46 protein-coding genes (2 of these 46 cut by a window edge) are annotated in these 57671 nt (G+C 69.9%); 24 read left to right on the top strand and 22 right to left on the bottom strand.

The window, feature by feature from the left end:
- Together C2U31_RS30105 and C2U31_RS30100 are read left to right on the top strand one after the other, a co-directional pair.
- Positions 1-1750 carry the 3' portion of a filamentous haemagglutinin family protein gene (locus tag C2U31_RS30105; RefSeq protein WP_103276149.1) on the top strand. It extends 10976 nt beyond the left edge of the window, so the window shows 1750 of its 12726 coding nt (coding positions 10977-12726); its start codon lies off the left edge, out of view; the stop codon is at positions 1748-1750.
- A 2-nt stretch (positions 1751-1752) separates the two neighbouring features.
- Positions 1753-2340 carry an RNA polymerase sigma factor gene (locus C2U31_RS30100; protein WP_103276148.1) on the top strand — a complete coding sequence of 196 codons (588 nt, stop codon included), beginning with the start codon at positions 1753-1755 and terminating at the stop codon, positions 2338-2340.
- A gap of 12 nt (positions 2341-2352) precedes the next feature.
- Here the strand turns inward: C2U31_RS30100 and C2U31_RS30095 are convergent, their stop codons facing one another.
- From C2U31_RS30095 to C2U31_RS30085, 3 genes are all read right to left on the bottom strand, one after another.
- Positions 2353-3303 carry a VOC family protein gene (locus C2U31_RS30095; protein WP_199770921.1) on the bottom strand — a complete coding sequence of 317 codons (951 nt, stop codon included), beginning with the start codon at positions 3301-3303 and terminating at the stop codon, positions 2353-2355.
- Positions 3304-3509: 206 nt separating this feature from the next.
- A complete protein-coding gene (locus C2U31_RS30090; RefSeq protein ID WP_103276655.1) occupies positions 3510-4529 on the bottom strand; it encodes a tripartite tricarboxylate transporter substrate binding protein in 1020 nt (339 codons plus the stop codon).
- A gap of 78 nt (positions 4530-4607) precedes the next feature.
- Positions 4608-5462, bottom strand: a complete 855-nt coding sequence (locus C2U31_RS30085; RefSeq protein ID WP_103276146.1) for a fumarylacetoacetate hydrolase family protein — start codon at positions 5460-5462, stop codon at positions 4608-4610.
- Between the two features lie 114 nt (positions 5463-5576).
- Between C2U31_RS30085 and C2U31_RS30080 the strand changes: the two genes are divergently transcribed.
- Positions 5577-6278, top strand: coding sequence for a GntR family transcriptional regulator (locus C2U31_RS30080; protein ID WP_103276145.1), 702 nt, complete (start codon positions 5577-5579; stop codon positions 6276-6278).
- 27 nt (positions 6279-6305) lie between these two features.
- On the opposite strand, the gene C2U31_RS30075 is transcribed toward C2U31_RS30080, so the two are convergent.
- Entirely contained in the window at positions 6306-7007 is a 702-nt protein-coding gene (locus C2U31_RS30075) for a hypothetical protein (RefSeq protein ID WP_103276144.1), read from the bottom strand.
- 475 nt (positions 7008-7482) lie between these two features.
- On the opposite strand from C2U31_RS30075, the gene C2U31_RS30070 reads away from it, so the two are divergent.
- The 3 genes from C2U31_RS30070 (at position 7483) to C2U31_RS30060 (ending at position 15911) form a co-directional block, all read left to right on the top strand.
- Positions 7483-8373 (top strand): RNA ligase family protein, encoded by an 891-nt coding sequence (locus C2U31_RS30070; protein ID WP_103276143.1) that lies wholly within the window; start codon positions 7483-7485, stop codon positions 8371-8373.
- A 41-nt stretch (positions 8374-8414) separates the two neighbouring features.
- A complete protein-coding gene (locus C2U31_RS30065; RefSeq protein ID WP_103276142.1) occupies positions 8415-9566 on the top strand; it encodes an AAA family ATPase in 1152 nt (383 codons plus the stop codon).
- Between the two features lie 192 nt (positions 9567-9758).
- Complete coding sequence (locus C2U31_RS30060; protein ID WP_103276141.1) at positions 9759-15911, top strand: autotransporter domain-containing protein; 6153 nt, start codon at positions 9759-9761, stop codon at positions 15909-15911.
- Positions 15912-16007: 96 nt separating this feature from the next.
- On the opposite strand, the gene C2U31_RS30055 is transcribed toward C2U31_RS30060, so the two are convergent.
- Genes C2U31_RS30055 through C2U31_RS30045 form a run of 3 tightly spaced genes read right to left on the bottom strand, consistent with a single transcriptional unit; the run spans position 16008 to position 18965 of the window.
- On the bottom strand, positions 16008-16784 hold the full coding sequence (locus tag C2U31_RS30055; RefSeq protein ID WP_103276140.1) for an SDR family oxidoreductase: 777 nt from the start codon (positions 16782-16784) through the stop codon (positions 16008-16010).
- 32 nt (positions 16785-16816) lie between these two features.
- Positions 16817-17731 (bottom strand): 3-keto-5-aminohexanoate cleavage protein, encoded by a 915-nt coding sequence (locus C2U31_RS30050; RefSeq protein WP_103276139.1) that lies wholly within the window; start codon positions 17729-17731, stop codon positions 16817-16819.
- A gap of 28 nt (positions 17732-17759) precedes the next feature.
- Positions 17760-18965: an ABC transporter substrate-binding protein gene (locus C2U31_RS30045; RefSeq protein ID WP_369869805.1), complete on the bottom strand. Its 1206-nt coding sequence runs from the start codon at positions 18963-18965 to the stop codon at positions 17760-17762.
- 147 nt (positions 18966-19112) lie between these two features.
- Between C2U31_RS30045 and C2U31_RS30040 the strand changes: the two genes are divergently transcribed.
- On the top strand, positions 19113-19886 hold the full coding sequence (locus C2U31_RS30040) for a Crp/Fnr family transcriptional regulator (RefSeq protein ID WP_233772563.1): 774 nt from the start codon (positions 19113-19115) through the stop codon (positions 19884-19886).
- A gap of 28 nt (positions 19887-19914) precedes the next feature.
- Here C2U31_RS30040 and C2U31_RS30895 read toward each other — a convergent pair whose 3' ends face one another.
- Together C2U31_RS30895 and C2U31_RS30030 are read right to left on the bottom strand one after the other, a co-directional pair.
- Positions 19915-20955, bottom strand: a complete 1041-nt coding sequence (locus tag C2U31_RS30895) for a hypothetical protein (protein ID WP_199770920.1) — start codon at positions 20953-20955, stop codon at positions 19915-19917.
- 55 nt (positions 20956-21010) lie between these two features.
- Positions 21011-22225 (bottom strand): MFS transporter, encoded by a 1215-nt coding sequence (locus C2U31_RS30030; RefSeq protein ID WP_103276136.1) that lies wholly within the window; start codon positions 22223-22225, stop codon positions 21011-21013.
- A gap of 392 nt (positions 22226-22617) precedes the next feature.
- On the opposite strand from C2U31_RS30030, the gene C2U31_RS30025 reads away from it, so the two are divergent.
- The 3 genes from C2U31_RS30025 to C2U31_RS30015 all read left to right on the top strand — a co-directional run bounded on the left by C2U31_RS30025 (position 22618) and on the right by C2U31_RS30015 (position 26372).
- Positions 22618-24447 carry a hybrid sensor histidine kinase/response regulator gene (locus C2U31_RS30025; protein WP_103276135.1) on the top strand — a complete coding sequence of 610 codons (1830 nt, stop codon included), beginning with the start codon at positions 22618-22620 and terminating at the stop codon, positions 24445-24447.
- Positions 24444-25097 carry a response regulator transcription factor gene (locus C2U31_RS30020; RefSeq protein ID WP_103276134.1) on the top strand — a complete coding sequence of 218 codons (654 nt, stop codon included), beginning with the start codon at positions 24444-24446 and terminating at the stop codon, positions 25095-25097. The genes C2U31_RS30025 and C2U31_RS30020 overlap by 4 nt, the downstream gene beginning before the upstream one ends.
- A 93-nt stretch (positions 25098-25190) precedes the next feature.
- A complete protein-coding gene (locus tag C2U31_RS30015; RefSeq protein WP_103276133.1) occupies positions 25191-26372 on the top strand; it encodes an enolase C-terminal domain-like protein in 1182 nt (393 codons plus the stop codon).
- Positions 26373-26381: 9 nt separating this feature from the next.
- On the opposite strand, the gene C2U31_RS30010 is transcribed toward C2U31_RS30015, so the two are convergent.
- Positions 26382-26798 carry a tautomerase family protein gene (locus C2U31_RS30010; protein WP_103276132.1) on the bottom strand — a complete coding sequence of 139 codons (417 nt, stop codon included), beginning with the start codon at positions 26796-26798 and terminating at the stop codon, positions 26382-26384.
- A 38-nt stretch (positions 26799-26836) separates the two neighbouring features.
- On the bottom strand, positions 26837-27631 hold the full coding sequence (locus tag C2U31_RS30005) for an SDR family oxidoreductase (protein ID WP_103276131.1): 795 nt from the start codon (positions 27629-27631) through the stop codon (positions 26837-26839).
- A gap of 156 nt (positions 27632-27787) precedes the next feature.
- On the opposite strand from C2U31_RS30005, the gene C2U31_RS31175 reads away from it, so the two are divergent.
- On the top strand, positions 27788-28279 hold the full coding sequence (locus C2U31_RS31175) for a helix-turn-helix domain-containing protein (RefSeq protein ID WP_103276130.1): 492 nt from the start codon (positions 27788-27790) through the stop codon (positions 28277-28279).
- A gap of 17 nt (positions 28280-28296) precedes the next feature.
- On the opposite strand, the gene C2U31_RS29995 is transcribed toward C2U31_RS31175, so the two are convergent.
- The 6 genes from C2U31_RS29995 to C2U31_RS29970 all read right to left on the bottom strand — a co-directional run bounded on the left by C2U31_RS29995 (position 28297) and on the right by C2U31_RS29970 (position 34205).
- Positions 28297-29502: an MFS transporter gene (locus C2U31_RS29995; RefSeq protein ID WP_158658501.1), complete on the bottom strand. Its 1206-nt coding sequence runs from the start codon at positions 29500-29502 to the stop codon at positions 28297-28299.
- A gap of 148 nt (positions 29503-29650) precedes the next feature.
- Complete coding sequence (locus tag C2U31_RS29990; RefSeq protein ID WP_103276128.1) at positions 29651-30538, bottom strand: LysR family transcriptional regulator; 888 nt, start codon at positions 30536-30538, stop codon at positions 29651-29653.
- A 30-nt stretch (positions 30539-30568) separates the two neighbouring features.
- Complete coding sequence (locus C2U31_RS29985) at positions 30569-31075, bottom strand: hypothetical protein (protein WP_103276127.1); 507 nt, start codon at positions 31073-31075, stop codon at positions 30569-30571.
- An 80-nt stretch (positions 31076-31155) separates the two neighbouring features.
- A complete protein-coding gene (locus C2U31_RS29980; protein WP_103276126.1) occupies positions 31156-32067 on the bottom strand; it encodes a DUF4261 domain-containing protein in 912 nt (303 codons plus the stop codon).
- Positions 32068-32194: 127 nt separating this feature from the next.
- Positions 32195-33103: a transporter gene (locus tag C2U31_RS29975; RefSeq protein ID WP_103276125.1), complete on the bottom strand. Its 909-nt coding sequence runs from the start codon at positions 33101-33103 to the stop codon at positions 32195-32197.
- Between the two features lie 178 nt (positions 33104-33281).
- Positions 33282-34205 carry a LysR family transcriptional regulator gene (locus C2U31_RS29970; RefSeq protein WP_103276124.1) on the bottom strand — a complete coding sequence of 308 codons (924 nt, stop codon included), beginning with the start codon at positions 34203-34205 and terminating at the stop codon, positions 33282-33284.
- A 118-nt stretch (positions 34206-34323) separates the two neighbouring features.
- Between C2U31_RS29970 and C2U31_RS29965 the strand changes: the two genes are divergently transcribed.
- The 5 genes from C2U31_RS29965 to C2U31_RS29945 are packed head-to-tail and all read left to right on the top strand — an operon-like array spanning position 34324 to position 39374.
- Positions 34324-35208, top strand: a complete 885-nt coding sequence (locus C2U31_RS29965; RefSeq protein ID WP_103276123.1) for an intradiol ring-cleavage dioxygenase — start codon at positions 34324-34326, stop codon at positions 35206-35208.
- The gene (locus tag C2U31_RS29960) at positions 35205-35507 is read left to right on the top strand and encodes a Dabb family protein (protein ID WP_103276122.1); all 303 of its coding nucleotides are present in this window, start codon (positions 35205-35207) and stop codon (positions 35505-35507) included. Before C2U31_RS29965 ends, C2U31_RS29960 begins: the two co-directional genes overlap by 4 nt.
- Before the next feature lie 11 nt (positions 35508-35518).
- A complete protein-coding gene (locus C2U31_RS29955) occupies positions 35519-36580 on the top strand; it encodes a maleylacetate reductase (protein WP_103276121.1) in 1062 nt (353 codons plus the stop codon).
- Positions 36581-36636: 56 nt separating this feature from the next.
- The gene (locus C2U31_RS29950) at positions 36637-38286 is read left to right on the top strand and encodes a bifunctional 3-(3-hydroxy-phenyl)propionate/3-hydroxycinnamic acid hydroxylase (RefSeq protein ID WP_103276120.1); all 1650 of its coding nucleotides are present in this window, start codon (positions 36637-36639) and stop codon (positions 38284-38286) included.
- Positions 38287-38300: 14 nt separating this feature from the next.
- Positions 38301-39374 carry a S9 family peptidase gene (locus C2U31_RS29945; protein ID WP_103276119.1) on the top strand — a complete coding sequence of 358 codons (1074 nt, stop codon included), beginning with the start codon at positions 38301-38303 and terminating at the stop codon, positions 39372-39374.
- Between the two features lie 81 nt (positions 39375-39455).
- Here C2U31_RS29945 and C2U31_RS29940 read toward each other — a convergent pair whose 3' ends face one another.
- The gene (locus C2U31_RS29940; protein WP_158658500.1) at positions 39456-44813 is read right to left on the bottom strand and encodes an autotransporter domain-containing protein; all 5358 of its coding nucleotides are present in this window, start codon (positions 44811-44813) and stop codon (positions 39456-39458) included.
- 330 nt (positions 44814-45143) lie between these two features.
- Entirely contained in the window at positions 45144-46073 is a 930-nt protein-coding gene (locus tag C2U31_RS29935; protein ID WP_233772561.1) for a LysR family transcriptional regulator, read from the bottom strand.
- A 209-nt stretch (positions 46074-46282) separates the two neighbouring features.
- On the opposite strand from C2U31_RS29935, the gene C2U31_RS29930 reads away from it, so the two are divergent.
- From C2U31_RS29930 to C2U31_RS29900, 7 genes are all read left to right on the top strand, one after another.
- A complete protein-coding gene (locus tag C2U31_RS29930) occupies positions 46283-47488 on the top strand; it encodes an aminotransferase class V-fold PLP-dependent enzyme (RefSeq protein ID WP_103276116.1) in 1206 nt (401 codons plus the stop codon).
- Positions 47489-47534: 46 nt separating this feature from the next.
- Complete coding sequence (locus tag C2U31_RS29925; protein WP_103276115.1) at positions 47535-49088, top strand: ABC transporter substrate-binding protein; 1554 nt, start codon at positions 47535-47537, stop codon at positions 49086-49088.
- A 10-nt stretch (positions 49089-49098) separates the two neighbouring features.
- A complete protein-coding gene (locus tag C2U31_RS29920) occupies positions 49099-50055 on the top strand; it encodes an ABC transporter permease (RefSeq protein WP_103276114.1) in 957 nt (318 codons plus the stop codon).
- Entirely contained in the window at positions 50052-50915 is an 864-nt protein-coding gene (locus C2U31_RS29915) for an ABC transporter permease (RefSeq protein ID WP_233772559.1), read from the top strand. The genes C2U31_RS29920 and C2U31_RS29915 overlap by 4 nt, the downstream gene beginning before the upstream one ends.
- The gene (locus tag C2U31_RS29910) at positions 50912-51769 is read left to right on the top strand and encodes an ABC transporter ATP-binding protein (protein WP_103276113.1); all 858 of its coding nucleotides are present in this window, start codon (positions 50912-50914) and stop codon (positions 51767-51769) included. The genes C2U31_RS29915 and C2U31_RS29910 overlap by 4 nt, the downstream gene beginning before the upstream one ends.
- Positions 51766-52584, top strand: coding sequence for an ABC transporter ATP-binding protein (locus C2U31_RS29905; RefSeq protein WP_103276112.1), 819 nt, complete (start codon positions 51766-51768; stop codon positions 52582-52584). Before C2U31_RS29910 ends, C2U31_RS29905 begins: the two co-directional genes overlap by 4 nt.
- 190 nt (positions 52585-52774) lie before the next feature.
- On the top strand, positions 52775-54316 hold the full coding sequence (locus C2U31_RS29900; protein WP_103276111.1) for a hypothetical protein: 1542 nt from the start codon (positions 52775-52777) through the stop codon (positions 54314-54316).
- Positions 54317-54362: 46 nt separating this feature from the next.
- Here the strand turns inward: C2U31_RS29900 and C2U31_RS29895 are convergent, their stop codons facing one another.
- Both C2U31_RS29895 and C2U31_RS29890 read right to left on the bottom strand, forming a co-directional pair.
- Positions 54363-54998 carry a DUF2625 domain-containing protein gene (locus C2U31_RS29895; RefSeq protein ID WP_103276110.1) on the bottom strand — a complete coding sequence of 212 codons (636 nt, stop codon included), beginning with the start codon at positions 54996-54998 and terminating at the stop codon, positions 54363-54365.
- 131 nt (positions 54999-55129) lie between these two features.
- Complete coding sequence (locus tag C2U31_RS29890; RefSeq protein WP_103276109.1) at positions 55130-56290, bottom strand: NAD(P)/FAD-dependent oxidoreductase; 1161 nt, start codon at positions 56288-56290, stop codon at positions 55130-55132.
- A gap of 89 nt (positions 56291-56379) precedes the next feature.
- On the opposite strand from C2U31_RS29890, the gene C2U31_RS29885 reads away from it, so the two are divergent.
- Positions 56380-57192, top strand: coding sequence for a helix-turn-helix domain-containing protein (locus C2U31_RS29885; protein ID WP_103276108.1), 813 nt, complete (start codon positions 56380-56382; stop codon positions 57190-57192).
- A 16-nt stretch (positions 57193-57208) separates the two neighbouring features.
- Here the strand turns inward: C2U31_RS29885 and C2U31_RS29880 are convergent, their stop codons facing one another.
- Positions 57209-57671: the 3' portion of a CerR family C-terminal domain-containing protein gene (locus tag C2U31_RS29880; RefSeq protein ID WP_103276107.1), read on the bottom strand. Its footprint extends 185 nt past the window's final position; 463 of the gene's 648 nt are visible here — the last part of the coding sequence; the start codon falls outside the window, past its right edge; the stop codon is at positions 57209-57211.

Here is a 57671-nt window from a genome sequence, read left to right as displayed (position 1 = left end):
CATCCTCGGCCTGAAGAGCGGCGCGGTGGTCGACATGAGCAATACCGGCCGCAGCACGGACACCTGGTACGAGGCCGCCGTGCCGGTATCGGTGCGGGCGGGCCGCGACATCATGCGCCTGGATGTCACCGCGCTGCACAACAATGCGCGCGACCTGTCGCTGATCGAGGCCGGCCGCGACATCATCTACGCCAATGCGCAGGTGGCGGGCCCCGGCACGCTGCTGATGCAGGCGGCGCGCCAGGTGCGCCAGGACGACGCGGCCAGCGTGCGCAGCCTGGGCGCCATCGTGCGCGGCGATAACCGGCTTGGCGCGGACATCGCTGTGCTGGCCGGCGTGGGCGCGGCGGGACCGGACTACGCGGGCCTGCTGGCGCGCTATCTGGATCCGACCCGCGCGCTGGCCGCCGGCGAAACGCTGGGCGCGAATCCGGATCGCGTGGTGCGGTCCTACGGCGGCGAAATGACGCTGGCGAACTGGCTGCGCCTGCACTTCGGCTATCAGGGCGACGAGCAGGGCGCGCAGGGCGAGCTGGCGCGGCAGCAGGCGAAGGTGGACGCCCAGGCCGCCGCCGACGCCTCGCGCAAGCGCCGTGATCTGTCGCAGGACTATCGCCAGGAAAGCGAGCTGCACCTGGTGAACTGGCTGCGCAAGCAGCATGGCTACGAGGGCGGCCAGGACGGCGCGGCCGCGGCCTTCGCGGCGCTGGCGCCGGCGGAGCGCGGCATCTACGCGCGCCAGCTGTTCTTCGCCGAGCTGAAGGAAGGCGGCCGCGAGTACAACGAGGAAGGCGGCCAGCGCTTCGGCAGCTACCTGCGCGGACGCCGCGCCATCGCGGCGCTGTTCCCCGAGAGCGATGCCGCCGGAGGTCCGATCCGCTACGAGGGCAGCTTCACGATGTACGGCGGCGCGGGACTGCGCAGCAGTTTCGGCGGCAACATCCAGCTGCTGACGCCGGGCGGCCAGCAGGTGCTGGGCGTGGAAGGCGTGGCCCCGCCGGCCAGCGCTGGCGTGGTGACGCAGGGCCAGGGCAACATCCAGCTCTATGCGCAGGGCAGCGTGCTGCTGGGCCAGAGCCGCATCATGACCACCTTCGGCGGCCACATCCAGGCCTGGTCCGCGAACGGCGACATCAACGCCGGGCGCGGCGCCAAGACCACGGTGCTGTACACGCCGCCGCGCCGCGTCTACGACGCCTTCGGCAACGTGACGCTGTCGCCCACCGTGCCGTCCACCGGCGCCGGCATCGGCACGCTGGCGCCGATTCCCGAGGTGCCGGCGGGCGACGTGGACCTGATCGCGCCGCTGGGCACCATCGACGCCGGCGAGGCCGGCATCCGGGTGTCGGGCAACGTCAACATCGCGGCGCTGCACGTGGTGAACGCGGCCAACATCCAGGTGCAGGGCGAGAGCAAGGGCATCCCGGTGACCGCCTCGGTCAACACCGGCGCCCTGTCCAGCGCCAGCGCGGCGGCCTCCACGGCCACGGCGGCGGCGCAGGACGTGATGCAGCGCGACCGCGCCGCCTCGCGCCAGAATCTGCCGTCGATCATCTCGGTGCAGATCCTGGGCTATGGCGACGAGCAGCTGCCGGCCGGCCGCGCGCCGGCCAGCCCCAGCGTCGACGCCGGCAAGCAGGCGCCGATCTATCGGGCCGACAGCGTGTTCCAAATGGTCGGCGACGGCCCGCTGACGCCGGTGCAGCAGGCCGCGCTGACGCCGGCCGAGCGGCGCAACTGGCAGCCGTGACCATGGCCGCCATCACCGAGGCCCGCCCGGCGGAAATCCGGGCGGGCGCCGCCGGCGCGGGCGAGCCGACGGCGCTGCAGCGTTTCATCGCCAGCCACTATGACGACCTGCGTTGCCGGCTGGTGGCCTACCTGGGCAGCGAGGACCTGGCCGGCGACAGCCTGCACGATGTCTGGCTGCGCCTGGCCACCAGCCAGGCGGCCGAGGTGCGCAATCCGGGCGCCTACGTGTTCCGCATGGCCTGCAACCTGGCCGTGGACGGCCTGCGCCAGGGCTGGCGCGAAGTCGGCCAGGACGGCGATGACGCCGGCCTGCTGGCCGACGACGCGCCGGGTCCGGCGCAGGTGGCCGAGGCGCGCTCGGAGCTGCTGTCCTGCATGCGCGCCCTGCAGGCCCTGCCCAGCCGCCGCCAGGCCATCCTGCTGGCCCGCAGCGTGGAAGACCTGTCGCCGCGCGAAGTGGCGCTGCGCTACGGCATCACCGTGGACAGCGTCATGGGCGAGGTGCGGCGCGCGCGCCAGACGCTGGGGGCGCCGCAGGCGCTGCGGGCGGGCGCGGGGTCCCGCCAGCCTCGTTGCCTGTCGGCGTAGGACATCCGCCGCTCAGCCGTCCTGTTCGTGGTTCGTGATGAAGTCCGGGGGCAGGGCAGGCCCCCAGACGTACAGCGCGTCCTCGGGCGGATGGTCGGTCGCGGGCCATGGCGCGCCGGGCGCGACGAAATCGATGTCGTAGGAATACTCGGCGTAGCTGCCCCAGGGGTCGCGCACGTAGCGGAAGTAGTTGGAGCCCAGCACGTGGCGGCCGACGCCCCAGCCCTCGCCATGGCCCGCCGCGCTCATCTGTTCCATGCCCAGGCCCACGTCATCCAGCGAGGCCACGCACCAGCTGGTGTGGTGCAGGCCCAGGCCGCCGGACTTGGCCAGCGCGATCAGGTGATGGTCGCTGCCATGCGGGCTGTGCAGAAAGGCGATCACGTCGCCGGACGTGTCCGACACGCGCAGGCCGAGCACGTCCACATAGAAGCGCGTGGCCCGCGCCACATCGGCGCTGAACAGCAGGATGTGCGACAGGTACAGCGGCTGAACGCGCGGCGCGCGGCTGCGGGCGGGGGCGCGGCCGGCATTGGCGCAGGGCTGTGGCGGGGTCTGCGGCGCCGGCGCCGACGGCGAGGACTTGGGCGCGGCGCGCAGCTGTAGCGGCAGGCCGTCGGGACCGGAGATCCAGATGCCGCCATCGTCCGCGCCGGCGGGCGCGGTGATGCGCGCGATGCCCTGCTGATCCAGGCGTTCGGCGAAGCGCGGCGCGTCCCCCGCGTGGATGCCCAGGCTGAGCCACAACAGCCGCTTGCGTCCCGCTGCCTGCCGGATGCGGCCCCAGCGCTGCGGATGGCCGAAGGCGTACAGCGCCAGTCCGCCGTCCTCGTCGCGCACGTCCAGGCCGAAGCTCGCATAGAACTGCCGCGCGGCTTCCAGGTCGGGAACGCTGAACACGAACTCGTCCACCGAATGCACGGCAAGCCGCGCCGTGGCTGCGGTCGATGCGTCTGGGGTCATGGCTGTCTCCATTGCGGGCCGGCATCATGGGCCGGCGCTCGCGGTTGTCACTGCTCGACGACGATCTGCTTCGCCTGGTCCTGGTACAAGGGCGGCGCGTCGGCGCGGGCGCCGGCGGACAGCGACAGGCGGGCGGCGATGCGGAGGCCGGGATTCTTCATGGCGGGTCTTCCTGGCCGGGAGGGGGCGGCAATGGGAACGGGGCCTCAGTCGAGCTGCAGGCGCGCGACCATGGGGCCGAACTGCGCGAATTGCCGGTCCAGCAACTCACCCATCGCGCCGGGACTGGACCCGCCGGGCTCTGCGCCCAGGTCCGCCAGGCGCTGGCGCACGTCGGGCTGGCGCAGCGCATGCGCGACGGCGGCGTTGATGCGCGCGACCACCTCGTCCGGCGTGCGGGAGGGTGCGAGCAGGCCGTTCCAGCCTTCCGTCTCGATGCCGGCATAGCCCAGCTCGCGGGCCGTGGGCGTGTCGGGCAGGGCGGGCGAGCGCTGCGGCGAGGTGACGGCCAGCGCGGTCAGCGAGCCGGCGCGGATGTCGCTCAAGGACGAGGACAGCTGGTCCCCGCCCATCTGGATCCGGCCCGCCAGCATTTCGCTCTTGAGCGGCGCCGCGCCCTTGAAGGGCACGTGGATCATGGTGGCCTGGGCCTGCTGCTGGAACCACTCGCCGAACACGTGGATATAGGAGCCGGGGCCGGTCGATCCATAGGCGTAGTGCGCGGACGGCTGCAGCTTGAGCAGGGCGGCGAACTCGCGCAGGTCGCGCGCCGGCACCGACGGCGTGGACGTGATCACCAGCGGCACGTTGGCCACCACGCTGACGCTGCGCAGGTCGGCCGAGGGATCGAAGTTCAGCCGCTTGGCGCGTTGTGCCACCAGCGCGGCCAGTGGGTAGGAGATATTCGCCATCAGCACGGTGTAGCCGTCCGGCGCGGATTTTGCGACCGCGTCCGCGCCCAGCAGGCCGCCCGCGCCGGGGCGGTTCTCGATCACGACGGACTGGCCGAGCTGTTGCGACATGGGCGCGGCGATCAGCCGCGCGATCAGGTCGGTGGTGCCGCCGGCGGCGAAGGGCACCACGATCTTCACGGGCCGGGCCGGCCAGTCGGCGGCCTGGGCCAGGCCCAGGCACGAGGCCAGGCCGGCGGCCAGCAGCAGTTGGGTCCAGCGGCGTCGGACGGCGTTGCGCGCAGCGGCGGCGGGATGGGTAGCGGGAGTTTGCATGGCGGACATTCCAGGATTCCAGAGGGAGATCGGAACTACGCGGTCCGGCGCCGCCGGACCGTCATGCGCGCGGGACGTTCAGCCGGCCTTCGGCTGGTCCAGGATGTGATTGCGCAGCAGGCCGATGCGCTCGATCTCGACTTCGACCGTGTCGCCGGCCTTCATGTAGAGCTTGGGCGTGCGGCCGAAGCCCACGCCGGCCGGCGTGCCGGAGAAGATGATGTCGCCGGCCTGCAGCGTGATGGCCTGGCTGACGGTGGAGATCACCGTGGCCACGTCGAACAGCATGTCTGTGGTGCTGGCCGACTGCACGGTGGCGCCGTTCAGCCGGGTCTCCAGGCGCAGCCCGCGCCCGCCCGGTGGCAGCTCGTCGGCCGTGACCACGTAGGGGCCCCAGGCGCCGGTGCCGTCGAAGTTCTTGCCGACCGTCCATTGCGGCGACTTGAACTGGTACTCGCGTACCGAGATCTCGTTGCCGGCCGCGTAGCCGAACACGTGTTCCAGCGCGCGGTCCTTGGGAATGTCGCGGCCGCCCTTGCCCAGCACCACGACCATCTCGCCCTCGAAGTCCAGCGAGTCGCTGAGGGCGGGGCGGTGGACGATGGCGTTGTGGGCGCCCAGGCTGGTCGCCACGCGCAGGAACAGCGTCGGGTAGTCGGGCTGTTCGTAGGGGCTTTCCTTGGTGTGGTCGGCGTAGTTCAGGCCCACGCACAGGATCTTGGGCGGCTCGATCGACGGCGACAGGAAGACGGCCTGGTTCGGATCGACGTGGATCGTGGCGGCGGCGGCCAGGCGCTGGAAATCGGCCAGCCCGAGACCCTGGCGCAGCAGCGCGCCCAGGTCGGTCCCGGGGGCGGCCAGCAGGGCCAGGCGGTCTTGTTGCAGGGCGGCGGCGCAGGGCGCGCCATCGATTTGGACGGTGGCCAGTTTCACGGGATCTCCAGGGTCTGCGTGGGTGCCAAAATAATATGTATTAGGTAAAAATATATATATTCTGGTTTTCCCTGCACAGATTGAATTTCATAGCTGGCACGGCTATCGTCACGCATGCTTTCCGCCCCGCCTTCCTTTCGCACCGCCGCGTCCGCGCTGGCGAACGACATCCGCGCCGACATCATCTCGGGGCATCTGCCGCCGGGCGGCCGGCTGCGCATCAAGGAATTGTGCGAGCGCTACGGCAGCGGGGCGATCCCCTTGCGCGAAGCCCTGTCGCGGCTGGCCACCAGCGGTTTCGTCGTCGCCGAGGACCAGCGCGGCTTTCGCGTGGCCGACGTATCGGCGGCCGAACTCACCGACATCACCGACACGCGTATTCACGTGGAGTGCGAGGCGCTGCGCCGCGCCATCGCGCAGGGCGGGTTGGACTGGGAAGAGCGCCTGGCCGGCGCGCATTACCGGCTGGGCCGGGTGGCGCTGCGGCTGCCGGACGACAGCGGCCTGAACCCGGAATGGGAACAGGCGCACGCGGCCTTTCATTCCGCGCTGATCAGCGGCAGCGGCTCGAATTCACTGATCGCCATCGCCGAGCTGCTGCGCGACCAGACGGCGCGCTACCGGCATCTGTCGGTGGCGGGCGCGTCCGGGTCCGCGCCGGCGCCCGGACGCGACGTGGCGCGGGAGCACCGCGAGCTGCTGGAGGCCACGCTGGCGCGCGACGCGGTCCGCGCCTCGGACCTGCTGGCCGAGCATCTGCGCCGCACCACCGAGCTGGTGCTGGCGCATGCGTCGCGGCAATGGGGCGCGCGCTAGGGTTTCAGGCGCGCCGTCGCCTGCCGGTCAGCGGTTGATGATCATCGTGTAGACCGGCGCTTTCCGCGAGCGGTCGACGAAGATGTACGCCGTGCCGTCCGAGCAGAAGTTCGCCACTTCCGCGCCGCCGCCGTCTTCCAGTTGCACCCAGTTGTCGATCTGCAGCAGCAGCCTTCCGGCGGGCACGCCCTGCGCGCCGTTGGCGGTCCAGTACGGCACGCCGCCGAACTTCGTGCGCCATTCCGAGGCCCAGTCATGCGGATGCGCGATCTCGTCCGGCAGGCCGTCGTGCAAGCCGTAGTCGTAGAACGCGGACTCCAGCTCGGCGGGCGCGCCATCGTCCGCGATGCGCCAGTCGGCCACGACGAGTTCCGGCAGGATTTCGGGCGCGCCATCCTCGGCATGCGCGGGCGGCGCGGTCGGACCGTCCGCCAGTTCCGCGCGCGGCACGGTGAAGACCGCGTTGGCGCCGCCGTCCTCTTCCCAGAAGCTGCAGATGCTGTCCCACTCGCACTTGAACGCGTACAGCACTTCGTCGGCCTGCAAGGGCAGCGCGGGCGAGGCCTCGTCCGCCGCTGGCCCGGGCGCCTGCAGCAGATGGCTCATGGGCCGGCCGCATTCCGCGCACAGCGGCCAGCGCGCGACGGGCAGGCCCCAGGGCAGGCCGCCCAGCTTGTGCGCGAGACCTTGCGCGGCAACGGCGCGATACCGGGGGTAGTGACTGAGCATGGGAACTCCTGGGAAAACAACGCGAGAAAAAGGGCGCGCGGCGCGAACGGGCCGCCGGCCGGCCATCATTATTCCAGACGCGCCATGACGCGCATGCGTTGGCAATGCGCGACGTTTCGCGCCCGACGTGTTGCCCGCGTTCATGAGCGCGCGCTAGAATTCGCGCTCTCTCCATCAAGCGTGTTTTCCCTGGAGCCACACGTGTCCCGCACTTTCGTCACTCGCTAATCGCCGACGACTGCCGCAAGCAGCTCGATCCGGCGCGGTCTGCGCCTGCATGGGCTGCGGCACTGCCTGCGTTCCCCCAGCCTGCCATGAGGCTGCGCGCGGAACCCGACACCCGCTTCCTTTTTCCCGCGACTCTGCTCCCTCCTGGTTCCAGGCGGGACAGCGACCTGACACGCGCCCGCATCGTTCGTCGGCCCTTTCCTGGTCCCAGGCCCTTCCGCGCCAATAACGCGGCGGGCGACGAATCATGCATCACGACGATATCCATCCCATCCTGAAGTACCCGCGCACGCCGCATCTCGAAGGCTCGCGGCTGCAGCCCGGCGACAGCGCCGCCGACCAGGCGCCGCTGGCCTCGCTGGCCGGCCGCCACGTCGTCATCGAGGAAAAGCTCGACGGCGCCAACGCCGGCCTGTCGTTCAGCGGCGCGGCCGACCTGCTGCTGCAATCGCGCGGCCACTACCTGACGGGTGGCGGCCGCGAACGGCAGTTCAACCTGTTCAAGCAATGGGCGGCCGCGCACGAGGCGCGGCTGCTGCACGCGCTCGAAGACCGCTACGTCATGTATGGCGAGTGGACGTACAGCAAGCATTCGGTGTTCTACGACTGCCTGCCGCACCATTTCCATGAGTTCGACGTCTATGACCGGCGCGAGGGCGTGTTCCTGTCGACGCCGCGTCGCCACGCGCTGCTGGGCGGTTCGCCCGTGCTGTCGGTGCCGGTGCTGTACGCCGGCCCGATGCCGGCGCGGCCCGCGCAACTGCGCGCCCTGCTGCGGTGGTCGCTGGGCAAGAGCGCGGCCTGGAAGGACAGCCTTCGGCAGGCCGTGGCGCGCGAGGGGCTGGACTGGGACCTGTGCTGGCGCCAGACCGACGGCGCGGACCTGTCGGAGGGGCTGTACCTCAAGATCGAGGACGATCGCCAGGTGCTGGCCCGCTACAAGTTCGTGCGCCGCGACTTCGTGCAGACCATTCTGGACAGCGGCTCGCATCATGCGAGCCGCCCCATCGTGCCGAACGGGCTGGCGCCGGGCGTGGATCTCTATGCCGAGCGTCCCTGCGTGACCTGGGAATCGCTGGGGCTGCGCACGATGTTCGGGCTGGACGCGCTGGAAGCCGCCGCCAGGCCGCGCAAGTGAGCGCGGCGGGCGGGCAAAATAAACGAATCGGGAGAACCGACATGAATTGGAATCAGATGCAGGCGCTCGTGCCTGCCCCCGGACAGGCGCCGGACTACGCGCGCTGCCTGGAAGCCTTCCCCGTGCTGGAGCAGGCCAAGGCCACGCCTCAGGAGCCACGCTATCACGGCGAGGGCGATGTGTGGACGCATACCTGCATGGTGGTCGACGCCTTGCTGCAATCGGCCGACTATCTGGCGGCGACGCCGGACGAGCGCGGCGTGCTGTTCTTCGCCGCGCTGCTGCACGACGTGGCCAAGCATCGCACCACCGTGGTGGATCCGGTGACGGGCCGCATCGGCCAGCCCGGCCATTCGCGCAAGGGCGCGGTCGACGCGCGCATCCTGTTGTGGGAGGCCGGCGCGCCCTTCGCCTTGCGCGAGGCCGTGTGCCGGCTGATCGCGGTGCATCAGGTGCCGTTCTACTGTCTGGAGGACGCGCGCCGTCCGGTGTCGCCGGCCTGGACGGTGCACGAGCTGTCGTGGCAGCTGGACATCCGCCTTCTTGCGGCGCTGGCCGAGGCCGACATGCGCGGCCGCATCTGCGCCGACCAGGCGCGCGTGCTGGACAGCATCGAGCTGTTCCGCGAGCTGGCGCGCGAGGAAGGCTGCTATGGCGCACCCAAGGCCTTCGTCGACGCGCACACGCGGCTGAGCTATTTCCGTGGCGCCGACGTGCATCCGGACTATCCGCTGTTCCAGACGCCCGGCTCGAAGGTGACGCTGATGTGCGGCCTGCCGGCATCGGGTAAGGACTCCTGGGTGCGCGAGCATCGCCAGGGCCTGCCCGTGGTGTCCTATGACGACGCGCGCGAGGCGCTGGGCCTGAAGCATGGCGAGAACGACGGCAAGGCGGCGCATCACGCGACGGACATGGCGAAGGCGCTGCTGCGCGAGGCCCGGCCCTTCGTGTGGAACGCCACGCACCTGAGCCGGCAGATGCGCTCCAAGGCGCTGGACCTGTGCTACGCCTACGGCGCCGAGGTCCGGATCGTGTACCTGGAACAGCCGCGCGAGGAGCTGCTGCGGCGCAATGGCAAGCGCGACACCACGCTGAGCAACAAGGCGCTGCTGGGCATGCTGCACCGCTGGGAGCTGCCGGTTCCCAGCGAGGCGCACGAGGTCCGCTACGAGGTCGAGGGCGCGGCCGCGTAGCGTCTTGCCGGCCGCCGGCCAGGCCGCGCGGTTCTACGACTAAAGTCCGATGCGCCCGTCCGGGCGCATCGCTAAGCTCTGGCCAACCCACCTTCTCGTGCCCAGAGCGCCCGGTCACGCGGCAAGCGTCGTTTCCATATCCGGCAAGGCGTCCTTCATCGCGCGCCAGGCACGCTTTTCAGAAGCCACGATATGAACCACATCTACAAGCTCGTCCGCCACCGTGTATCGGGGGCGTGGACGGTCGTGTCCGAAATCACGCGCGCCGGCGGTCCCGGCGGAGCCGTCTCGCGCGCCTGCGCGGCGGCCGCGCTGCTGATCGCGCCATGCGGCGCGGGTGCGCAGTCGATCACCGACACCGGCGACCCGGGTGAAATCAGCGCGCCGGCGAGCATGAGTCCGTCGACCTGGGACTACGGTTCGGCGCCATTGCAGGCCGGCATCAACCAGAACAAATCCGGGAAGCTGGAAGTCAAGGACGGCGCGATCCTCAAGAGCAATGGCGCGCGCGTCGGGATTGACGAGGGGGCCTTCGGCCAGGTGCTGCTTTCCGGCCAGAACACCGAATGGCGCATGGGCGCGGGCGCGCTGGCGCTGGGCGAGTCCGGGAGCGGGATGCTGGACGTTTCCGCAGGCGCTCGCGTGCTGAGCGAAGGCGGCTGGCTCGGGGTGCGTTCGGGCGGCTTCGGCACCTTCCTGTTGTCTGGCCAGGATACCGAGTGGCGGGCGGGCTCCGCCGCGGTGGTGCTGGGCGACCGCGGCGTCGGCGCCCTGGCGCTGGCGAAGGGGGCCAAGGCGACGACGGGCGCCGCGTTGCTTGGCAGACAACTGGGCGCGCTGGGCGTGGCGAGCATCGAGGATGCGGGTTCCGAATGGACGACGGGATCGCAGCTGATCGTCGTGGGCGCAAGCGGCACGGGCATGCTGACGATCGCCGGGGGAGGCAAACTGACTTCGGGTTCGATACGCGTGGCGGATGTGCTGCTGCTGCCAGGAGCGGCGTCGGACTCGACGGTGACGATCAGGTCGGGCGGCATGGTCGAGACAGGCCAGCTCGATGCCTGGGACAGCGCCCGCGCCTCGGTCGATATCGATGGCGGCATCCTGCGCCTGACGCGCAACCAGCCTGGCTTGTTCGCAGGATTTAGCGACGGCAAGGTCTTGCTGGGCGCCGGCGGCGCGACCCTCGACACGCAGACGCACGATGTGACCCTGGCCATCGGCCTGCAAGGGGTGGGCGGGCTGACCAAAACGGGTTCGGGCAAGCTGACGCTCGGCGGCGTGAACAGCTACGCCGGCAATACCAATGTCTTGAACGGCACGCTGGCCATCGGGCCAGGCGTCACGCTGGCGGGCGGCGCGGGCAGTCTGGCGCGGGACGCGGGCGCGCAGGCTGCGGTAACGGTCACCGGAGCGGGCGCGAAGTGGGACACGGGCTCCAACCCCATCGCCGTGGGCGTTGCCGGCAAGGGCGATTTGATGATCGCGCAGGGCGGCAGCGTCAAGACCAGCGGCGGCATCATAGGCGCGTCAGGGAACACAGGCGCGACGGGGAATATACCCAGCACGGTGACGGTGGCCGAATATGGGTCCGAATGGGATGCGAATGGCGCTTCGCTGGTGATAGGCGGCGCCAGTGCAGGGATCTTGACGATCAAGGTGGGGGGCAAGGTACGCAGCAGTTCCGCGTTGATCGCCAATGACCCGTCAGCGTCCGGCACGGTGATGGTGCAGGGCGCGGCCTGGGACCTGGGGGGCAACAGGTTGACCGTGGGCAGGTACGGCGCCGGTGCGCTCAACATCGCGCAGGGCGGTGTCGTGACCAGCGGCGCGGCCGTCCTTGGTGAGCAAACCGGTTCGTCGGGCTCGGTGACCGTGGCGGGAGCGAACGCCAGGTGGGGCCTGGGCAGCGGCAGCCTGATGGTGGGCTACGGAGGGTCAGGCACGCTGATCATCAAGGACGGCGGCAAGGTGATGAGCGATCTGGGGGCAATCGGAGGCGGCCCGACCGGCACAACGGGTTCGGTAACGGTCAGCGGGAAAGATGCCGAATGGGATGCGAGATCGGCCTCGGTAAACGTGGGCGTCACGGGCAGCGGGACGCTGCACGTCCTGAATGGCGGCAAGGTGAAGAGCAATGGCGGGACGGTCGGGCAAGCCTCGTCGGGCGCATCCGGCGAGGTGACGATCAGCGGGCAGGATGCCGAATGGAATACGGGAACGGGGCAGTTGCTCTTGGGCATGGGCGGCTCCGGCGCCTCGCTGAGCATCGATGACGGCGGGCGGCTGACCAGCAACGGCAGCATCATCGGCAAAGGGAACCACCCGGCGGGAAGCGCCACGGTCATCATGCGCGGCCGCCGGACCGTTTGGGACGCGCAGGCCGGCGGCAATCGCTTTGAGGTGGGCCTGTACCTGGGCGGCGAGCTGCGCGTCGAGCAAGGCGCGCGGCTGCTGACCAGGGAGGCGAATGTCGGGTACGGCGTCAGCACGCCGGGCGAGTCCGGCCGCGTGGCCATAAGCGGGGCGGATTCGGAGTGGGACGCGGGCGCGAACGCCATCGTGTTGGGCAGCTATGGCGGCAACGGCGAACTGGCGGTCCTGAACCAGAGCCGGGTCAAGGCTGGCGCGATCATGGTCGGCGGTGATCCCGCCAACCCGGGATCGGATGGCGCGGGCGTGTTGCGCATCGGCGCCGGCGCCGTGATCGAGACGGGACAGGTCGCCGCGCCTGCCGCAGGCGCCGGCTCCGTCATCGCCGATGGCGGCGTGCTGCGCCTGACCGGCGGCCAGCCCGCTCTGTTCTCCGGCTTCAAGACCGGCGATATCAGGCTGGGGGCGAACGGCCTGAGCATCGACACGCAGCGCTACGCCGCCGTCACCGTCGCCAGCCTGTCGGGGCAGGGCGGGCTGACCAAGACCGGCACGGGTACCTTGACGCTGGACGCGGCCAACAGCTATCAAGGCCTGACCACTGTCGACGCAGGCGCGTTGAGCGTTGGCGTCAACGGCAGCTTCGTCGCCAACGGCGCCTATTTCATCAATGGCGGCACGCTGGACCTGAACGGCAAGGCGCTGACGATGGGGCGGCTCGGCGGAACGGCGGGTGTCGTCGCCTTGAACGGCGCCACGCTCACCGTTGATCAGGCGGCTGCCACCCTATATGGCGGCAGCCTCACCGGTTCGGGCGGCTTGAGCAAACGCGGCGCGGGGACGCTGACGCTGACCGGGCCGACCAACCATGCCGGCGACACGGAAGTGTCCGGCGGCAGCCTGCGCTTCGGCGCCGGTGACAATGGCGGCAACGCCGCGCTGCCGGGCAACGCCACGGTCCACGCGGGCGAGCTGGCGGTGGACGGCGGCACGCGGCTCAAGATCGACGGGCGCCTGACGCTGGCCGACGGCGCCAGGCTCTCGCTCGCGGCCCAGGCGCAGGATCCGGCCTTGCGGGCCGGCGAGGTGAAGATCGGCAACAACGTCGCGCTCAACCTCTCCGGCATCGCCAGCCTGGATGGCACGCCCCGGACGCTGATCGCCTCGGGCGACCGGATAGACGGCGACTTCGGCGCCATCTCGGTGGGAGGCGTCGCCGGTCCCGCGGACTATCTGACGGTCAATACCAGCAAATCACCGGATGGCAAGGAGTACCGGGTCGCCTACGACCTGAGCTGGACGGCGGCCAACAACCTGGCGCATGGCAGCTTCACCGTGGACGGCCTGTTCACCGTCGGCGTCGGGCTGACCGACCAGAGCGTCACGGCGGGCAGCGCCTGGAACGGCAAGACGCTGACCAAGGCGGGCGCCGGCACGCTGGTGCTGACCGGCGACAACCGCTACACCGGCGGCACCCGCAACACGGCCGGCGTCTTGCAGATCGGCGACGGCGGCCTGACTGGCTCGATCCTGGGCGACGTGGTCAACGACGGCACGCTGGTCCTGAACCGCGCCGGCGCGCTTACGCTCGCGGGCAATATCTCCGGCGCCGGCGGCTTGCGGCAGATCGGCGCGGGCACCGTGACGCTGGCGGGCGACAACAGCTATGGCGGCGGCACCGAGCTGCGCGCCGGCGCCTTGCAGGTGTCGCGCGATGCCAATCTGGGCGCGGCATCAAGCGCATTGCTCTTCAATGGCGGCTCGCTGGCGACGACGGCGGACTTCGCCAGCAGCCGGTCGGCGACGCTGTCGCAGACCGCCGGGATGGACGTCGCGGCCGGCACGACGCTGGCGATGAGCGGCCGGCTGTCCGGGCCGGGCAGCCTGCTCAAGACCGGCGCCGGCACGCTGCGGCTGGCCGGCGCGGGCAACGCCTATGGCGGCACCCTGGTGCGCGCCGGCACGCTGATCGGCGATGTCGCTTCGATCTCGGGCGGCATCGGCAATGGGGGTACGGTGGTATTCGAACAGGCCGCCGATGCGCGCTTCGGCGGCGACATCGGCGCGCTGGACGGCGCGCGCGGCCTGATGGTCAAGCGCGGCGCGGGCACGCTCACGCTGGGCGGCATGTCTGCGCTGGACTGGTCCATCGAGGCCGGCGGCCTGGTCACGTCGGCCGAGCGGATGGCGGGCAACGCGGTCATCGCCAGCGGCGCCTCGCTGATCCTGGACCAGGCCGGCGACGCCGCCAACGCCAGCCGCTACTCGGGCGCGGGCGCGCTGATCAAGACCGGCGGCGGCACGCTCACGCTGAATGCCGACAGCGGCGCCTACACGGGCAGCGCCGTCATCAGCGGCGGCGGGCTGCGGCTGGCCGACGGCGCGAAGCTGGGCGGCAGCCTGCGCGCGCGGGCCGGCACGACCCTGAGCGGCGCCGGCCAGCTGGGTTCGGCCATCATCGACGCCGGCGCCACGCACGCGCCCGGCAATCCGACGGGCGCGCAGGCGATCGCGGGCGACTACGTGAATCGCGGCACCTTGCTGATCACCGCCACGCCGGCGGCGCAGAGCCGCCTGGACGTCGCAGGCCGGGTCGATATCGCCGGCGCGACGCTGGACCTGCGCCTGTCGCCCGACGACGCGGCGGCCTGGCAGCCGCGGGCCGGCCCCTATGTGCTGATCTCCAAGCAGGGCGCCGGCGCGGTCGAGGGCAGTTTCGCCAGCGTGCGCAATCCGCTGCTGTTCCTGGATGCCAGCGTCAACAGCGCGGGCGGCGACGGCAACGACGTCACGCTCAACCTGGCGCGCAACAGCAAGCAAGCCGGCAGTCCCGCCAGCACGGGTAATCAGGCGGCCGTGGCGGCGAGCATCGACGCCTTGCCACAAACCCACGAGGTCTGGCGCGCGTTCATGCTGAGCACCGACGCCGACGGCGCCCGCCAGGCGCTGACCCAGCTGTCCGGCGACATGCATGCCGGCGTGACCTCGGCGCTGGCCGCGCCCAGCCTGGCGCCGGCGTCGCAGAACGGGCTGGCCGCGCTGCGCGGCAATCTGTCCGCGCCGCTGGTCGCGGGCGCGCCCACGGCGGCGGCCGGTCTGAGCGATGCGCCGGCTTCTTCGGCGGCGCTGCCGCGCGCCGCGACTTCGCCCATGTGGGCGCAGCTGAGCGGCGACTGGCGGCGGCTGGCCAGCGACGGCAACGCGCCCCGGCTGAGCCAGAGCAGCACCAGCCTGACGATCGGCGGCGACGCCGCCGTGGGCGGCGGCTGGCGCCTGGGCGGCGCGTTCGGCTACACCGATGCGCGCCTGAGCGCGCAGGACCGCGCCGCCAGCGCCAAGATCGGCAGCTACACGGCCACGCTGTACGGCGGCAAGGGCTACGCGCTGGGCGCGGGCACGCTGAATGTCACGTTCGGCGGCGCCTACAGCTGGCACGACATCGATTCGCGCCGGCAGCTGCGCTACGGCAGCCTGGACCAGAAGCTGACCGCCGGCTATCACGCCAGCACCACGCAGCTCTTCGCCGAGACCGGCTATGCGATGAAGCTGGGCGATGCGGTGGTGGTCGAGCCTTTCGCGGGCCTGGCCTGGAGCGATCTGCGCGTGCGCGGCTTCAATGAATCGGGCGGCTCGGCGGCGCTGTCGGGCCAGGCGCAGAAGCAGCGCCTGACCACCAGCCTGGCGGGCGTGCGCGGCCAGTGGCAGCCCGAGGGCACGGCCATCGCATTGCGCGGCATGCTGGGCTGGCGTCATGCGTTTGGCGGCCTGCGGCCCTCGGCCACGCTGGCCTTCGACCAGGGGCCGGCGTTCAGCGTGGCGGGCGCGCCGATCGCGCGCGACGCGGCGCGGGTGGAGCTGGGGGCGGACCTGGTGGTGGTCCGCAACCTGACGGCGGGATTGAGCTACGCCGGCGAGTTCGGCGGCGGCAGCCGCCAGCACACGGGCTCGCTGGACCTGCGCTGGCGGTTCTGACGCACCGAAGCGCGTCGCCGGCGCCGGGCAAGGCGTCGATGGGTCGTCCCGGGCGGCCAGGGGGAATTTCGTGCGGGTGTCTCTGCGGGACAGCCGCTAGCCCAGGTGCTCCACGTTGCCGCAGACCGAGATGCTCTGGCCGCTGATCATCGCGCCTTCGTCCGAACACAGGAAGGCGACCTGGTTGGCCACGTCCTCGGGCTGCGTCATGCGGCGCAGCGACACGCTGGACACCAGCTGCGCGCGCATCGCGTCGTTGCTGACGCCGCCGGCGGCGGCGCGCGCGGCGATGACGCGCTCGACCCGCTCGCCGGCCACCACGCCGGGCAGCACGGAATTGACGCGGATGTTGGACGGGCCCAGCTCCATGGCCCAGGTCTGCGTCAGGCCGGCCAGCCCGAACTTGCTGGCGCTGTACGGCGTGCGCAGCGAGAAGCCGAGCCGGCCCGCCACCGACGAGATATTGATGATGGCGCCGCCGCCGGCCGCGCGCAGCAGCGGCACCGCGCCGCGCGCGCACAGGAAGGCGCCGGTCAGGTTGACTTCCAGCGTCTGGCGCCAGGCGTCCAGCGTGGTGTCCTCCAGCCGGCTGGTGGGGCCGGCCACGCCGGCGTTGTTGACCAGCGCGTCGAGCCTGCTCCATCTTTCGGCCAGGTCGCGGTACAGGTCCAGCACCTGCGCTTCGGACGACACGTCGGCCACGCTCACGCTCAGGTTCGGATGGCTGCCGGCCAGGGCGCGGCAGGCGTCGGCGTCCACGTCGCAGGCATGCACGCGGGCGCCGGACGCCAGGAACTTGCGCACGATCGCCAGGCCGATGCCGTTGGCGCCGGCGGTGACGAGGATGTGCTTGTCTTGCAGGGATAGGCTCATGGGAATCTCAGGTTGCGTGTGGCGGGGCGCGCTCAAGCGGCGAACTCGGGCCGGGGGCCGTCCGTGCGCGGCAGGCCCATGATCTGGCGCGCTTCCGCCGGCGTGGCCGGCTCCATGTCCAGCTCGCGGATGATGCGCACGATGCGCTCGGTCAGCTGCACATTGGTGGCCAGTTCGCCGTGGCGGTAGTACAGGTTGTCTTCCAGGCCGACGCGGGCGTGGCCGCCCAGCAGCAGCGCGCTGATGTTGGCCTCCAGCTGCGACGGGCCGATGCCGCTGACGCAGAACACGCTGTTCTTGGGCAGCAGGTCCACCATCATCTGCAGGTGGCGCGGCGAGAAGGGCATGGCGTTCTGGAAGTTGCGGTGCACGTTCATGACCAGGTTGATGAAGGGCGGGCCGTCGTCCAGCCCTTCGTCGATCAGCGTGGTGGCGTCCTGGATGATGTGGGTGGGGCTGAACACCTCCCACTCGGGCTTGATGCCACGCGCCTTCATGCCGGCGGCCAGCTCGCGCGCCTTGCTCAGCGGCGTGTTCATCAGGTATTCGCGGTCGCCGAAGGCCAGGTTCAGCGTGGTGGCGTCCAGCGTGCACATCTCGGCGCCGGCGTCCATGCCCTTGAGCCGTTCCTCCCAGGCGATCTCCCAGTTGCCGGGCGAGGTCTCGCGGATCATGTCGCCATGCACGCCGCCGCCGGTGGAATTGTTCAGCACAATGTCGCAGCGCTCGCGGATGCGCTGGTTCATGTCGCGGTAGATGGCCGCGTCGCAGGTGGCCTGGTCGTCGGGCCGGCGCGCATGCAGCGCGACCACGCTGGCGCCGGCGTTGTAGCAGCGGTAGACGTCTTCGGCGATTTCGGCCGGCTGGGTGGGCAGGTGGGGGTTCTGGCTCTTGAAGGCCATGCCCCCGGTGGGGGCGATGGTCACGATCACTTTGCGTTTTGCCATGGCGGGTCTCTTGAGTGTCGGGCGCGGCTTATTTCCACAGCGCGCAGCGACTTTCCGATTGCTTGGTGAAGGCTTCGTTGCCGTCGATGGTCTGCACCACGTTGAAGTAGTCCCAGGGTTCCTTGGACTGTTCCGGCGTCTTGACCTGCAGCAGGTACATGTCGTGCACCACGCGGCCGTCCGGGCGAACCACGCCGTCCTTCAGGTACAGGTCGTTGAGCTTGTTGGCGCGCAGATAGGCCAGCACCTTGTCGGCGTCGTCGGTGCCGGTGGCCTTGACGGCGCGCAGGTATTGCAGCGCGGCGGAATAGTCGGCGGCCTGCAGCGACGAGGGCATGCTCTTGTGCCGCTTGAAGAACTCGCGGCTCCAGGCGCGGGCGGCGTCCGAGCTGTTCCAGTACCAGCTGTCGGTCAGGTACATGCCCTGCGTGGCCGGCAGGCCCATGGCGTGGATGTCGTTGATGAACATGATCAGGCCGGCCAGCTTCATGGTCTTGGTCAGGCCGAATTCATTGGCCGCCTTGATCGCGTTGGTGGCGTCGGCGCCGGCGTTGGCCAGGGCCAGGATCTCGGCCTTGCTGCTTTGCGCCTGCAGAAGGAAAGAGGAGAAGTCGCTGGACGACAGCGGATGCTTGACCGAGCCCAGCACCTTGCCGCCGCCGGCCTGCACCACGCTGGTGGTGTCGGCCTGCAGCGCCGCGCCGAAGGCATAGTCGGCCGTCAGGAAGTACCAGGTCTTGCCGCCGGCCTTGACCACCGCGTCGCCGGTGCCGCGCGCCAGCGCCACGGTGTCGTAGGCGTAGTTCAGCGTATAGGGCGTGCACTGCTCGTTGGTCAGCGCCGGCGCGCCGGCGCCGACCACGATAATCGGTTTCTTCTTGTCGGCGGCCACGCGCGACATGGCCAGCGCGGCGCTGGAGTTGGTGCCGCCGATCAGCACGTCCAGGCCCTTCTGGTCGAACCACTCGCGCGCCTTGGCCGAGGCGATGTCGGCCTTGTTCTGGTGGTCGGCGGTGATCAGCTCGATCTTCCGGCCGTCGATCGAGCCGCCCATTTCCTCGATGGCCATGCGGATGGCCTCGACGCCGCCTGGGCCGTCGGGGCCCGAGTACACGCCCGACAGGTCGGTGATGAAACCGATCCGGATGACATCGTCCGAGAACTGCGCCTGGGCGGCGCCGGAACCGACGGACAAGGCGGCGCCGCACAGGGCGGCGGACAAGGCGCGCGACATTGACAACATTCCAGTCTCCTCTTATGTTTTTTGACCCGATGGGCTCTCTTATTCTGTGGCCGGGCCTGTCGCGCGGACAGTCACCATGGTGACAAAGAATCCTAGGGTTTACCTGGACGCGGCCACGCAGCCGGCAATGAGGACACCATGCGCACAGCGCCTGCGAGTACAGGGGAAGGACCGTCGAGCGCGCGCGGGCGGCAGGCGCAGGGCGCGGTGGACCGGATGCTGGACGTGGTGCCCTGGTACAACGGCCTGCCGGCGCCGGAGCGCGCCGAGATTCGCGCCGGCCTGCGGCTGGTGTCGCTGCGCAAGGGCGAGTACCTGTTCCGCATGGGCGCGCGCTCGCCCGGCTGGTACGGCGTGGTCGACGGGCTGGTGAAATGGTCCTCGCCCGGCATCGACGGCAAGACCCTGTCGCTGGCGGGTTTCAGCACCGGCAGCTGGTTCGGCGAGGCCACCATGCTGCGCGCCGCGCCTTTCGATTACGAAGTGGTCGCCCTGCGGCCGAGCCGCGTGGTGATCCTGCCGCGCGATATCTGCGAACGGCTGTGGAACCACAATATCGCGTTCACCCAGGCGCTCATGATGCACCTGGCGCAGCGGGTGGACTGGCTGATGGCCAGCTACAGCGGCAACGTGCTGCTGGACGTGGACACCATGGTGGCGCGGGCCGTCGCCGCGCAGCTGGCGGCGGAGTCGCATTCGGGCACCAATGGGCGGTTGAAGATATCGCAGGAGGAAATCGCCAGCCTGTGCGGCGTCTCGCGCCAGCGCTGCAACGCCGCGCTCACGCGGCTGGCGCGCGACGGCGTGCTGCAGACGCGCTATGGCGGGCTGACCATTCTGGACAGCGAGGCCCTGCATGAGCACGCCAAGCTCAAGGGCGACGCCGCGCCCGAGCGCGAGCCGGACGCCTGAGCGGTCGCCTCCGGCGTTCGCGGCGAGCTTATCGGCCTGTCGCCGGTTGCGCGTCGGGCCCCTGGCCGTCCGGCGCGGCGGCGCTCCAGGCGGGCGGCGCGGGCAGTAGCGGCGGCTGGTCATCGCGCCAGACGTGCCAGGCCGACGTCATCGTCATGCCGCCCACGCTGATCGTCATGTTTTCCAGGGCCTCGACGGTCGCGCCATCTCGGGTCGAGATCACGAAGCGCATGGCGCGCTGCTTTTCTGCGTCGCGGATGCGGGCCCATTGCGCGTCCGTCAGCGATTTCGCCCGTTCGCCCAGGGTAGCGACCATGGCGTCGATCGTGGCGCGCTGCGATTGGCGGAAGGCGTCCTGGTCATAGGCCAGGCGCGCGCTGAAGGTAGCGCGCCGGCTGGCCGGGTCGTAGGCGTCCAGCCGCCATGTCGTGGCGGTGGCGATGCGAACGCCCCGGATGTCTTCGCTGCCCGGCACGGTCCACTCCTGGCCGATGGCGAAGGCCGAGGCCTGCGAGGATTGCGCCAGCGCGAGCGTCGCGCTTTCGGGCGCCAGCACGCCGACGATGGCCAGCGGGTTGGCCTTGATCGTTGCCAGCGCGCGCCGGGCGGCGCTGTCCGGCGGCGCGACGGCTCCGCCCGGTCCGGTCGCGGCCAGGGTCCGTTCCAGCGTGGCGATGATCGCGTCGGCGCCGGGCACGGCCGTGGGCGTGCCGGTCGGATCGGTGTCGATCTCCAGCTGGCGCAGGCCATAGGCGGCCAAGGTGCCGCCGTACAGGGCATTGAGCGGATAGGCGCCGGCGCCGCCCGTGGCATCGGCGGGCAGGTCGGCGGACAGGTCCCAGCGCATCCGCAGCCCGGTCTCATCCCGTGTCAGCACGGTCGCCGACAGCAGGAAATCCCCGCGCATGACCACCGGCGCGGCGACCGGCGCGCCCGGCCAGGATGACATGTCCGTCTCGGTCGTCTTCTGGACGCGGTAGCGGTATTGCGCGCCGGCCCGGGCTTCATAGCCGGGAATGTCGACGCGTTCGGCCGCCAGGACCGGGACGGCGCAGAGCGCGGCCGCCATCAGGCATGTCAGCCGGCCTGGCGGGATCTTTTGGGGTGACAGGCGCGCCATGGCGTCACGCCGCGCGCCGCGTGTACGCGGCGCTCCTGGCCAGCGCGATGACCGCCAGCGCCAGCGGAATGAACGAGACCCACAGCACCGTGCGCCAGTCGTAGGCGGCCAGCAGGCCGCCCGACGCGAACGAGCCGACCGCCATGATGCCGAAGATGATGAAGTCGTTCAGCGATTGCACCTTGGTCCTTTCCTCGGGGCGATGGCATTCCAGCACCAGGGCCGAGGCGCCCACGAAGCCGAAGTTCCAGCCCAGGCCCAGCAGCACCAGCGTGACCCAGAAGTGCGCCACGTCCAGGCCCATCAGGCCGATCGCCGCCGAGATGCCGGTCAGCGCCAGGCCGGCGCTGACCATGCGGCCGGCGCCAAAGCGCATGATCAGCCGGCCGGTGAAAAAGCTCGGGGCGTACATGGCGATCACGTGCCATTGCAGGCCCAGGTTCGCGTCTTCCTGGGAGTGGCCGCAAAGATGCATCGCCAGCGGGGCGGCCGTCATCAGGAAGTTCATCAGCAGGTAGGAGACCGCCCCGCAGACCACCGCGGTGACGAAGCGAGGCTGGCGCGCGATGAACGCCAGCGGCCGGCCGCCGGCCGCATCGGCCGGGCCGGGCATGGGCAGCCGCACGCCCAGCAGCACGAGCGCCGACGCCGCCGCGACGGCCGCCTGCACGATGAAGGTGGCGGCGAACATATGGGCGGGCCACAGGTACATGGTGTGCGTGACCAGCTGCGGCCCGACCACGCCGGCCAGCACGCCGCCGCCCATGACGAAGGACAGGGCGCGGGCGCGCCGCTCGGGCGACACGCCGTCGGCGGCGGCGAAGCGGAACGACAGCACCACGGCCGCGTAGGCGCCGCCGAAGAAGGTTCCCAGGCAGAACAGCCAGAACGATCCCAGGACCACGGCGAGGGCGGCCAGCAGGCCGACCAGCACGCCGCAGCCGGTGCCGGCCAGGAAGGCGGCGCGGCGGCCGTGGCGCCGGGCGATGGCGCCCGCCGGCAGGATGCAGGCGGCCATGCCGACCACGAAGATGGACAGGGGCAGGGTGGCCAGGGCCTTGTCCGGCGCCAGCATGTTGCCCACGATGGAGCCGGTGGCGTAGACCACGACGGCATTGGCGCCGGCCAGCGCCTGGGCGATGGTCAGGCGGGCGATATTGCCGCGCTGCTCGCGCGGGGAAAGCTCGGCGGCGGGCGCCGTGGTTGCACTGATAGACAAGATGCCCCTCGTTGAGTCGGTCCGGCGCGCCGGGCGGCGCGTCGGAGGATCGCGGGCTGCCCTCGGGCGCCGCGCTTGTCCTGGGAATGTAGCCTGTTTGCGCCCGGCCGCCAGTGGCGGCCTAAGACCAAAGTCCGATGCGCGGCCCGCCGCCGCCTGTTACCTGTATGGCATGCGGATTTGTCCTCCCGTCGCGGGCGCGGAGGGGTTGCACGCATGTACGACGGGAGGCTGGCGCCGTGTCCGGATTATTGACCCGCTGGTTGGCAATTGCTAAATTTTTCCGCGCATCCCCAGCCCGGCAGCCGCCGTGGCCATCGCCGTTGCCTTTCCCCTATTTTCCCGAACGGGGTCGCGTCCGGGATCCTCACAGGCTCGCGCCGCCCTCGTTCATGGATCCAACTTCCGAAACCCTGGCCGCTGCGTTTCCCGACGGCTCGCGCGTCCGGGCGGTGCAGGTGGCCGTGCTGCGCCGCAGCTTCCCCTTCGCCCTGTCGGGCTCGGTCATCGCCGCCTGTTTCAGCGCCTATGCCCTGTACGGCGTCGTGCCCGACCGCGAGCTGGCGCCGTGGATCGCCGCCATGCTGCTGGTCGCCGCCCTGCGCTGGGCGGCGATGCTGGCCTACGACCGCAGCCAGGCGCAGCCGGACGCGGCCGAACGCTGGCTGCGTCGGATGTTCCTGGGCAATCTCGCCTCGGGCATGCTGTGGGGGCTGCCGGTCGCCTACTGGAGCTTCTTCCTGCCTGTCGAGTACCAGCTGTTCAGCATCGTGATCCTGATCGGGCTGGGCACGGGGGCGATCTATTCCAACTACATCGTCCTGCCGGTCGTCTACGCCTTCGAGATCCCGGCGCTGGCGCCGCCCTTCATCGCGCTGGCGGCGCAGCCTTCGCCGCTGCACATCGCCATGGTGGCGAGCGGAGTCGCCTATGTGGCCTCCACGCTGGCGTTCACGCACCGCATGCATCGCACCCACCTGGACGCCCTGCGGCTGGGCTACGAGAATCTGGCGCTGCTGGAGCAGGTGCGGCGCGAGAAGGAGGCGGCCGAGCGCAGCAACCTGGAAAAATCGCGCTTCCTGGCCGCCGCCAGCCATGACCTGCGCCAGCCCGTGCACGCGGTCAGCCTGTTCCTGGGCCTGCTGACCAACGAGAAACTCACCGCGCACGGCCGCTACCTGGTGGACAACATCGCCAGCGCGACGGCGGCAATGGGGCATCTGTTCGATGCCTTGCTCAATATCTCCAGGCTGGACGCCGGCGTGATCGAGCCCCGGCGCAAGTGGTTCCCGCTCAATCCGCTGCTGGAGCAGTTGCGGGCCGAGTATGCGCCGCAGGCGGTGCAGAAAGGCTTGTCGCTGCGGGTCAGGCCCAGCAAGGCGGTGGTGAATTCGGATCCGGTGCTGCTGGAGCGCATCCTGCGCAATCTCATCAGCAACGCCATCGCGCATACCCGGCGCGGCGGCGTGCTGGTCGGCTGCCGGCATCGGCGCGGCGGCGTGCGCATCCTGGTCTGCGATACCGGGCCGGGCATCCCGCCGTCCGAACAGGAGCGGGTGTTCTGGGAGTTCCACCAGCTGAACAACCCGGAGCGGGATCGCAGCAAGGGGCTGGGACTGGGGCTGGCCATCGTGCGGCGCACCGCCGCGCTGCTGGACCATCCGCTGGTCCTGGCATCGCAGGAGGGGCGCGGCACCCTGTTCTCGCTGGGTCTGGAGACGCGCTCCGCCGAGGAGGCGCTGGCCGCGACGCCGCCGGCGCCCGAGCCCGCGCCGCCAGCGCCCGCCGCCGGCGACGCGATCCCGGACCACGGGCGCGGGCGGATGGTGCTGGTGGTCGACGACGATGCGCAGAACCTGGCCGGCCTGACCTTGCTGCTGGAAAGCTGGGGCTACCGCGTCGTGGGCGCCGCCAGCGGCGACGCCTTGTTTGCCAAGGTGGTGCACGAGCCCGAGCGGCCCGCCCTGATCATCAGCGACTACCGTCTGCGCGAACACGAAACCGGCATACATGTGATCGAGCGGCTGCGCGAGGAATACAGCGATCCGCCGATTCCCGCGCTGCTGGTCAGCGGCGACACCGATCCGGGCCGCCTGATCGAGGCGGCCGACAGAAACATCCCCCTGCTGCACAAGCCGGTGGAGGTCGAGGACTTGCGCGCGCATGTGACCGCGTTGCTGCATCGGCCACGGCAGACAGATTCCGAGGATTCCTTTCCATGACCGCAGTACTCCTGATCGACGACCACGCCATGTTCCGCGAAGCCTTGCTGCTGAGCCTCTCGCAGGCGCTGCCCGGCGTCACGGTCCATCCGGCGTCCAACGGCGCGGAGGCGCTCGCGGTCCTGCAGGCGCAGCCGCAGATCGGCAGCGTGATCATGGACTACTACCTGCCCGACCTGGGCGGCAGCGCGCTGCTCAAGCGCCTGAAGCAGTTGCGCCCGGGCATCCGCGTCCTGGTGCTGAGCGCTTCCGAGGATCCCGACGACCGCGAACGGGTCATGGCGGCGGGGGCGCAGGGCTTTCTGCACAAATCGGCCGACTGCCGCGCGCTGCTGGACGCGCTGGAGCAGATCGGCCAGCCGCCACGCGCCGACCTGGCGCCGGCGGCGGCGCCGCGCAAGCCGCCCGCGCCGATGCCGGCGCCGGTGGACGACATGGCCCTGCTCAGCGCCTTGACGCCGCGCCAGGGCGAGGTGTTGCGGCTGATGTGCGACGGCCTGCGCAACCGCGAGATCTCCGAACGTCTCAGCATGACCGAGAAGACCGTGAAGACCCACGTCACCGCCATCCTGGCGACGCTGGGCGTGGTCAACCGGACCCAGGCCACGCTGGTCGCGCGGCGCGGCGGATTGCTGGGCAAGCCCCGCTGAATCAGCCGCCGCGCGCGGCGGCGAGCGGCAATCGACTCCGTGGATCCGCCCTAGAATGGAACGCGCCACAACGCCATTCGCCGGAGTCCGACCATGCGCATCGTGAATGTCCTGGAAGCTGCCGTGCCTTTGTCCCGTTACGCCGATCCCGCGATCGCGTCCGGCGACCTGGACACCAGCGTGGTTGCCGTCATCACGGATGTGATTCGGGGCGGACGCCCGGTGGTCGGCCTGGGCTACGGATCCGTGGGCCGCTATGCGCAAGGCGGCCTGATCCGGGCGCGTTTCGCGCCGCGCCTGCTGCAAGCGCCCGACGGCGCCTGCGCCGACGCATCGACAGGCAACCTGGACCCCGCGCTGGCGTGGCGCGCGATGATGGCCGGCGAGAAACCGGGCGGCCACGGCGAGCGCTGCGTCGCCGTCGGGGCGTTGGACATGGCCATCTGGGATGCCGCCGCCAAGATCGCGGACGAGCCGTTATGCCGCCATATCGCCCGCCGGCGGGCGGGCGCCGCGCCGCCGGCCCGCGTGCCGGTGTACGCGGGCGGCGGCTATCTCTATCCGCGCGACGACGAGGCCCGCCTGGCGGACGAGGCGCGGGCCTGCGTCGCGCTGGGGTTCAACCGGATCAAGATCAAGATCGGCGGCGCGGATCTGGATGCCGATCGCCGCCGCATCGAGACGGTATTGGCGCGGCTGCCCACGGACGCAGGCCTGGCGGTGGATGCGATGAACGCTTACGGACCCGGCAGCGCGCAGGCGGCGGCGCGCGCGCTGTCCGGCTATGGCCTGTGGTGGTTCGAGGACATCTGCGACCCGCTGGATTTCGAGACGCTGGCGGACGTGGCGGCCAGCTATCCGTCGCCGATCGCCGCCGGCGAGGCCCTGTTCTCGCCGCAGGAGGCGCGCCTGCTGGCGCGGCATGGCGGCCTGCGTCCGGATCGCGATGTACTGGTCTTCGATCCCGCGCATTGCTACGGCCTGACGGCCTATGTTCGAATCGTCGAGGAATTCCTGGCGCGCGGCTGGCCCGCGCGGGCGTTCTGGCCGCATGGCGGGCACCTGTTCGGCCTGCATGTGGCGGCGGGACTGGGGCTGGGCGGCGCCGAGCTGAATCCGTTCGCCTTCCAGCCCTTCTCCGGCATGGCCGAAGGCGGACGCATCGTGGATGGCATGGCCGACCTGCCGCAGGCGCCGGGTATCGGCTTCGAGGCGCACGTCGGCGTCGCGGCGCTGCTGCGCCGCGTGTTTCCCGAGTTGCGCCTGGGGCTGTGAGCGCGCCGCTTATGCCGGGACAGGCCGGTTCTGCTCGCGCCATCGCTCGCTCTCGGGCGTGCCGGGCACGGGCGGGCGCTGGTCCTGGATGGTCCACAGGCTGAACGGCGTCTCGTCGATGTGGATTTCCCAGCGCAGTCCGCGCTCGGCGATATAGGGCGCCAGCAGCCTGCCCACGGCGCCCAGGAAGCGCCGTTTTATCTCGTCCTCGTGTATCTGCCGGGCGATATGGTCGACCGAGATGCGCACGAAATCGTCGGCGCGTTGCCCGCCGATGAAAAAGGACGCCTTGGGCACGGGCTGGAACACCAGGCCGACATAGAACTTCGGCAGGTCGGTGTAGAGGGCGGTGACGCGTTCGGCGATAGCCTGCTTGTCGTCGTCGGAGAAGGCGTTTTCGGGGTGGTAGATTTTCCAGAGCGGCATGGGGATGCTCCTGCGGGTGTGGTTGGGGGATGGGAACGTCAGGCCGAGGCCACGCCGTAGCGCGCGGCCGGCTCGCCGCTGTGTGTCAGCGCCTTGACCAGCGCGCCGCGCGCCGCTTCCAGGCCGCTCCAGCCGGCCGGATCGGAGAGGGTGGGAAAGCAGACCCGCTCGCCCTGGTCGAGCGCGCACAGCGCCGTGGCGACCAGCGTGTCGGCCTCCATGAACAGGTGGTCGGGAAAGGGCGCGGGCTTGCCGCCGAAGAACTCGGAGCGGACCATGCCGGGCATCACCGCCTGCACGGTGACGCCGGCCGGCTCCAGCTCGGCCTGCAGCGCGCGGCTGAAATTCAGCACATAGGCCTTGGAGGCGCTGTAGCCGGACGCGCCGGGCACCGGCATCAGGGCCAGTATCGAACCGATATTGACGATGACGCCGCGCTGGCGCCGCGCGAAGGCGCGGGCGGCCGCCAGGGACAGCCGGGTCAGCGCCAGCACGTTCACCTTGACCATCCGGTCGACGGCATCCGTGTCGGCCGTCGCGCCCGGTCCCAGCGCGCCCAGGCCGGCGCAGTTCACCAGCATGGCGATGTCTTCCCTGGTCGACAGCGCCTCTTCCAGCCGGAGCAGGTCTTGCGGGTTGGCGAGATCGGCGGGCCAGGCCTCGACCTTGCATCCATGGGCCGCGCGCAGCTGCTGCGCCAGCGCGTCGAGGCGGTCCTGGCGGCGCGCGCTCAGGATCAGGTCATGGCCGCGCGCCGCCAGTTGGCGGGCGTAGGCGGCGCCGATGCCGGACGAGGCGCCGGTCACCAGCGCGGTGCCTGCTTCGATGTTCATGGGGATCTCCTTTGAATCGTGGTGGCGAGGTTTTAAGTACAATTATTGACTTCAATTATTGAAGTTGTAAAGTGACGACCTGCCGCCAGGCACTTGAGCGATTCCAGCGCGGTTGCGATACTGGCGGCGATTGCCATACGACATGAAGGGAACACGATGCGCGCCAAGAGTTTTGAAGGCATGGCCTGCTCCATCGCCATGGTGCTGGACGCCGTGGGCGACCGCTGGGCCATGCTGGTCCTGCGGGATCTGGTGCTGGGCCTGCGGCGCTACGACGATCTGCGCCGGTCCACCGGCATCACCAACGCGACGCTGGCCGACCGTTTGAAGCTGCTGGAGCAGAACGGCCTGATCGAGCGCTCGCTGTACCAGAGCGCGCCGGAACGCTACGAATACCTGCCCACGGCCAAGGGCCTGGACGTGGCGCTGGTGCTGCAGGCGCTGGTCCAGGTCGGCGACAAATGGCGGGCGCAGGAGTCCGAGGAGCCGCCGCTGTGCATCGTCAGCGCGCAGACCGGCGGGCGCGTGCGGCTGGGATTGGTGGACGAGGGCAGCGGCGCGCCGGTGCCCTACCAGGATCTGAGGGTGGAGGCCGGCCCCGGCGCGGATGACCTGATGCGCTGGCGCCTGGCCAGGCGGAAGGAATAGACGGCGCGCCGGCCTGATCAGTCCGCGCCGGCGGGGACGCGGCCGCGCATGGCGGGCGCGGCCATGGCGCGCCAGGCGAACGCCAGCGACGCCAGGAACAGCGCCGCGCCGACGCCCATGTCCGCGGCCGCGCCGTAGTGATTGACCAGCCGGCCGCCCAGGGCGGAACCGATCGCGATCGAACTCTGCACGCAGGTCACGAACAGGGCCGCGCCGCCTTCCAGCTCGTCGCCCGCCAGCCGCATGATCCACAGCTGCAGGCATAGCGGCAGGGCGCCGAACGCCGCGCCCCAGACCAGCAGGCAGAACAGCGCCACGGCGGAGGACGAACCGGCCACGCAGAGCAGCGCGAGCGCCGAGGTCGCGGCGGCCAGCACCACGGCCAGCGTGCCGCGCAGCGTACGGTCGGCGCCCATGCCGCCCAGCAGGCTGCCGATGACGCCGGCGCCGCCATACACCAGCAGGGCCAGGGTAATGAAATAGCCGCTCGCGGCCGTCACGTCGGACAGATAGGGTTCGACGTAGGTGTAGGTCGCGAACTGCGTGCCCTTGGCCAGCACGGTGATGAGCAGCGCCTGCATGATCGCCGGCCGCGCCGCCAGGCGGAACAGCTGGCGGGCGCTGATGCGCATCGCCTGCGTCACGGTGGGCAGGCTGACATACTGGACCGCATAGGCCAGCGCCGAGACGACGCTGGCGGCCGCGAACGCATTGCGCCAGCCCAGTTCCTGGCCGATCAGCGTGCCCAGCGGCACGCCGAGCACGATGCCGACCGAGATGCCGGCGTAGACCACCGATGTGGCTCGGGCTTCCGATCCGGCCGGCGCCAATCGGTTGGCCGTGCTGGCGCCCAGGCTCCAGAAGCCGCCCACCGCGATGCCGAGCAGCACGCGCGCGGCCAGCATGGCCGGCAGGCCCGTGGCCGTCATGGACAGCAGGTTCGACAGGGTCAGCAGCAGGCTGAGCGCGAGCAGCACCTGCCGGCGGTCGCGCTGCCCCGCCAGGATGGTCAGGGCGGGTGCCGATATTGCCGCCAGCAGGCCGGACGCCGCCACCAGCAGGCCCGCCGTGCCGACGGAGATGCCCAGGTCGGCGGCCATCGCGTTGAGCAGGCCCACGGGCAGGAACTCCGCGCTGACCAGGCTGAAGCTGCTGACGGCGATGGAAAACACCGCCGGCCAGGGTTTCCTGGCGCGGGCGGCGGGCTGGGCGTTGTCGTTCATGGAGGTTCCGTATCGGGTGGGCGGCGCACAGGCACCGTTCGCCCACTCTATCGGCCCCGCCCATGCGGAAAAAGCGCCGCCCGTGGAAGGATCATCCACGTCCATGGATAGTGCGCGCGGCCGGCGGAGCGCGCAGCGAGCGCGCCTCTCAGCCGAACCGGCTGGCGAGCCAGTCGAGGAAGACGCGCAGCCGCGCGCTGGGATGCCGGTTGGGCGGATAGACCGCATGGAACGCGGCGGCGGGCCGCGTCCAGTCGGGCAGGATCTCCACCAGTTCGCCCGCGTCCAGGCTGCGCTGCACGAAGGGGCGCAGGTGCTGTCCGATGCCCAGGCCGGCCAGCAGCAGGCGCGTCAGCCCATCGCCGTTGTTGACGGAGAACGCGCAGTCGCCGGCTTCATGGCGTTCGCCGTCGCGTTCGAACAGCAGCGGCTGCAGCTTGCCGGTGGCCGCCGAGAAATGGCCGATCAGCGCATGTCCTTGCGCCAGGCCAGCGGGCGACCCGGGGATGCCCTTGCGGTTCAGGTAGGCGGGCGACGCGCAGGTCACATAGCCGAACTCGGCGATGCGCCGCGCCACCAGGCCCAGGTCGCGCAGCTCGCCCGCGCGGATGGCGCAGTCCACGCCTTCGCCCACGATGTTGACGGGCCGGTCGTCGATGCCGATGGCCAGTGTCACGTCGGGGTACTGCTGATGGAAGTCCGGCAGCGCCGGTATCAGCAGGCAATTGGCGAAGGAGGTCGGCGCGTCGATGCGCACATGGCCGCGCGGCTTGAGCTTGCGGCCTCGCACCGCGCCGTCGGCCGCGTCCAGCTCGACCACCAGGCGCGCGGCGGATTGGTAATACTCCTGGCCTTCCGCCGTGACGGAAAGCCGGCGCGTGGTCCGGTGCATCAGCTGCACGCCCAGATGCGCTTCCAGGTCGGCGATCAGCTTGCTGACCGTTGAGCGCGGCACGCCTAGCTGGTCCGCGGCATGGCCGAAGGTGCCGGTTTCCACCACGCGCAGGAAGGCGCGCATTGCCAGGAGCTGGTTCATCGCGATTGCCGCGTCGCCTGCCGTCAGCGTCTATTGCGCCGACCAGGACCCGGGCTGGTCCACCGGGCGGGGCAGATAGCCTTCCAGCGTGTCGGCGATCCAGCCGGGATCGATGTAGTTCCAGCTGGATTCGATCACCCAGGCCAGGCATTCCTCGGGGCCGCCATTGAGATACGGCGGCGGCGAGACCGGCTTGAACACCGTGGGCAGCTTGTCCTCTAGCGACAGGTCATTCAGCACGAAGCCCAGTTCCTGCACCACGCGCCATGCCAGCGGATCGGCGATGTCGATGGTGAGCTTGACCCACCAGTAGGCGTCGGGGGTGACTTCGGAGGACAGCACGCGCACGCCGGGCACGCGGTCCAGATACGCCGTCAGGCGCGGCAGGTTGGCATGCAGGGGGCGAGGGTCGATCGTGTCGATCGGAGGCGTGACGTTCTCGAGCTTGCGGACCAGGTGCGCGTGGAGCGTGCGCTTGGCGTCCTGGGCCTCGCGTTCCAGCGCCTTGTGCAGCTTGCCGGGCAGGGTCAGTTCCATCGGTGTCCATCCTGAAGTCATCCGGCGGTGATAGTACACGGGCTCGCCCGGCCGGCGCGGCAGGCCGGGCGCGGTCGCGTTCAGGCGTCCGGCCGGTTGATCTGGTCCTCGGCGATGATCTCCGCGACCAGCGTGCGGCCCGGCCCTTGCAGGAAGTACTCGGGCTCGCCGGGCTCGCGCAGTTTCAGGTAGGCGTTCTCGCCGATCTGCATGGTGTGGCCGGCGTCCATCTCGGCGCCGCTCTGGAGCAGATAGGCCATGATGTTGTTGAAGATGTTCGAGTAGAACTCGCCCTGGTGATGCCCCTCGGCCAGCGCGGCGAAGTCGGGCAGGCCGAAGCGGTCGGCGCCGTAGGTCCGCATCCACACGCCTTCGGTGCCTTCCACCTCGTATTTCACGAAGCCGCAGTACAGCATGGTCAGCGGCAGCGAGCGCAGCAGCTCCAGGCTCTCGTCGCCGAGCGAGGCGCGCGTGAACACGCCGGCCGGCAGCGACGTGTGGGCATGCTCGTTCATGACGGCGACGCCGCCGGCCTCGGCCAGCGCGCCCGCCACCGCGGCCACGGCCACGTATTGCTCCAGCGGATCTGCATCGTGGCCGGTGTAGTACAGCAGCACATGGCTGGCGTGCGCGCGCACCTCGGCCTTGACCTCGGCGGGGTAGTGCGCCGGCGCCACGCAGACCTCGACCGTGGCCTCGGGCAGCGGCGCGTTGAAGCCGACCATGCGGACCACATGCTCGCCCCAGCCCGCCAGGCCCAGCCAATGGTCGCCGCCGGCGTCGAGTTCGGCGCGCGCGTCGGCCATGGACGGGTGATAGGCCTGCAGCGCGCGCGTGAGCGCATCGGCCTGGTTCGGTAGCGGGCCGGCGAAGGCGACCTGCAGGCTCATGCCGTCCTTCTGATCGGGATTGGAAACCAGCGCGGCGGGTTCGGCGTTGGGTTGGCCGGCGGCCGGTTCCTTGCGGCCGAAGAAACGCGAGATGATGCTCATGGGCGGAATGCGTCAAGTGAACGGAAAGCCGGGATGCTAGCAACCCGCCTCGCGGGACGGGTTGCGTATTCGTTTCAATTCATGACGCCTGACGTCCATATGCTGCGCCGGGGCGGTCGCCGGGCGTTCAGATCGGAAAGCTGAACTGCACCCACAGCTTGCCGCCCTGGGGCCGGTTGCGCACCGCGAATTCATGCTGGTACTTCACGGCGATGCCGGACGCCGGACCCCACATGTAGCGCAGCTGCGGACCAATGCCCGCCGCCTGGCCGCGAAAGCCGTCCGCGCCGACCTTGACGCCGTCCTTCCTGTCGTCTGTGAACTGCTTGAGCAATGTGCCCTGCACGCCCAGCTGCAGGCGCGGGCTGACGGCGTAGCCCACCAGGTAGTCCAGCACGGCGACCGAACCGGACTGGTAGCCGGTCGCGCGGTTGCGCGTGTTGGCTTCGATCAGCGTCGTGGCGGAGACTTCCCATCGCGGGCTTGGAAACCAGCTCATGCTCAGGTACGGCAGGAAGGCATACGTGTTCAGGCCGGTATTGGCGATCCGGCTGGACGAATAGGCGCCGGTGGGCACGGCGAACGAGGGCGAGAAGAAGGCGTGGAAGTCTTTTGCAGGACTGGCATAGCCCAGCATGAACGGCTCCAGTATCACGTCGCCCAGCGCGGTCCTGGCGCCGGTTCCGGCTGGCGTGGACAGGCGCGCGCGCTGGATCGGGACGATCGCGCTGCTGGAAATCGTGAAGGGCCCCAGGCCACGCTCCCAGGTGTGCACGATGCGCGGCGTCTCCGCCACCACGTCCAGGCGAAAGCCGGGAACGGCGCTGCCGCCGTGCGGACCGGCGAATCTGTCGGCGGAATAATAGATCGAGTAATTGAAGAACTGCGTGGCGCCCGGCGGCGGCAGCAGGCCGTTGAGCACCGTGTTGACGCCGACCGGATAGCTGATCTGTCCGTTCTCGGTGGCGTGGGCAAGGCTGGCGGCCGCGCAGGCGAGTAGGCCGGCGCCGAGCCGGCGCGTGATGGGGTATGTCATGGCGTCTCCAGGCCAGGTTGTTTTTTTGCGTTGTCGTGGTTGCCGATGCGCGGGCGCGGAGCCCGCGTTTTTCGGCAGACGCAATGGTGGCCGTGTGTCTGGAGCGGAAAAAGTCCGGTGGGGGAAGAACAGTTCTTCGCGTGGCGAAGGAGTTGCTGGCGCAGGGGGCTGGGCGGCGCTATCGCGCGATCTCGTTCCACTTGCGGGCAAAGCCCAGCCGTTCGAAGCGTTCCATCAGGAACTCCGTGAACACGCGGATCTTCGCCGGCTGATGGCGCCGGCTTTGGTAGGCGATGTTGATGGTGAGCGCGGGCAGGCGCCAGTCGGCCAGCACCGGCACCAGCTTGCCGGCGACGATGTCGGCGTGAATGATGTACAGCGGCTGGATCAGGATGCCCAGCCCGGCCAGCGCCGCCGCGCGGATCACCTGTCCTTCGTTGGCGTCGAGCACGCTCTTGATGGGCACCGACTGCGTCCGCGCGCCGCGCTGGAAATGCAGCACATAGGGATCGTTGGCCAGGTTGTAGACCAGCAGGTCGTGCTGGCACAGCGCGTCCGGCGTGGCGGGCGCGCCGCGCTTGGCCAGGTAGCCGGGCGAGGCGGCCAGCACGCGCCGCGTCTCGGCCAGCTTGCGCACGGTGATGCTGGAATCGCCTTCATGCTCGCGCGTGCGGATGGCCACGTCGATGCCGGCCTCGATGAAGTCGGGATAGCGGTTCGCGGCCACGATCTGCACGTCCAGGTTGGGATAGCGCTTGTGGAATTCCGGCAGCGCGGGCGCGATGTAGATCGAGGCGAAGGACACGGATGCTGTCACGCGCAGCGTGCCGCTGGGATTGAGCGTGGCGGCGTTGACGGCGGCGTCGGCTTCCGCCATCTCGCCCATGATGGCGACGCAGCGCCGGTGGTATTCGCGGCCCACGTCGGTCAGCCACAGGCGTCGCGTGGTGCGCTCGACCAGCCGCGCCGACAGGCGTTCTTCCAGCGCGTTCAGGCATCGGCTGGCCGCCGCGCTGGACATGCCCAGCCGTTCGGCGGCCTTGGACAGGCTGCCCAGTTCCGCGACCTGGATGAAGAACTCGATCTGGGCCCATCTGTCCATGCTGGTGATTTCTCCGCGTAGCGGAGAACAAAACTCCGCAAACCTGTCTTTTTTCCTTGGCGAGACGGAATTAATGTTATCGCAACCTATCGCAGAACTACATCCGGAGACTACCCCTATGCGCAATCTCAACGAAGACACGATCACGCAGGCCGTGATCGCGTCACTCGGCGGTTGCCGCGACGAGCGGTTGCGGACCGTCTTCACAAGTCTGGTCCAGCATCTGCATTCCTTCGCCCGCGAGGTCCGCCTGAGCGAAGCCGAATGGCAGGCCGCCATCGGCTTCCTGACGGGCGTGGGCCACATCACCGATGACCAGCGTCAGGAATTCATCCTGCTGTCGGACGTGCTCGGCCTGTCGACGCTGGTCACGGCGCAGAACCATGCCAAGCCGGCGGGCTGTACCGAGGCGACGGTGTTCGGCCCGTTCTATGTCGAGGGCAGTCCGGAGTACGCATGCGACGCGGACATCGCCAATGGCGCCCCAGGCGAGCCCTGCTTCGTGCGCGGCCGGGTGCTGGATGTGGACGGAAAGCCCGTGGCCCATGCCCTGATGGAAGTCTGGCAGGCCGATCAGGACGGCCACTATGACGTGCAGTCGCCGCCGGCGGCCGACGGCAGCATCACGCACCGCGCGCGCGGCAAGCTGCGCACGGACGCGCAAGGGCGCTATGCCTTCCGCTCGATATTGGCCGAACCCTATCCGATCCCCCACGATGGTCCGGTCGGCGCGTTGCTGTCCGCGCTGGGCCGGCATCCGTGGCGGCCCGCGCATCTGCATTTCATGATCCAGGCGCCGGGCTGCGAGACGCTGATCACGCATGTGTTCCGCGACGGCGATCCCTATCTGGAATCCGACGCGGTGTTCGGCGTGCGTTCTACGTTGGTCGCCGACTGGGTCCGGCATTCCGCGGGCCTGGCGCCGGACGGTTCGCGCCTGGACGCGCCGTACTACACGCTGGACTATGACTTCGTGCTGAACCCCAAAAGGCCGTCGGCATGATCCGGCACGTCGTGATGTGGAAAGTGGCGGGCCGCAGCGCCGACGAGCGGAGCGAGGCGCGCCGGCGCGTGCAGGCGGCCTTCGAGGGGCTGCGTGGCCGCATTCCGGGCATGACGCGGGTCGAGATCGGCGCCGACGTCAGCGGCGTGGACTATGCCTGCGACCTGGTGCTGGTGGCGGACTTCGAATCGGACGAGGCGCTGCGCGCCTATGCGGAGCACCCGGCGCATGCGCGGGTGCGCGAGGAACTGGCGGGCCTGCGGATCGCGCGCCACCAGGTGGACTACGTCACGCGGTGACGGGGGGAATCATGGAATTCATCTATCAGGCGCGCCCCGCGCGCGTGATCTTCGGCGCGGGCAGCCTGCGCCATCTGGAAGACGAAGTGCAGGCGTTGGGCGCGCAGCGTGCGCTGGTGCTGTGCACGCCGGAGCAGCGCGCCATGGCCGAATCGGTCGCCGAGCGGTTGGGCGCGCGTGCCGTCGGCGTCTACGACCGGGCGGCGATGCACGTGCCGATCGAAGTGGCGCGGGACGCGCGCGAGTTCGCCCGCTCGCGCGGCGCGGACTGCGCCGTCGCCGTGGGCGGCGGCTCCACGGTCGGGCTGGGCAAGGCGATCGCGCTGGAAAGCAGCCTGCCCATCCTGGCCATCCCGACCACCTATGCGGGCAGTGAAATGACGCCGATCTACGGCGTGACCGAGAACGGCCTCAAACGCACGGGCACCGATCCGCGCGTGCTGCCCCGGACGGTCTTGTATGACCCGCAGCTGTCGTTGAGCCTGCCGGTGGACCTGTCCGTGGCCAGCGGCATCAATGCCATGGCGCACGCGGCCGAGGGCTTGTACGCGGTGGATGCCAATCCGGTGATGAGCCTGATGGCCGAGGAAGGCATCGCCGCGCTGGCGCGCGGCTTGCCGGGCCTGCGGCGCGACGCCGCCGATCCGCGCGCGCGCGGCGACGCGCTGTACGGCGCCTGGCTGTGCGGCACGGTGCTGGGCAATGTGGGCATGGCGCTGCATCACAAGCTCTGCCACACGCTGGGCGGCAGCTTCAATCTGCCGCATGCGCAGACGCACGCCATCATCCTGCCGCATGCGCTGGCCTACAACACGGCCGCCGCGCCCGAGGCGATGCGCCGGATCGCGCGCGCGCTCGGCGCCGAGGACGCGGCGCGCGGCATGCACGCCTTTGCGCGCGCCGTGGGCGCGCCGCTGTCGCTGGCCGACATCGGCATGCGTGTGGCCGACCTGGACCGGGCCGCCGACCTCGCCGTCGCGAATCCGTATCGGAATCCACGTCCGGTCGAGCGCGGCGCGTTGCGCGCGCTGCTGCAGGATGCCTTCGACGGGGCGCCGCCGCGCGAATACTGAACACGATCCCGCGCGAATGGCGGGAGACAACAATACAGACAATCAAGGAGACGGAAATGACGTCAGAACAAGAGGCGCATGGCGCGGACGAGGCCGCGCGCTACGACGTGGCGGTGGTCGGATACGGGCCCACCGGCCTGGTCGCGGCTTCGATGCTGGGACGCGCGGGCTATCGCGTGATGGTCATCGAGCGCTGGCCCACGCCTTATGGCCTGCCCAGGCTCACGCATATCGATGGCGAGACCGCGCGCATCGTGCAGGCCAGCGGCGAGATCCAGCGGGCGCTGCGCAGCGCCAAGGCGGTCGACACCTATCACTATCGCGACGCGGCCGGCGATCTGCTGCTGGAACTGAACTGGAGCGGGCGGGCCTGCGGCTATCCCGCGCACATCTCGATCTACCAGCCCGACATCGAGGATGCCGTCGAGGCGCGCGCCAAGGGCTACCCGAACGTGACCGTGTTGCGCGGCTGGGAAGTCGACACGCTGAAGCAGGACGAGCAGGGCGTGACGCTGTCCGCTCATCCCCGGCGCGGCGGCCAGGAAGCGCAATGGACGGACGCGCCCCGCGAATTCCGCGTGCGCTACGTCATCGGCGCCGATGGCGCCAACAGCTTCGTGCGCCGCACGCTTGGCATCGAGCGCAGCGACTTCGGCTACAACGAGCGCTGGCTCAACCTGGATTCCGAGAATAAGCGCGACCTGGGCGCGGCCTGCGCCCTCACGACGATCTACTGTGATCCGGCGCGCGCCTACATGCACATGCCTATCGGCACGCGGCGCACCCGTTTCGAGCTGCGTGTGCTGCCCGGCGAGGAAACGGCCGATTGGGAACAGGAGGACGCCGGCTGGCGCTGGCTGCATGAACGCTATGGCCTGGGGCCGGACGACTTGAAGCTGCTGCGCCACGTGGTCTACACCTTCGAGACGCGCATCGCCGAGCGCTGGCGCGAGGGGCGCGTGTTCCTGGCGGGCGACGCTGCGCACACCATGATGCCGTACATGGGGCAGGGCGCCTGTTCCGGCATGCGCGACGGCATCAACCTGGCGTGGAAACTGGACCTGGTCTTGAGCGGGCGCGCCTCCGAGGACTTGCTGGACAGCTACGAGGCCGAGCGTCGCCCGCACGTGACCGCGATCACGCAGATGTCCCTGTTCCTGGGGCAGGTCGTCAACGAGGACGACCTCGACAAGGTCGCCCAGCGCGACGCGGCGTTCCGCGCCGGCCAGGTGCCGCCGATGCCGCCGTTTCCGAGGATCGAGCACGGCGTGCTGGGACGCGGGCGCGACGGCGGCCTGGCGGCGGCGACGGGAGCGCCCGCGCCGCAGGGGCGCGTGCGCCAGGGCGCGGCGGAAGGCTGCCTGGACGAAGTGATCGGCTACGGCTTCCAGCTCGTCGCCCGCGAGCATCCGGCCCGTCATCTGGATGAGAGCCAGCTGCGTTTCCTGGAGCAGCTCGGGTGCCGTTACGCGGTGTTGTCGGTCGATGGCGCCGGTCGCGACGCGGTGGTCGACCTGGACGGCGACCAGCAGGCGTTCCTGGATGCGCATGGCATCCAGGCCTATCTCAGCCGGCCGGACTTCGCGGTGTTCGGGTCGGTAGCGACGCTGGACGACCTGGGCGCGCTGGTCGATGACCTGCGCCGCCAGCTGCACTGGCGGGCGGACGGGCGGACGCAATCGGCGGCGGACGCGCGCGCGGCATGAAGGAAGGAGCCAGCATGAGCACCGAGATATCCGCCGCCGCGCAGGCCTTGCAACGGGCCATGCCCGTGACCCGGCTGCTCGATTGCGGCATGGACTACGCCGACGCCATCGCGCTGCACGCGCGCACGGCGCAGGGCGAGCCCTGGGACATGGCGGCCGAGGCCTTGGCCGAGGCCCAGTTCGCGCGCGCCGGCCAGGCCGAACGGGCCGGACATCCCGTCACCGCCCGCGATGCGCAGGAAAAGGCGATCGCCTGCCTGCTGTTCGCGCAGATGGCCTACAACGACGACACGCCGCGCAAGCGGCAGCTGTATGCGCGGCTGAGCGCGGCCACGCGGCGCCTGGCCGGGCTGTCGGAATTGCCGGTGGAACGGGTGGAGCTGCCGTTCAACGGCGCGCGTCTGATCGGCTGGCTGGTCCGCCCCGCCGCGCGCGCCGCGCGCGGCACGGTCATCGTATTCGGCGGGCAGAGCGGCTGGGGCATGGCCTATTGGCCGATCGCGCGCCAATTGGCGGCCAGGGGACTCGCCACCTTGCTGGCCGAGGGGCCGGGCCAGGGGGAAACACGGCTGGAGCAGCGTATCCACGTGGACGTGGATATGGCGGCGGCGTATCGCTGCTTTGTCGATCGCGTCGTGGGCGATCCGTCGCTGGGCCGCGCCGGCATCTGGGGCAATAGCGTGGGCGGCCTGTGGGCCGCGTCGACGGCGGCTGCCGATCCGCGCATTGCCGCCTGCTGCGTGAACGGCGCGCTGGCCGCGCCTTCGCTGCTGCCGTTCCGCACTTTCGTCGAACAGGCTGCCGCGATGCTGGGCAGCGCCGACCTGGATGCCGTGGCCGCCAACTTCGTCCGCATGCGCTTCGATGCGCGGCGCGACCGCATCGGCTGCCCGCTACTGGTGATACACGGCGGCGCGGACCCGCTGATCAAGCTGGCGGACCAGCAACCGTTCCTGGATGCCGCGCTGCCCGCGCTGGGCACGCTCAAGGTCTGGGAGGATGGCGAGCACACGATCTACAACCACGCGGCCGAAAGAACCGTGTTCGTGTGCGACTGGTTTGCCGACCGCCTGGATCAGGCGGGTTGAAAGCCGGCGGCCCGTGCTGCGTCAGGCAGACGGGCCGCCGTCATGGCGGCCAGCGCGCAGGCGCCGGCCGCCTTGCCGCCATCAGTAGCGGTAACGCACGTCCAGCGTGCCGGTGTGCTGGCGGTTGCCGCTGCCGAACTGGCCGCCGTAGGTCACGCCGACCGTGGTGCGCTTGCTCACGTCCATGTTCACGCCCAGCTCGACCAGGGCCGCGTCGCGGGCCACCGGCACGCCGTTGGCCGTGAACGAGCCGCCGCCCTGCACGAAGGACAGCGTGCTGGCCGGGTTGACGTCGCCATAGGCATGGCGCCAGCCCAGCGTGCCATGCACCTGACCGCGCGCGCCGGCGCTTTCGAAGACGCTGCGTGCATGCAGGCCGAGCGTGGTGGTGGCGACGTTGTTGCGGTTGCTGTCGCCGCGCAGGGCGGCGTCGCCGCCGGACTCGGTGAAGGCGCGGGTGCGCAGGCTGCTGTAGCCGGCGCCGACGAACGGCTCCAGCGTGACGCGCTCGGTGACCGGGATGGCGTAGCCCAGCTCGGTGAAGACCTGGGCGGTGTTGCCACGGTAGCTGGCTTCCAGCGTCTGCGGCAGGCCGGCGGCGTCGGTGTTGCGACGGGTCGACATGTCGTGCCATGTGTAGGCCGTGCCCAGGCTGAAGTTGAGCTTGGCCGAGCCGAGGTCGAAGGCCTTGCCGCCGTAGATCGTCAGGCTGTAGCTGTCGGCCTTGGCGCTGGCGCCGCGCTCGCCGGTGCTGCTGCGGCTGTTGGTGTAGCCCAGCGCGCCGCCCAGGCGCCAGCCACCGCCGATGGCATGGTCGCCGCCGATGGTGATGCCGCTGTCGGTTTGCGTGGTCTTGGCGGCGTTGCCGTCGCCGCGCATGGTGCCCCAGTTGCCGAAGACCTGCGCCCACAGAGGCTGCGCGGCGGCCTGCGGCAGCGCGGCGGCGTCGCCCAGGCCGAGCTGGGCGGTGGGCACGCCGGGCAGCATGCCGGCGTTCAGGTTGGCGCGCAGGCGCGTCATGGGCACCTGCACGAAGGTGTTGGCGGCGCCCTGCAGCATGGTGGCGGAGGTCGAGTGGGTCTCGCCGCTCAGGCCGTCGAAGGCGCCGGCCGGCGCGCCGTTGGGCAGGTTCATGACGCGGCGGTACAGCGGGCTGTCCTTGGGCAGGCTTTGCAGCGCGCGGGCGACGGCGCGCTGGTTGCTGGTGTTGCCGGCGTCGGCGAACTCGATCGGGCGGGTGCCGCCGTCGTCGGTGGGCACTTCCTTGGTCTTGATGACCAGGTCCACGCGGTGGTCGTCATAGGCCAGCGTGGGGTTGAGGAAGGCCAGGTTGCTGGAGACCTTGCCGAAGCGGCCCTGCACGCCGCCGTCGGCGGTCAGGATGGTGTAGGTGGTGGACGGGGCGTAGCTGCCGTTGGCGCCCACGTGCACCACGGAGCCGGCCAGCGTGGCCTTGCCGCCCACCTGGACGCTGCTGTGCTGGCCGTCGGGCGAGGCGGCGACGCGGTAGGACGCATACTGCCCGAAGCTCAGGTCGCCCCGCAGCTTCATCGTGCCCATGGGCCTGGCGGCATTGCCCGGCGCGAGCATCCCGCTGGTCAGCACCACGTTGTTGAGGGTGCCGGTGCCGGACAGGACGGTTCGGACGCTGGTCTCCACCGTGCCGCCGAGCTTGCCTTCCACCTGCAGGGCGCTATCGGGATAGACGGTGAGGGTGCCGGTATAGGCGCTGCTGTTGCCGAGCAAGGTCAGGGTGCTGTCGCCGAGAACCTTGGTGGCGCCCGAGCCGGACAGCGAGCCGGCGTAGGTCCAGTTGTCCGACCGCCTGAAGAGCAGCTCGCCATTGTTGACGATGTCGCCGGTCAGCGAGCCGGTGTTGCCGCGGTTGCCGATCTGCAGCGTGCCGCGGTCGATGCGGGTGACGCCGGTCAGGGTGTTGTTGCCGGTCAGGATCAGGGTGCCCAGGCCCTGTTTGCGCAGTTCGCCGGCGCCGGACAGCGTGCCGCCGTAGACCAGCGAGCCGGTGCGGTTGAAGGCCAGGGTGGCGCCGGCCTGGACGATGGCGTCGCCGGCGATGCTGCCGTACGAGCCGCCGTCGCCGAGTTGCAGCGTGCCGCTGGCGACCCGGGTGACGCCGGTGTAGTCATTGTTTGACAGAAGCGCCAGCGTGCCGGCGCCCAGCTTGGTCAGGCCGCCGCTGCCGGACAGCGTTTGCGACACGGAGAAGGTGTTGCCCGCGTCGGCGATGTCGAAACCGCCGCCGGCCGCGCCCCAGGTGATCATGCGGGGCGTGCCTTGCATGGCGGTGCCGGTGACGCGCAGCGTACCGCCCTGGAAGTCCAGGCCGCTGGAGGCGGCGCCCAGGTTCGCGTCGGAAGACACCGACAGCGTGCCGGCGCTCAGGCGCGTGTCCTGGGTGTAGGTGTTGGCGCCGTTGAGCACCAGGGTGCCGGTGCCGGTCTTGTTCAGGCCGTTGCCGGTGAGCACGTTGTCGATGGTCGTGGTCCAGCCGGCGGAGCTGGCGCCGCCGTCGCCCACGCGCACCTCGCTCAGCTGGCCGGCGGCGGGCGCGACCAGGGTCAGCGGGTCGCCGTTCAGGCGGTAGCCGTCGCTGGCGAACTGCATGCCCTGGGCCAGCACCGCGCCGGCGGTGTTGTCGATCGTGACGGTGCCGGCGGCGCCGCCGAAGATGGAGAAGGCGTCAACGGGATAGCGCGCGCCGGTCGCGCTGCCGTTGAAGTTGCTCCAATTCGGGTTGGTGGCCGACCAGGCGCCGGAGCCGCCGCCCATCTGGGTCGGGCTGGCCAGTCCGTCGGCGTTCCAGAATGCCAGCGGCATGCCCGCGGTGTTGATCAGGTTGATCTGCTTGGCTGCGGACAGCGTCTGGATGGTCTGGCCGGCCACGGTGGAGGTGATTCCGCCATTGGTTGTCGTCAGCGCGCCGGTGTAGTCGAATAGCCGGTACAGGCCGGGGCCGTAGCCGCCGCCGTTCAAGATGTCCAGGCGCGCGCCGTTCAGGGTCAGGTCGCCCAGGGCCGACACGCTGTGGCCGGCGCCGGGCGTGCCGAAGTCTGCGCCCGGCGCGCCGAGGCTGAACTGCGCGGTGCTGCCCTGCTCCAGTGTGAGGGCGCCGACGGTGAATACGCCTCCCGGCGCGCCCGGCGTCAGATACCCATTGGCGGCCACGGTCACATTGCCATCGACCTTGCCGAAGCCGCCGAGCTTGCCGCCACCGCCTACGTAGACGTCGCCGTTGATGCGCGCCGTGGAATAGGCCGACGCCCCGCCGACCATCAGCGTGCCGCCGTTGACTATCGTCTGGCCGTCGTAGGTGGCGGCGCCGTTCAGTTCAAGCAGGCCGGCGCCGGTCTTCATCAGCGCGGCGGAGCTGCCCGAGATCGTGCCGCCAAAGGAGCCGCTTTCGAGCGTCAGGACTATGCCGCCCAGCTTGACCTCGCCGCCGGTGCCGTTCAGGGCGCCCAGGGTCTGGTATTGGGCGGCGGAGGCATCGAAGACGCCGCCCGTATCGACCGTGACCCTGGCATTGGGGGCCAGGCTGCCGTTCGTGCCCAGCTTGAGCGTGCCGCCGTTGATGGTGACTCCGCCGGTGATGAGGTTGGCGCCGTCGAGCGTCTGTGTGCCGGTGCCCGTCTTGGTCAGCGTGCCGGTGCCGGAGATGACGCCGCCGTAGGTGCTTGAGGCGCTGCCGGCCAGGGTCAGCGCGCTGGCGCCCAGCGTGACGTTGCCCGTGCCGCTCAGCCCGCCGATGGTCTGGGCGCCGGCGGCGCTCAGGTCGAAGGCGGTGTTGGCCCCCAGCCATACCTTGGCGCTGCTGGACAGGCTGCCGCCGGCGCCGATGGCCAGCGTGCCGCCGTTGACGGCGAAGGTGCCGGTTGAGGTGTTCGCGCCGGTCAGCGTCAGCGTGCCCGCGTCGTTCTTGTTCACGGTGTCTGTACCGGACAGGACACCGCCATAGGTGCCGGCGCTGGACTGCATGAAGAATAGCCGGCCGTTGTTGTGAATGTTGCCTTGCAGGCTGCCGTTGTCGCCCAGCAAGGTGGCGTCGGTCTGGACGGTGGTGCCGCCGCTGTAGTCGTTGGCCCCTCCCAGCGTGACCTGGCCGGTGCCCGCGACGGTCAGGCCGCCCGTGCCGGACAGCTTGCCGGACAGGACGAGCTGGTTGGCGTCGCTCGTCGTCAGGCCACCCGTGCCCAGCACGATGTCGTTGGCCAGTGTCGAGCGGAAAACGGACGAGGCGATGCTGCCGCCTTGCGCGTTGATGACACCGGTGCCGAATACGCCGTTGTTGTCGACGGTGGCGACGCCGCCCTTGAGCGTGACGGCGCCGCTCGGCATGACCAGCGGGCCGTCCGTCAGGCGCCAGTTGCCGCTGTTGACGGTCAGGTTGTCGAAGTTGGTGTAGGTCGAACTCGAGACGTTGTTGGACAGGCCGTTGCCCGCCGGATCTTCCAGCACCAGCGTGCTGCCGGCGCCACCGCCGTCGACCTTGCCTGGCGCGATGAAGCGCAGGCCCGGGGCGGACCCGACGTACTGATCCAGCGGGTTGCCGATGCCCGTCACGCTGGAGCCAGACCGTGCCGTGAATACATTGACGCCGCCCGCGCCCATCGAGACGCTGCCCTGGATGCTGCCGGCGTTGATGAAGGTGTTGCCCGGGGCGCCCGGCATGATCGGCCCTTGCAGGGCGACCCGGCCGATGATCGTGCCGTCGTTGGTGATATTCACCTGGCCACCGCCGTAGGCGGCGATGACGGGTGCGTCCAGGACGGCCCGTGTGCTGCTGGCGATGATGCCGGCTGTGATCTTGCCGTCTTTCTGGTTCTCGATGGTGGTGGTGCCGAGTGAGCCATTCTGCACCGCGAGCGCGAGGCCCGTCAGATCAGTAAGCGTCGGGGCGTGGTCGCCGCTGGCGCCGCCGATGATGCCGTTCGCCCGGTTGATGATGGTCTGCATGCTGCCGCCGGCCGCCGTGAAGGCGACGCCGTTCGACGCAATCGACCGGGTCGTGCCGAGCGTGAAGGGATCGATCCTGCCGCTGTTGTCCAGCGTCACGCCTTGGCCCTGTATGCCCAGGGCGGTTCCGCTCATGGTCAGGCCGACGCCCAGGCTACCGGCGGAAGTCACGGTGATCGTGGCGTTTGACGTAAAGGTGCTGTAGTACGGTTGCAGCACGTTGGCCGGGACGTCGCAGATGATGGCGCTCAAGCTGCCGTTATTGCGGCAGTTGGCCGCCGTCGCCATCCCGCTCCAGCCGGACAGGCCCAGCGCCAGCGCCACGGCCAGCGCATGGCGCGGCCAGCGCATCGGGGCGCACAGCCCGGCGGATGCGCGGCCGCCGCGCGTCTGCGCGGCGAATTCGGAAACGGGCTGCCAGGCACGCACAGCGTTGTTCCATACCAGCCGGTATATGTGATTCAAGGCCCGCTCCTTATTTTTTAATAATGTCCGCCGCACCTCCGGAATGGGACGCCGGCCATTCGCCTGCTCGGTTGACGGCAGGTTGCAAGAATTATTAAAAAATTGTAATTAGCGGATTAAGGATGATTCTGACGAATTCTTTCGTCGAATCTTCAAGCCCGGGCGGGCGTGAGCGGATTGCCGTGCGATAGACGGATATAACAAGAAAATGCCAGGGAAATCGCCGGCAAAGGCCGCGAACGGCGGCGCCGCCAGATCCATCCCGCGCGAGCCGCGTGTTGTTGGCGGGAGACAGGCGATCGTCGACAGGTCCGCGCTTCGGCGCTCGCTTCAGGGCAATAGCGCGTTCCCATCCAGGCTGCATTCGCCCAGTTCCACCCGCTGCGGCGCGGTCTCCTTCACCAGCCGCACGAAGATCCGAGCGAACTCGCGCGCCTGTTCCGATGGCGCATAGGCGTTGGGCAGCAGGAACCCGTAGGGCAGGGTCAGCTTGGGCTCGAAATCCCGCAGCACGATGCCGGGCACGTTGGCGGCCAGCACCGGGTCGGCCAGCGCCACGCCCACGCCCAGTGCGGCCAGCTGGCAGGCCGATTGGCCGGACGAGGTTTCCATCACCATGTGCAGCGGCAGGCGCCGCTGCTCCATCAGGTCGTCGATGTGCTTGCGCAGCAGCGTGTAAGGGCGCAGCGCGATGAAGGGTTCGTCCTTGATGTCGTCCACCGTGACCACGGACTTGGCCGCCAGCCGGTGGCGCTCGGGCATGGCGATGACCAGCCGCACGTCGGCGAAACTGCGCGAGCGGATGCCGGGAAAATCGATGGGCAGCGCCGCCAGCCCCAGGTCGAACTGCTGGCCGGACATCCACAGGCCGACCTCCACGCGCGAACGAACTTCCAGCGATACCTTCACGCGCGGATGCAGGCGCGAGAACTCGGCGATGGCGGCGGGCGTGACGCTGTAGGCCAGATAGGGCTGCGTCAGGATGCGCAGCCAGGCGTCCTGCTGGTTGCGGATGCTGCTGGCGATACGCGACACCTCTTCGAAGCCCGCCAGGATATGGCGCGTGCCTTCATAGAAGCGCAGGCATTCCTGGGTGGGAACCAGGCCGCGCCCCTGGCGCAGGAACAGCGTGAAGCCGACCTCGGCTTCCAGCGCCGAGATCAGCCGGCTGATCTGGGGCTGGGTACGGTGGATGCGCCGTGAGGCTTCGGTCACGCTGCCGGTCTCCATCACGGCGCGCAGGGCTTGCAGGCGGTTCATTCGCATAGGGGAAAACCCGTGGTCAGGTGTGAGTCAGGCGCGAATCAGGCGTGAACGCAAAAAAGCGCAAAGCCTTGCCCTGATTGGGCAAGCAGGCAGCGCGACGATGATCCATTACAAATCCGCATGAATCAATACTCCGAACGAAATTGACGCATGAATTCACGCGATCTTAGGATCGGCTCAACTTTCGATGAAAGAGGCGCGGCGTGAATATCCAAGAGAAAGAGGTATCCGTGGGCAGCCCCGCGGCGTTGTTCCCCGATGAACGCAACGGCATCGAGCTGCTCGACTGGAGCAATATCGGCCTGGCGTTCCCCATCAAGCACAAGCGCGCGTACCTGAACAACGCGTCCATCGGCGCCCTGAGCCTGCCGGTGGTGGCCGCGGTGAACCGGTACATGGAAGACGTGCGCGACCATGGACGCAATTCCTATCCCGAGTGGTGCCGCTACGCCGACGAGACCATCAAGGCCCGCATCGGCCGCCTGATCGGCGCGCATCGCGACGAGATCGCCTTCGTCAAGAACACCACCGAGGGCCTGGTCAACGTCGCTAATGGTTTTCCCTGGCGCGACGGCGACAACCTGATCCTGCCCGACATCGAGTACCCGTCCAACGTGTACTGCTGGATGAAGCTGGCCGCGCGCGGCGTCACCATCCGCTGGGTCAAGAACCGCAATGGTCGCATCCTGGTGGACGACATCCGCAAGCTCATGGACGACCGCACGCGGCTGGTGTCGCTCAGCGCCGTGCAGTTCTCCAACGGTTTCCGCCACGATCTGGAGGCCACCTCCAACCTGTGCAACGAGCGCGGCGTATACCTGAACCTGGACGCGATCCAGTGGGCCGGCGCCTTGCAGCTGAACGTGGAAATGCTGGGCATCCACTTCCTGTCGGTCGGCGGCCACAAATGGATGCTGGCGCCGGTGGGCACCGGCTTCTTCTATTGCCGCAAGAGCGTGCTGGGTGTGCTGGATCCTCCCAACGTGGGCTATCACAGCGTCGACAGCACCGAGGACCATATGCATTACCTGCTCGAATACCGCCAGAACGCGGGCCGTTTCGAGGAGGCGCTGGCGAATTTCACCGGCATCTGGGGCCTGGACGCCGCCGTCCGCATCCAGCTGGCGCTGACGCCCAAGAGCATCGAATCGCACATTCTGGAGCTGACAGGCTATGCTGGCGCCGCGCTGCAACGCAAGGGCTGGCAGATCGTCAGCTCGCGGGCGCAGGGCGAGGCCTCGGGGAACCTGTCGTTCAAGCATGCTGGCTATGACGCGCAGGAAATCGCCGTCCGCCTGCGCAACGCCGGGGTGGACCTGGCGGTGCGCGGCGGCAATCTGCGCATCTCGCCCACGTACTACAACGACACCAGTGAAATCGACCGCCTGGTCGAAGCCCTGCCGTCCTGACGGCCGGGCCGCGCGCCGGCGGACCTATCAGAGCGAGAGGAATGTGATGACGATGTTGCATACGATGCGCCGCCTGGCGCTGGGCCTGGGCGTGAGCGCGTTGGTGGCGGTTTCCAGCGGCGTCCACGCCGCCGGCGCGCCGAAGAAGGGGGGCACGCTGCGCTACGGCACCGTGTCCGAGATCGTGTCGCTGGATCCGCACGTCTACGGCGGCAATGCCTGGAAGGTGCTGATCGAGGTGCTGTACAGCCCGCTGGTCGGCTACGACAAGACCGGCGCGGTGGTGCCGCGCCTGGCGCAGAGCTGGGAGCAGCCCGACGCCCGCAGCATCGTCTTCCATCTGCGCGCCGGCGCGAAGTTCCATGACGGCACGCCGGTCACGGCCGACGACGTGAAATTCTCGCTCGACCGCATCCTGGATCCCGCCGCCGGCGCCACGCTGCGCTCGAACCTGCTGGGCGCCACGGTGACGGTGGTCGACGCGGCCACCGTCAAGGTCGAGAAGCCCTCGCCGGACGCGACCCTGCTGGCCGTGCTGGCCATGCCCGAGGTGGCCATCGTGTCGCGCAAGTGGGTGGAAAGCGGCGCCAATCTGAAGCTCAGCGCCAACGGCACCGGCCCCTTCGTGCTCAAGAGCTACGAGCCTGCCGTGCGCGCCAGCCTGGTCCGCAATCCCGCCTATTTCGTCGACGCCCAGCCCTATCTGGACGGCGTGGACTTCCGCATGATCAAGAGCGACGACGCGCGCGTGAACGCGCTGCGCAGTCAGTCGCTGGACATGATCGACTTCGTGCCCTGGAAGGACATCGACGCGCTGCGCCGCAACGCCGGCATGAAGGTCGACATGGCCGGAGGCGCCTTCATGAGCGTCTGGTTCAACACGTCCAAGAAGCCCTTCGACGATGCGCGCGTGCGCCGCGCCGTGTCCTACGCCATCGACCGCGAGGCCGTGTCCAAGGCCGCCTTCTTCGGCCATGGCCAGCCCATCTACGGCGCGCCGACGGCCGCCGATTCGCCCTACTTCAACAAGGACCTGGACGGCACCTACAAGCGCGACCTGGCGCGCGCCCGCGCGCTGCTGGCCGAGGCCGGCCACGCCAACGGCGTGGACGCGAGCATGGTGGTGTTCCAGGGCCTGGGCATCTACACCACGATGGCGCAGGTGATACAGGCGAACCTCAAGGAAGCCGGCATCAACCTGAAGCTGGAGCCGGTGGAGTGGGCCACGCTGGTCGAGCGCAAGAATCGCGGCGACTATGAATCGATGATCTACGGCGTGTCGGTCAAGCTGCCGGATCCCGACGCCTACGCCTATTACCTGGGCGGTGATTCCAGCTACTGGGCCAAACCCATCGGCTACCGCGACGCCGAGCTGGAGAAGCTGCTGGCCGCCGGTCGCGCCCAGACCGACGTCAAGGCGCGCCAGCCGATTTACCACGAGGCCGAAAAACGCATCCTGGAAACCAGTCCCTGGCTGTTCGTGAACTGGCGCGAGCAGGCGCAGGCCTATCTGCGCAAGGTGCACGGCTACACGCAGCTGGGCGGCGCGCTGAGCGAAAGCAGCCCGGGCATTTCCCTGCCCACCATGTGGCTGGATTGAGCGGCCACGGATGCTGCCATTCCTGGCCCGGCGGCTGACCTCGGCCTTCATCACCCTGGCCCTGGCGACCGGGGTGGTGTTCATCGCCATCCATCTGCTGCCGGGCGATCCCGTCGCCATCATGCTGGGCGAGCAGGCTGGCAGCGATCCGCTGGCGGTCTTGAAAGTGCGCGCGCAGCTGGGACTGGACCAGCCGCTGGGCGCGCAGTTCGCGCGCTGGATCGGCGCGCTGGCGCATGGCGACCTGGGCGTCTCGCTGCGCACGGGCGAACCGGTGGCCGACGAGCTGGCCCGGCGCATTCCGCGCAGCCTGGAACTGATCGGCACCGGCCTGCTGGCCGCGGTGGCGCTGGGCGTGCCGCTGGGCGTGGTCGCCGCGCGGGCGCGCGGCCGGCTGGCCGGCATGGCGGCGGGCATGCTGGCGGTGGCGGGGTTCTCGGCGCCGGTGTTCGTGCTGGGTATCCTGCTGGTGCTGGTGTTCAGTCTGGGGCTGGGCTGGCTGCCGTCCTCCGGTTTCGTCGCGTTCGCCGACGATCCGCTGCAGCATTGCCTGTCGCTGATCCTGCCGGCCATGACCATCGGCTTGAACTTCATGGGCGTGGTCGCGCGCATGACGCGCGCCAGCCTGACCGACGTGATGGGCAAGGACTATGTGAAGCTGGCGCGCGCCAAGGGCCTGACGCGTGGCCGCGCCATCCTGCGGCACGCGCTGCCCAACGCGCTGGTGCCGGTGATCGCCATCGTCGGCATCCGCGCCGGCAATCTGTTGGGCGGCACTGTCATCATCGAGGCGCTGTTCGACTGGCCCGGCCTCAGCTCGCTGCTGGTCAGCGCGGCCTTCGCGCGCGACTACCCCGTCATCCAGGGCAGCCTGCTGGCCATCTTCGCCATCTTCATCCTGATCAGCCTGGCCATCGATCTGGCCCAGGGGCTGGTCGATCCCCGCATCCGCAGGCCGCCGGCATGAGTGCCCGTCCCGTTTCCGTCGACGCCGCTCCGCGCCGTTCGCCGCGCTGGCTGTCCGCCGCGCTGCCGGCCTGGCTGGCGGCGGCCTTCCTGCTGCTGGTGGCGCTGGCCGCCGCCTTCGGTCCCATGCTGGGCCTGCAGGATCCGTACCAGATCGACGCGGCCAATCTGTTGTCCTCGCCCACCTGGAAGCACTGGCTGGGCACCGACGAACTGGGCCGCGACCTGCTGTCGCGCGCCGTGCATGGCGCGCGCGTTTCGCTGACGGTGGCGGCCGCCGCCGTGGCGCTGGCCGGCGTGCTGGGCGTGGCCGTCGGCGTGGGCGTGGCCTTCCTGGGTCGCCGCGCCGAGGCCGCCGCCATCCGCGTGGTGGATGTGTTCGTGTCCCTGCCCGAGATCTTCGTCGCGCTGGTGGTGCTGGCCTTCATCGGCGGCAATCTGCCGACGCTGGTCGCCACCATCGGCATCCTGTACGCGCCGCAGTTCGCGCGCGTGGCCTGGGGCGTGGCGCGTGGCATCCGCGCGCGCGAGCATGTGCAGGCGGCGCGCTCGCTCGGGGCGGGGCCGGCCTGGATCATCTGGCACGAGGTGCTGCCCAACATGCGTTCCATCATCGCGGTGCAGGCCTCGTTCACGTTTTCCTTCGCCATGCTGCTGGAGGCCGGGCTGAGCTTCCTGGGGCTGGGCGTGCGTCCGCCGGTGCCATCCTGGGGCCAGATGGTCGGCTCGCTGAAGGACTATCTCTACACCAATCCCTGGCCCGTGCTGGTGCCGGCGCTGGCGCTGTTCTTCACGGTGCTGGCCGTCAACGTGCTGGGCGACTGGTTGCAGGACGCGCTCAATCCGGAGCTGCGGCGATGAGCCACCACGCCGACGCGCTGCTCACCGTGCGCAACCTGGCTGTCAGCTTCGATGGCCGCGACGGCCCCGTGCACGCGGTGCGGGGCGTGGATCTGAGCGTGCGGCGCGGCGAGGTCGTGTGCCTGGTCGGCGAGTCCGGTTCGGGCAAGTCGGTCACCGGCTTTTCGCTGATGGGGCTGATCGATCCTCCCGGCCGCGTCAGCGCCGATGAGCTGCGCTTCGACGGCCGCGACCTGTTGCGCGCGACGGAACGCGAGCGCGACGCGCTGCGGGGCAGGGACATCTCCATGGTGTTCCAGGAGCCGATGACGGCGTTCAACCCCGGGCGCACGGTGGGCGCGCAGATCGCCGAGGTCTTCCTGATTCACGAGCGCATCAGCCGCCGTCAGGCCTGGGACCGGGCGGTGGACCTGATGGAACGCGTCGGCATCCGCGAGCCGGCGCAGCGCGCCCGGGCCTATCCGCATGAGTTGTCCGGCGGCATGCGCCAGCGGGTGATGATCGCCATCGCCTGCGCGCTGACGCCCAGGCTCATCATCGCCGACGAACCCACCACCGCGCTGGATGTGACCGTGCAGGCGCAGGTGCTGGAACTGTTGTTCACCCTGCAGGCGCAGAGTGGTGCGGCGGTGCTGTTCATCACGCACGACCTGGGCGTGGTGGCCGAGATCGCCGACCGCGTGGTGGTGATGCAGGCGGGCCGGATCGTGGAGGAGGGCGCGGTCGGGCAGATCTACGCGCAGCCGCGCGATCCCTATACGCAGGCCCTGCTCGCGGCCGTGCCCGATGTGGACGCGCCGCGCGATCCGGCGCGGCGGCTGGGACGCGGGACAGGCGCGCAGGCTACCCGATGAGCGACGCCATCCTGCGCGCGGACGCGGTGTCCAAGGAATTCGTGCTGGCACGCAACCTGCTGGGCCGGCCGACGCGCGTGCTGCGGGCCGTGCGCGGCGTCAGCCTGTCGATCGAGCGCGGCGCCACGCTGGCGCTGGTCGGCGAATCGGGCTCGGGCAAGAGCACGCTGGGCCGCTGCATCGCCGGCCTGCTGCGGCCCACGTCCGGCAGCGTCGAGCTGGCCGGCCATGACGTGCAACGCCTGTCCGGCGCCGCGCTGCTGGCGTTCCGCCGCCAGGTGCAGACCATCTTCCAGGATCCCTATTCCAGCTTGAACCCGCGTCGCACGGTGGGCGACGCCATCATGGACGGCATGGTCATCCACAAGCTTTGCGGCGCCGAGGAACGCCAGGCGCGCATGCTGGCGCTGCTGTCGCGGGTCGGCTTGCAGCCGGATCACGCGCGGCGCTATCCGCACCAGTTTTCCGGCGGGCAGCGCCAGCGCATCGCCATCGCGCGCGCGCTGGCGTTGGAGCCGCGCTTCATCGTGGCCGACGAGGCCGTGTCGGCGCTGGACGTGTCGGTCAAGGCCCAGGTGCTGGACCTGCTGGCCGACCTGCAGGCCGAGCATGGCCTGACCTATCTGTTCATTTCGCATGACCTGGGCGTGGTGCGGCATTTCGCCGACCGGGTGGCCGTCATGGCTGCCGGCGAAATCGTCGAGGAAGGCGACTGCGACCAGATCTTCGAGAGTCCCGCGCAGGCTTACACGCGGCAGCTGATCGCCGCCGTGCCCCGGCCGGACCCGGCGCGCAGGAGTCTGCGGCGGGGGTGACGCGGCGCGCGCTGGCGCCGTCTTCCCGGCAGGCAGGGGGCTGGGGACCAGCTAAAAAGGGGTGTCAAAAAAAGGGGCGGGATCGGCGGCGCGGGCTTAAGTTCTGGTTCCGGCCTGCCGTTAGCAGGCGAGAGGCCTCCGGAGGCGGCAGCTGGCAACCCTGGCCCCCTGGCTTGCCGGAATTGTCGACATGACTACGATTTCCTCGGGCTCCCTGCCGATGGTCATCGCGCCCCAGACGCCGTCGCCGGCGCTGTCGCGCGTGAGAATGGCCAACCAGCCGGTCGATCCGCCGCAGCCGTCCACCACGGTGACGCTGGGTGGCAAGCAGGAGCCTCTGACCTATACCCGCGACAGCATCGCGGAGATGGCGCCGTCCGGCGCCATCTGGCAGCGCGAAGCCAACGACGCGATCTCCGCGACGATGGCGACCAATGGCCGCAATTCAGTCAGCAGCCGTTTCAATGGGCTGGCCGACGCCGTGCTGAGCCGCTTCCGCACGGAAGGCGGCAGCTACTCGCAATCCTTGATCCTGCCGTCCGCCGCGACCGAAGGCGTGTCGGCGTCCGCCCTGAGCAGCCAGCTGCGCGGCGCGCCGGGCACCGGTGTGTCGCTGCGCATCATGACCGCCAGCGGCACGCAGGTCGACGTGAAGCTGGGCGCCAGCGCCGACGGCATTGCCGTGGATATCGGCGTCAGCGAGGGCGAGCTGTCGGAAGACGAGCGCCTGGCCATCGCCGGCCTGGCCAAGTCCTTCCAGGATGCGGTCGACGGCCTGGGCTCGGTGCCGCCGCGCCTGGCTGTCGCCGGACTGGCCAAGTTCGATTCCAAGCTGCTGGCCTCGGTGTCGCTGGAAACCGCCATCGCCACCCGAGATTCGGGCATGGCCTCGATCAGCTTCCAGGCCGACGCCGCGCAGCGTTCCTTGACGATCAAGAACGCCACCGGCGTGGTCACGGTGAATGTGGACGCCAGCCAGCCCACGGTGGTCGGCAGCGCCCAGCAGCGCGACGCCGCGGTCGCCAGCTATCTGCAGAAGTTCGACGCCGCCCGCAGCCGTGGCGAAGGCGACCAGACCCTGATGTCCTTCTTCAAGGAAGCGTTCTCGGCCCTGCACCAGAGCTACGAGACGGCCGCGCCGTCGCCGCTGAGCCTTATCGGCAAGAGCAAGGACGCGGTGCCTCTGGCGCATCGCGGCGCGCTGTCGGGCATGGCGGACTTCTCGGCCTCGATCACGCAGGGCCCGGTGGCGAGCAATCCCTACCGGACGGGCGAGCAGGACAGTTTCTCCTTCCTGGCCACGCAACGCACCAGCATCAGCGGTGTGCAGGGCCTGGGCGTGAATGTGTCGCAGGAAAGCGAGACCAACCTGGTCGCCAGCTTCCACAAGCCGCTGCCGGGCGTGAAGGATCTGAACCTGACGCTGGATCCGGAGACGCAGAATTACCGGTATTTCCTGATCGAGGATGTGGAGAACAGCAAGACCGACCTGGCCTATGACCGCCTGGGCAACCTGAGCCAGGCCAGCCGCACGGAATCCAGTGTCCTGTCCACCCGCGTCAAGACCTACGCGAAGGGCAAGCTGGTCAGCGACGACACGCTGCCCACGGTGACGTCGCAGACGAAGAGCCTGATGTCGGAACTGCTCGCCGCGCAGAGCGAGGCGCAGCGCAAGGGCCAGGCGGACTCGTCCAAGGGGACGAAGGACGCCAAGGGAGCCAAGGCGGCGTAATCATGGAGGGGCGCAAGGCCCTTTCCAGCGGGGCAGGCCGGCGGTCTCAAGCGCCGGCCTGCTCCACATTCATGGCATACAGCTCCGCCACGTCCACCGCCTTGCGCGAACTGGTCGACGGCGAGCCTTCGCGCGTCCACAGGAACGGATAGAAGCTGAAGCCCTGGTCCCCCGCCAGGGCCTGCGCATCGGTCTGCCAGCCGGGCCAGCGCAGCCCTTCGTAGAACTCCTCCAGTCCGCCGCCCAGCGCCCAGCGCAGGAAGTCGGTGTAGCTCAGTTCCAGCGGTTCCCATTCCAGGGTGTCGGGCGCCCGGTAGTACAGGGCGCCCGCGTCCGCGCCCAGGCCGCCGCCATTGATGGCGAAAAAGCCGCCGACGGCATCGTCGGCGATCAGCAGGAAGCCGTTCGAGCGGCCGGCATTCCAACTGGCGATGTCGCGCGTGAGCCGGGGATGCCCGGACCCCAGCACGCGCAGCCAGCCGCCATCGATGAGCAGGCCGCCCGTGCCGTGGGCGACCGCGCCCATGGGCGAGCGGGTGGTGACTTGCAGGCGATGCAGCACGTCGCCGCTGCGTTCGGAGGGCGGCAGGATCTCGCAGCTTGTTCTCGCCTCGGCGACCCAGGATTGGACCAGCGGCAGGGCGGATTCTTCGTGGTTGATCAATGCTTGCAGGGGTTTCATCGATGGAGGCGGGCTTGTCGTGTGGGCCCGGTTGCTTGCGGGCAGGCGCGCAAGCCGGGCCGGTGAATGGGGTTGGGGCGCAGGATAGCCCTTACGCCTTGCCTGCTCAACCGGCCTCCGGGGCCGCTGGTTCAGGATTGAACGCCGGCCAGCTTGCGCGCGCCTTGCGACGAGGCCGCGACGGCGGCGTTGGCGCGGGCGCGCATGTCCGTCTCGTAGGCGGCCAGCGCGGCCGGCAGATGGCCGTCCCGCGCCGCGCGAGCCAGATGCCGGGCCAGCCTGGCCGCGTCGTCCAGCGCCGTGTTGGCGCCGACGCCGCCGGCGGGGCTCATGGCGTGGATGGCGTCGCCCAGCAGGGTCACGCGGCTGGCGGGCCAGGGCGCAAGTTCCGGCGCGCTGCGCACCGGCAGCATGGAGACCGACGCGGCGTCGGCCTGGCTGAACATGTCGCTCAGTCCATCGGCGCCGGGTTCCAGCATCGCGTCCATGCGCCGCAGCAGCGCCGCGCCGTCGCGGCTGTCCGGGCCGAGCGCGTCCCGCCCGCCGATGACGGCCCAGTACAGGTAGTCGGCCACCGGCGTCAGCGCGCCGGCCTGGGTCGGAACGCGGAACCGCATCGGGTCCACGACGATGGCGTAGTCCGGGCCGAAGATCACGCTTGTGGCGCTTGTCAGCCGGCTGTCCAGGGCGGCGTCCAGCGGCGTCTTGCCGTAGATGCAGGCCGAGCCGGTGTCGGCCGGCGTGGCGTGGGGCAGCCGCAGACGGCGGATCGCCGAATTCACGCCGTCGGCGCCGACCAGCGCATCGGTCCGCCGCGTGGCGCCGTCCGCCAGCGTCAGCAGGACGCCGCCGTCGTCCGGTTCCCGATAGCCGTTCACGCCTTGGCCGAAATGCACGCGGTCCTCGATGCCGAGCATGAGGATCTGGCGCAGCGTCTGGCGGTGCGCGCTGCGGTCGCCATCGTCGCCGTCGTCACCGGCGTCCGTATCGCTCCAGGTGTCGGATGGGCGGCCCGCGACCGGCGACAGCCTCGGATCCAGGAACTGCCCGGCCGACTGCGAGCGCGAGCAGGTCTGCAGGAACAGCTGATATTGCGCGGGCGGCAGGCTGTCGGCCAGCGCGGCCTGGCCGGTCCGGTCAATGCGGATGCGGTAGCCCTGGGTGCGGCTGTCGGGCGCGGCGTCCTGTTCATAGACGTCGAAGGCGATGCCCCGCCGTTTCAGGGCCTGCGCCAGGCACAGGCCGCCCAGGCCGGCGCCGGCGATGGCGATGTGGAAGGGGGAAGGGGTCATGGGGGGGATTCCAGTGGATGTCGATGGAGACAGCGTAGGTCCGGCCGCCGGAATCACGGTATTGCTATTGAGCCTTAAAATAGCGAGAAATGGCCAAGCCTCGCATTCCTCCTTCCATCGAGCCCATCGAAGACGCCGGCGGGCCGGCGCTGATCGCGCTGCGCGGCGGCGACGATCCGGACAGCCCTTATCGGCTGGGCTCGCGCGAGTACGACTGGCACAGCCATGTGCGCGGCCAGCTGTTCTGCGTGGAGAGCGGGCTGGTGCATGTGCGCACCTCGCATGGGTCCTGGCTGCTGCCGCCGCAGCGCGCGGGCTGGATTCCGCCGGGGGAGCGCCATTGGGCCGGCGTCAGCGGCGCGGCTAGCGGCTGGAGCGTCATCGTCGCGCCCGCCGCCTGCGCGGCGCTGCCGGCGCGGCCCTGCGTGATCGGCATCAGCGAGCTGATGCAGGCGCTGGTGCGCCGGGCCGTGACGTGGACCGACCGGCGCGAACTGGCGCCGCCCGAGGCCCGCATCGCCGACGTCCTGCTGGACGAGATCCAGCGCGCGCCGCGCGAGCCGCTGCACCTGCCCATGCCGTCGGACCCGCGCCTGGCGCGCATCGCGCGCGCGGTCTATGAACGGCCGGACGATCCCCGTTCGCTGGAGGACTGGGCGCGATGGGGCGCGGTCTCGCCGCGCACGCTGCGACGCCTGATGGCGGCGGAGACCGGCATGAGTTTCGGCCGCTGGCGGCAGCAGGCGGGATTGATCCACGCGCTGGAGCGCCTGGCGCAAGGCGAGGCGGTGGCGACGGTGGCCGACGCGCTGGGCTATGCCTCGCCCAGCGGTTTCATCGCCATGTTCCGGCGCGCGTTCGGCGCATCGCCGGGCAGGTATTTCGAGCAGCGGCAGGAATGAGCGCCGCGCGGATTGCTCAATCGCGGGCCGCGGCCAGCGCCGTCTTGCCGACCATGTCGGCGATCTCTCCGACCATGGCGCGCGTCAGGCGCTTGGCGCCCAGGCGCCGCAGCAGCGCCTCGCGCGCGACGGCGAAGACTATGGCCTGTCCCAGGATGGCATGGGCCCGCAGGATGCTGTCGCGGCTGTCCGGCGCTTCCCGCCGGATGGCCGCGACCCGCTCCGTCACGGCTTCGTGCAGGGGCATGAACAGGCCGGCGTGGATCGCCTCGAACTTCGGCGTGGGTTGCAGCTGTTCGCGCGCCAGCAGCAGGCTGCGCGCGGCGGAGGCCTCGGAATCCAGCAGGGCGGTGGCGAAACCGCGCATGAGCGCCTCCAGCTGCGTCGCCGCTACACGGGCCGTGGCGGGCGGCGCGTCGGGCAGGTCCAGGCGCGCGGCGATGTCCTGCGCGGTTTGTTCCAGCACGGCCGCATAGACG

Source organism: Achromobacter sp. AONIH1, from assembly GCF_002902905.1.
Lineage (GTDB): Bacteria > Pseudomonadota > Gammaproteobacteria > Burkholderiales > Burkholderiaceae_B > Achromobacter.
This window is presented reverse-complemented; position numbering and strand designations above follow the sequence as displayed.

Bases quoted from the DNA above. Each gene is read 5' to 3' on its own strand.
- C2U31_RS30020 (WP_103276134.1), top strand. From the start codon at position 24,444: ATGACCGCAGTACTCCTGATCGACGACCACGCCATGTTCCGCGAAGCC.
- C2U31_RS30055 (WP_103276140.1), bottom strand. From the start codon at position 16,784: ATGAGCCTATCCCTGCAAGACAAGCACATCCTCGTCACCGCCGGCGCC.
- C2U31_RS29920 (WP_103276114.1), top strand. From the start codon at position 49,099: ATGCTGCCATTCCTGGCCCGGCGGCTGACCTCGGCCTTCATCACCCTG.
- C2U31_RS31175 (WP_103276130.1), top strand. From the start codon at position 27,788: ATGCGCGCCAAGAGTTTTGAAGGCATGGCCTGCTCCATCGCCATGGTG.
- C2U31_RS30095 (WP_199770921.1), bottom strand. From the start codon at position 3,303: ATGACCCCAGACGCATCGACCGCAGCCACGGCGCGGCTTGCCGTGCAT.
- C2U31_RS29975 (WP_103276125.1), bottom strand. From the start codon at position 33,103: ATGACATACCCCATCACGCGCCGGCTCGGCGCCGGCCTACTCGCCTGC.
- C2U31_RS29985 (WP_103276127.1), bottom strand. From the start codon at position 31,075: ATGGAACTGACCCTGCCCGGCAAGCTGCACAAGGCGCTGGAACGCGAG.
- C2U31_RS30050 (WP_103276139.1), bottom strand. From the start codon at position 17,731: ATGGCAAAACGCAAAGTGATCGTGACCATCGCCCCCACCGGGGGCATG.
- C2U31_RS30080 (WP_103276145.1), top strand. From the start codon at position 5,577: ATGCTTTCCGCCCCGCCTTCCTTTCGCACCGCCGCGTCCGCGCTGGCG.
- C2U31_RS29965 (WP_103276123.1), top strand. From the start codon at position 34,324: ATGCGCAATCTCAACGAAGACACGATCACGCAGGCCGTGATCGCGTCA.
- C2U31_RS29960 (WP_103276122.1), top strand. From the start codon at position 35,205: ATGATCCGGCACGTCGTGATGTGGAAAGTGGCGGGCCGCAGCGCCGAC.
- C2U31_RS29955 (WP_103276121.1), top strand. From the start codon at position 35,519: ATGGAATTCATCTATCAGGCGCGCCCCGCGCGCGTGATCTTCGGCGCG.
- C2U31_RS30100 (WP_103276148.1), top strand. From the start codon at position 1,753: ATGGCCGCCATCACCGAGGCCCGCCCGGCGGAAATCCGGGCGGGCGCC.
- C2U31_RS29945 (WP_103276119.1), top strand. From the start codon at position 38,301: ATGAGCACCGAGATATCCGCCGCCGCGCAGGCCTTGCAACGGGCCATG.
- C2U31_RS30895 (WP_199770920.1), bottom strand. From the start codon at position 20,955: ATGGCGGCCGCGCTCTGCGCCGTCCCGGTCCTGGCGGCCGAACGCGTC.
- C2U31_RS29885 (WP_103276108.1), top strand. From the start codon at position 56,380: ATGGCCAAGCCTCGCATTCCTCCTTCCATCGAGCCCATCGAAGACGCC.
- C2U31_RS30010 (WP_103276132.1), bottom strand. From the start codon at position 26,798: ATGCCGCTCTGGAAAATCTACCACCCCGAAAACGCCTTCTCCGACGAC.
- C2U31_RS29915 (WP_233772559.1), top strand. From the start codon at position 50,052: ATGAGTGCCCGTCCCGTTTCCGTCGACGCCGCTCCGCGCCGTTCGCCG.
- C2U31_RS30025 (WP_103276135.1), top strand. From the start codon at position 22,618: ATGGATCCAACTTCCGAAACCCTGGCCGCTGCGTTTCCCGACGGCTCG.
- C2U31_RS30060 (WP_103276141.1), top strand. From the start codon at position 9,759: ATGAACCACATCTACAAGCTCGTCCGCCACCGTGTATCGGGGGCGTGG.
- C2U31_RS30005 (WP_103276131.1), bottom strand. From the start codon at position 27,631: ATGAACATCGAAGCAGGCACCGCGCTGGTGACCGGCGCCTCGTCCGGC.
- C2U31_RS29905 (WP_103276112.1), top strand. From the start codon at position 51,766: ATGAGCGACGCCATCCTGCGCGCGGACGCGGTGTCCAAGGAATTCGTG.
- C2U31_RS30090 (WP_103276655.1), bottom strand. From the start codon at position 4,529: ATGCAAACTCCCGCTACCCATCCCGCCGCCGCTGCGCGCAACGCCGTC.
- C2U31_RS29895 (WP_103276110.1), bottom strand. From the start codon at position 54,998: ATGAAACCCCTGCAAGCATTGATCAACCACGAAGAATCCGCCCTGCCG.
- C2U31_RS29925 (WP_103276115.1), top strand. From the start codon at position 47,535: ATGACGATGTTGCATACGATGCGCCGCCTGGCGCTGGGCCTGGGCGTG.
- C2U31_RS29970 (WP_103276124.1), bottom strand. From the start codon at position 34,205: ATGGACAGATGGGCCCAGATCGAGTTCTTCATCCAGGTCGCGGAACTG.
- C2U31_RS30045 (WP_369869805.1), bottom strand. From the start codon at position 18,965: ATGTCGCGCGCCTTGTCCGCCGCCCTGTGCGGCGCCGCCTTGTCCGTC.
- C2U31_RS30070 (WP_103276143.1), top strand. From the start codon at position 7,483: ATGCATCACGACGATATCCATCCCATCCTGAAGTACCCGCGCACGCCG.
- C2U31_RS30040 (WP_233772563.1), top strand. From the start codon at position 19,113: ATGCGCACAGCGCCTGCGAGTACAGGGGAAGGACCGTCGAGCGCGCGC.
- C2U31_RS29980 (WP_103276126.1), bottom strand. From the start codon at position 32,067: ATGAGCATCATCTCGCGTTTCTTCGGCCGCAAGGAACCGGCCGCCGGC.
- C2U31_RS29900 (WP_103276111.1), top strand. From the start codon at position 52,775: ATGACTACGATTTCCTCGGGCTCCCTGCCGATGGTCATCGCGCCCCAG.
- C2U31_RS29935 (WP_233772561.1), bottom strand. From the start codon at position 46,073: ATGAACCGCCTGCAAGCCCTGCGCGCCGTGATGGAGACCGGCAGCGTG.
- C2U31_RS30015 (WP_103276133.1), top strand. From the start codon at position 25,191: ATGCGCATCGTGAATGTCCTGGAAGCTGCCGTGCCTTTGTCCCGTTAC.
- C2U31_RS29950 (WP_103276120.1), top strand. From the start codon at position 36,637: ATGACGTCAGAACAAGAGGCGCATGGCGCGGACGAGGCCGCGCGCTAC.
- C2U31_RS30075 (WP_103276144.1), bottom strand. From the start codon at position 7,007: ATGCTCAGTCACTACCCCCGGTATCGCGCCGTTGCCGCGCAAGGTCTC.
- C2U31_RS29995 (WP_158658501.1), bottom strand. From the start codon at position 29,502: ATGAACGACAACGCCCAGCCCGCCGCCCGCGCCAGGAAACCCTGGCCG.
- C2U31_RS29910 (WP_103276113.1), top strand. From the start codon at position 50,912: ATGAGCCACCACGCCGACGCGCTGCTCACCGTGCGCAACCTGGCTGTC.
- C2U31_RS30065 (WP_103276142.1), top strand. From the start codon at position 8,415: ATGAATTGGAATCAGATGCAGGCGCTCGTGCCTGCCCCCGGACAGGCG.
- C2U31_RS29890 (WP_103276109.1), bottom strand. From the start codon at position 56,290: ATGACCCCTTCCCCCTTCCACATCGCCATCGCCGGCGCCGGCCTGGGC.
- C2U31_RS29990 (WP_103276128.1), bottom strand. From the start codon at position 30,538: ATGAACCAGCTCCTGGCAATGCGCGCCTTCCTGCGCGTGGTGGAAACC.